We start from the raw sequence: 55,743 nt of genomic DNA, 5'->3' as shown, positions 1-55,743 counted from the left end.
AGCGCCTTGGCGACCGTCTGCAGGTCCAGCAGCTCGGCGTGGGTCAGCGCCTCCAGGTCGGCCAGCACGTCGGTGACCGTCCGGCCCTTCTTGGCCGCACGCTCCGGGAAGTAGTCCCGGGCGACCAGCTCGCGCTCCGGCTCCACGCCCGCGATCAGCTCGTCCAGCTGGAGCGAGAGCAGGCGGCCGTCGATGCCGAGCTCCAGCACGTAGCCCGCGATCTCGGTGGCGATCAGCCGGACCATCTCCAGCCGCTGGGCCACGGCGGTGACGTCCCGGACCGTCACCAGGTCCTCGATCTCCAGCGCGGAGAGCGTGCCGGCCACCTCGTCCAGGCGCAGCTTGTAGCGTTCCAGGGTGGCCAGCGCCTGGTTGGCGCGGGAGAGGACGGTGGTCGAGTCCTCCAGGACCCGCCGGGTGCCGTTGACGTACATGGCGATCAGCCGCATCGAGTGCGAGACGGCGACCACCGGGAAACCGGTCTGCCGGTTGACCCGCTCCGCGGTGCGGTGCCTGGTCCCGGTCTCGTCGGTCGGGATGGTGGAGTCCGGCATCAGGTGGACACCGGCCCGGACGATCTTGGTGATGTCCTTGTCGAGCACCACGGCACCGTCGAGCTTGCACAGCTCGCGCAGGCGCGTCGCGGTGAACTCGACGTCCAGCACGAAGCCGCCCGTACAGATCGGCTCGACGGTCTTGTCGAAACCGAGCACGATCAGACCGCCGGTGTTGGCCCGCAGCACCCGCTCCAGGCCGTCGCGCAGCGCCGTTCCGGGAGCGATGGCGGTGAGGGAGGCCCGTAGCAGGGCCTCCTCGCGGGAGGACTTGTCCGCCCGGTCGCTGGCTGCCACGTGACTCCTCCGGTCGCCCCGTACCGCGCGCCTCGCGCGGTGCGCCGGCCCTGCGGTCTGTTGCTCTGTCGCTTAGTACTGCCTTATCACCAATGAGACAAGGGGAAGTCTAACTGCGTGCGGCAACGACAGGGCTTGGGTCAGTGCAGTTCGTCGGAGTCGAGCGGTTCCCACCCCTCCATGACCTCCTCCGGATAGGCCGCCACCCGGGCCGCGCGCGGGGCCGGCGGGGCCGACGGAGCCTCACCCTTCGGCTTGGCGGCGGCCCGGCGGCGGCCCGGGATCGCCTGCAGCGCCTCGCCGATGTCCGCCACCTCGACCACCTTCATGCCCGGCGGGACCTTGCCCGGGTCCGACGGGACCAGCGCGTGGGTGAAGCCCAGCCGGTGCGCCTCGGCCAGCCTCCGCTGCACGCCCGTCACCCGCCGGACCTCACCGGCCAGGCCGACCTCGCCGATCGCCACCAGGTTGCTGGGGAGCGGGGTGTCGGAGGAGGAGCTGGCCACGGCGAGCGCGATCGCGAGGTCCGCCGAGGGCTCCGAGAGCTTCACCCCGCCGACGGTGGCGGTGTAGATGTCCTGCTTGCCGAGCTTCACCCCGCCGTGACGCTCCACCACGGCCAGGATCATCGCGATCCGGGGCGACTCCAGACCGGAGGTCGTCCGGCGGGGCGAGGGGATCTGCGAATCCACCATCAGCGCCTGCACCTCGGCGACCAGCGGGCGCTTGCCCTCCAGCGTGACGGTCAGGCAGGTGCCCGGGACGGGCTTGTCGCGCCTGGTCAGGAAGAGACCGGACGGATCGGCCAGACCCTCGATGCCCTCGTCGTGCAGCTCGAAGCAGCCGACCTCGTCGGTCGCGCCGTACCGGTTCTTGATCCCGCGGATGATCCGGAGCCGGGCGTGCCGGTCGCCCTCGAAGCTCAGCACCACGTCCACCAGGTGCTCCAGCAGGCGGGGGCCGGCGATCTGGCCGTCCTTGGTGACGTGGCCGACCAGCAGGGTGGCCATCCCGCGGTCCTTGGAGGCCCGGATCAGCGCGCCCGCCACCTCACGGACCTGGGCCGGCCCGCCGGGGGCCCCGTCCAGCTCGGCCGAGGCGATGGTCTGCACCGAGTCCAGGACCAGCAGGCCCGGGTTGACCGCCTCGATGTGCCCGAGGACGGCCCCGAGGTCGGACTCCGCGGCCAGGTAGAGGTGCTCGGAGAGTGCGTTGATCCGGTCGGCGCGGAGCCTGACCTGGCCGGCCGACTCCTCGCCGGTGACGTAGAGCGTGCGGTGCTGCGCGGAGGCCGCCTTGGCGGCGACGTCCAGCAGCAGGGTGGACTTGCCGACACCGGGCTCGCCGGCCAGCAGCACCACGGCGCCGGGGACCAGGCCGCCCCCGAGCACCCGGTCCAGCTCGGACACGCCGGTGGAGCGGGCCGTCGCCACCTGGCCGTCCACCTGGGCGATGGGACGGGCGGGCGAGCTGACCGGCCCCGCGGCCGTCGTCCGGACCGGCACCGCGCCGTACTCCTCGACCGTGCCCCAGGCGTTGCACTCCGGGCAGCGGCCCACCCACTTGGGCAGCTGGTTGCCGCACTCGGTGCAGCGGTACGCCGGGCGCGGCTTGGCGGTGGTCTTGGTACGGGCAGCCATGCGGTCACCGTAGCGCCTGGGTCCGACAACGCGGGGCGGCAGCGGCGGCGATGACGACCGGGGCGACGAGGCCCGGGTGGGGCTCGGGTGGGGCTCGGGTGGGGTCCGGGTGGGGTCCGGGCGGGGTCCGGGCGGGGTCCGGGCGGGGTCCGGGCGGGGCAGCCGGTCCACGAACGGGCGATGTTGTTACCCGAAAGAAGTACAACCGGGCGAAACGGCGCGGGCCGACCGGGTGGCGTCTCTACCGTCGGACGGGTGACAACGAGTACGGAACGACCGCGCGACCCCGTCCTCGCGGCGTACGACCGCCAGGTGGACGGACTCTTCACCTACTGCCTCTCGGTGCTGTGCGAGCACCGGGCGGCCGGCGCCGCCCTGCGCGAGGTGCGCGAGCTGGCGGTGCGGCACGGCGCGCGGCTCGCCGAGCCCGGCCTGGTGCGGGCCTGGCTGTACTCGCTGGCGCGGTACTGCTGCCTGCGGCGGCTGGCGGACGGGCCGGGCGTGCCCGGGCCCTACGACGCCCCGGCGGTCGAGGGGTCTGCGGGCGGGACTTCGGCGGGCGGGGCTGCGGCGGGCGGAGGGTCCGGCGTCGGGGGTTCGGCCACCGCGGACGAGGAGGCCGGGCGGCGCCGGCGCGAGTTGGCCTCGCTGGCCTGGCCCGAGGCCGCCGGCACCGACCCCGAGCAGCGCGAGGCCCTGGAGTTGTCGGTGCGCCACCGGCTGAGCCCCATCGAGGTGGCGGCCGTGCTGGGTCTGCCGTTCGACACCGTCCGGACGCTGCTGGACTCCGCCCGGGCCGAGGTCGACCGGACCAGGGCGGCCCTGCTGGTGCTCGGCGTCGGCAGCTGCCCCGAACTCGACCGGCTCGGCGGGGCGGGGGCGGAGAGCTGGCGGGACTGGGTGCTCGGCCCGGCGCTCCGCCGGGAGCTGGTGCAGCACGTGGTGGCCTGTCCGACCTGCCGGGGGACGGCGGAGCGGGTCGCGGGCGAGGTGCCGGAGGGGGCCGCCGGACTGTCCGGGCTCCCGGTGCTGGCCGCGCCCGTGGCGACGGGCGCCCCGGCGGGGTCCGTGGTCTTCCTGCCGCAGCCGGCCCGGCGGCCGGCCGGCCGCCGGGCGGGGGGTCCGGTGCCGGTGACCGAACCGGGCCTCCGGTTCGACCAGGGCGGGTTCCCGCGCCACCGCGCACCGGACACCGGCCGGGGGCCGACGGTGCGCCGCCGGGTGGTGACCACGGGGGTACTGGCCGCCGTGCTGGCGGCGCCGGTGGTCGCGCTCTGGGCCGGGCACCGCGGCGGCGACGGGCCCGGGGCCGCGGCGTCGGTCTCGTCGGTCCGGGTCGAGGAGGACGCACGGTCGGGCAGCCGCCGGCCGGGCGGTCCGTCGGCGGGGCCCGGGCAGCCGGGCGGACCGGCGGGCGTGCCGGAGGCGGCCGGGGCGGCGGGCGCCGCGGTGGCCGGGATGGAGCTGGCGGGTGCCGGGCCGCTGAGTGCAGAAACGTTGCTCCCGGGGATCCAGGGCCCGCTGGTTCCGGTACCGGGCCACGGGGCGACCCCGCTCGGCAGCCCGACGCTGGTCGCCGCGCCGGCCCCCGCCGTCGGGCCGGCCACGATCGCCGGGCCCACCCCGGACGCCGGGTCCGCCGCGCAGGCCCCGTCCCCGACCGGCGGCCTGCTCACGGTCGACGCGGGCGAGTACGGCAACCGCACGGTGCTCACCCTCACCAACTCCGGCACCACCGAGATCCGCTGGCACGCCGACGTCGACGTCGCCTGGCTCCGGCTCAGCCGCGACTCCGGCACGCTCGCGCCGGGGCAGCGGATCACCGTGATCGTCTCCGTCGACGACGGCCTCGCCCCGAGCACCCGCTGGACCGCCCGGATCGCGCTACCGCCCTCGCAGGCCGTCGTCACCCTGGAGGGCGGGCCGCAGCACCGCGGCGGTGCCACCCCGGTGCCGGCCGGGCCGGGCGGCACCGACCCGGCGACCGGCCCGGGCACGGACCCGGCCCCCACCGGCGGGCCTTCGCCGTCCGGCACGCCCTCCGGCACGCCCTCGAACGGGCCGGGCAGCCCGGCACCCTCGGCGACCGGCCCCGCCACGGGCACACCGTCGGCCACCCCGACCGGGCCGGCCGGGGCGACACCGACGGGCGAGGCCTCGCCGAGTGCTCCGCCGACCGCTTCCCCGTCCGCCTCGTCCGCACCGGGTGCACCGTCTGAGCCGGCGACCTCGGCGACCTCGGCGACCTCGGCGACCTCGGCGGGCACGGCGGGCACGGCGTCCGGAAGCCCCTCGCCGCACTGAACCTGAGGGGGACGGGAGCGGGCCGGGACCGGCGACGGGGCCGGTAGGGCGGAGCAGCGGCGGTGGCCCGTCAGGAGGTGAGGCCCGTGAGGGCGTCACCGACGTACGTGGCACCGAGGACGACCAGCAGCACCGTCATGATCGCCGCGTTGTGCGCGGCCATCCACGCCTTCCACTCCCCCAGGATCCTGGCCGCCCGGTCCCCGCCGAACAGGTACACCCCCAGTGGCACCAGCGTGCAGAGCGAGCCGATCAGCACCATCAGCGCGGCGGCGCAGGCCTTGCCGGCGCCCGAGGCGGTGGCGGTCGCGATCGAGACCGCGCCACCGACGGCCAGCACCAGGTTCTTCGGGTTGAGCGCCACCAGCGCCGCGGCGAGCCCGGCCGCCTTCACAGGGGTGAACCGGTCCACCGCCTCCATCCAGGCCGGTGGCCCGTGCACGTGGCCCTCGCGCGGCCGGGCCCGCCACTGCCTGAACCCCAGCAGGAGGAACAGCGTCCCGAGGGCCAGCTTGAGCCACCAGGCCCAGGACGGCCGGTCCGAGCCGGCGGACAGCCCCGACCCCGCCGACACGACCACGGTGACCACCGCCGCCAGCGCCACCACCCAGCCGGCCGCGAACGCCGTCCCGTTGCTCCGGCCCCTGGGGGTGGCCAGCATCAGGATCACCGCGATCAGCGGCATCGGACTGATCGCGATGCCCACGGCGGAGGCCAGCATCCCGCCGACGGCGTCACCCATCCCCGACTCCCCTCGCGCCCGGAACCGCTACCGGCGGCGGATCGGCGGCAGCCGGTAGGTGCCGTCCAGTGCCGCCGGCTGCGGCTGGTAGATGCGGATCGTCGGCCGGAAGCCGCCCTCGGGCGTGGGCAGCCAGTTCGCCGCCTCGGCCGGGTCCGCGGGCCGGTCGTGCCGGAGATGGAGCGTCAGCGAGCCGTCCGGGCCGTGCACCAGGCCGGGGGTGCGGTCGCCGATCGAGTAGCGGTCGGCCGGGTTGTCGACCAGGTAGTACTCGGGGACCCCGTACATGGTGACGGACCAGAAGGCGTCGGCGGGCGGCGGCCGGTCGAACCGCAGCGTGTAGTGGTGGGCGCCGGTGAGCGGGCGGCCGTCGGCGTCGTCGGACGTCATCGCGTACAGCGCCTCGTAGGCGTGGTTGCCCCAGAGGCCGGCACGGGCGGCGGCGGCCCGGCTGAGGTAGGCGGCGCGGCGGTCGGGGATGCGCCACTCGGGGTCGTCGAGGGTGCCCGGGCCGAGGAAGTCGACGTTGTAGTCGAACAGGTGCAGCGCCGCCCGCCACTCGCCGGCCGGGTGGTCCTCGGGCGGGCGGGTCGCGTCCTCGACCCGCTCCCGGCCGGCGGCCAGCCCCTTCGCCAGGGCGAGCGTCCAGTCGGGGGCCGCGGCCCGGTACGGCGAGGTGCCCGTGTCGAGCAGGCCGAGCGGCGCGAACCGCTGTTCGTACGTCCGGTCGGTCTCCGCGGGCGGGAAGGCCGCCATCCAGACCCGGAGCCGCTCGAAGAAGGCGAGCCGCTCGGGCACCTCCGGGTCGGGTGCGGGCAGCCCGGCGGAGAGGCCGCCCGGCTCCAGCGGTTCGAGGGTCAGCCCGTCCTGGAGGGCCCGGACCCGGGGGAGGTCGTCCGGGCCGGTGCAGGCGAACCTGCCGACGATCGTGGCCACGGTGGTCGGCGAGACGATCACCCGGTCCGGATCGGTCGGGGTGCCGTGCCAGTCGGGCGGGACGACCAGCCAGGTCTGGGCCCCGGTGCCGGTGGCGCGGCGGCCCAGGTAGGCGAAGTTGTCGGTCCACGCGTCGACGAACTGCAGGACGTGGTACGCCCCGGCGGTGTCCGGCAGCCGCAGGATCTGCGGGCCCTCGGAGAGGTCGAGCTGGGCGACCGAGTAGACGGTGTCGTTGTTGACCGAGACGAATTCGTCGTCCGGGCCGGCCAGCCGGGTGGCGTGACCGAAGTGGTTGTACGGGGTCGCCGGGAGGACGCCCGTGCCGCCCTGGACGAACCGCTCGACCATCGTGAGGCCGGCGACCATCGGGTAGCCGTAGACGTAGGCGTCGGCGGCCAGGGCCTCCAGCTCGGGCTCGGTCATGGCGGCGTCTCCTCGGGGCCTGGGCCCGGCGAACCGATTCGGGCATTTCGGTACAGGTGGGATGCTATGCGGCCCCCGGACGATCAGCATCCCGGCTGCTTCCGGCGCGGGCGGGCTCCGCCCAGCGCGAACGACGGCATACCGAGGACCCTCCCCGGGACAGGCTTGCCGGTATGAAGATCCTCCTGCTCGGCGGCTCGTCCTTCCTGGGGCGGGCGTTCGCCTCCGAAGCCCTCGCACGCGGCCACGCGGTCACCACGTTCAACCGGGGCCGCTCCGGCGGCGACCTGCCCGGCGTCGAGGTCGTCCGCGGCGACCGCGACTCGGCCGACGACCTGGCGCGGCTGGTCGAGGACCGGCGCTGGGACACCGTGGTCGACACCTCGGCCCAGCAGCCCGCCCAGGCCGCGCTCTCCGCGCGGTTGCTGCGCGGACGCGCCGGCCACTACGTCCTGGTCTCCTCCGTCCACGCCTTCGCGGACTGGCCGGCCCAAGTGATCGACGAGTCCTCGGCCCTCCACCCCTGCCCGGCCGACACCCCGCCCGGCCAGGAGTTCAGCACCGCGCTCAAGGCCGGCTGCGAACGCGCGGTGCTGGAACAGTTCGGGGCCGAGCACACCACGATCCTCAACAGCGGACTGCTGATCGGCCCGCACGAGCGCGGCGGCCGGCTCCCGTGGTGGCTGGAGCGGATGGCCCGGGGCGGCCGGGTGCTGGCACCGGGGGACCCGGAGCGGACGGTGCAGTTGATCGACGTCCGGGACTTCGCGGTGTTCGGGCTCGACCTGGTGACGGCGGGCACGGCGGGCCGCTACGTCACCACGGCGCCGCCCGGCCGGCTGACCTACCGGGAATTCCTGACGGGCTGCATCGCGGCGGTGGGGGCGGGCGGCGACGGCGACGGGCCCGGTATCGGGGCCGGGGCCGAGTTGGTCTGGGTCGAGGACGCGCCGCTGCTGGCCGAGGGGCCGGACAGCGTCCAGCCGTGGAGCGAACTCCCCCTCTGGGCGCCCGGTCTGCCCACCATGGCCGGCATCTGGCTCGCCGACACCACCCGGGCGGAGGCCGCCGGGCTGCGCTGCCGCCCGTTCGCCGAGACCGCGCGGGACACCTGGACCTGGCTGCAGGAGCGCGGGCCGGCCGGCGACACCGAGGCCGACGGACGCAAGCGCGGCCGAATCGTGCACGGCATCGAGCCCGCGAAGGAGCAGCGGCTGCTGGCCGCGCGGCCCTGAGCGGGACCGCCGAGCAGAGCCACCGCCGCACAGGACCGCTGGGCAGGGCCTGCCGAGCGGAGCTGCGGCCCCGGACCAAACGGCGACGCACGGCCCCGGAACGGGCCCGCAGCGGAGCGGCAGCCGACCGGCGGGCGCGGCCGTGGGGGGTGGGGCGGCCGTCCCACCCCCCACGGCCGGGCGGCGGACGCCTCAGTGACTGCGGCGGGTGACCAGCTCGGCGAGGGCGAGCAGTTCGTCGGCGGCCGACGGCTCGGGCACCGCGACGGCCAGCTGCGCCAGCGCCGCGGCCATCCGCTCGCAGGACTCGCCCTGGGCCCAGGCCCGCCCTCCGGCGCCCTCGACGGCAGCCGCGCAGCTCGCCAGTTCCTCGGCGGTCAGCGTCCGCTCCAGCCCGTACAGCTCGGCCAGTCGGGCACCGTCGGGTGTCCCGGAGCTCAGCGCCGCCACCACCGGCAGCGACTTCTTCCGGGCGACGAGGTCCGCGCCGACCGGCTTCCCGGTGACCGACGGGTCGCCCCAGATGCCGATCAGGTCGTCGATCAGCTGGAACGCCAGGCCGATCTCCCGGCCGAAGCCGTCCATCGCCCGGGCGGCCGTCTCCGAGCCGCCCGCGTACCGGGCCCCCATCGCGCAGGCCGCGCCGAGCAGCGCACCGGTCTTGGCCTCGGCCATCGCCAGGCACTCGGCCAGCGAAACGTCACTGCGCTGCTCGAAGGCGCAGTCGATCTGCTGCCCCTCGCAGAGCTCCACCACGCAGTCGGCCAGCCGGCGGACGGCGTCGGTCGCGGCCGGGTGGCCGTCCTCGGCGAGCAGGCGCAGCGCCAGCGCGTGCATGGCGTCGCCGGCGAGGATCGCCTCGGTGGTGCCGAACACCCGCCACGCGGTGGGGCGGTGCCGCCTGGTCTCGTCCCGGTCGATGATGTCGTCGTGCAGCAGCGTGAAGTTGTGCACCAGCTCGACGGCCGCCGCGGCGGCGGTGGCCGAGGCCGGGCTGCCGCCGAGGGCCTGGGCGGCGGCCAGCACCAGGGCCGGCCGGATGGCCTTCCCGGAGGGTGCGGCGGCCGGCGAACCGTCCGCCTCCCACCAGCCGAAGTGGTAGCCCGCGACCCGGCGCATGGTGCCGGGCAGCGAGTCGACGGCGGCGCGCAGGACCGGATCGACCAGGCCGCGGGCGCGGGCGAGGACGTCCTCGGCCTCGTGCCCCTCCCGGTGGTCGCGCTCCAGCGTGAACATTCCCATGGGTCCTCCCCCTTGGTGGTGCGACGTGCCGGTGCAGCGGACGGCGTCGCCCGGCCGGACACGGGTGCCCCGGCCGGGCGACGCGGTTCGCCGGCCCCGGTCAGCCCTGGTGGTGCGAGAGGTCGACGTTCTCCAGGACGCCGACGGCGTCCGGCACCAGAATGGCGGCGGAGTAGTAGGCGCTCACGAGATAGGAAATGATGGCCTTCTCACTGATTCCCATGAATCGGACCGAGAGGGCCGGCTCGTATTCATCGGGAATTCCGGTCTGGTGCAGACCCACGACGCCCTGGTTGTCCTCGCCGGTGCGCATGGCGAGGATCGAGCTGGTGTTCCCGCCGACGATCGGGATCTTGTCGCACGGGAAGACCGGCACGCCGCGCCAGCCGAACACCTGCCGGCCCTGGACCTCGACGGTGTCCGGGTAGAGGCCGCGCCGGTTGCACTCGCGGCCGAAGGCGGCGATGGCCCGCGGGTGGGCCAGGAACAGCTTGGTGCCGCGGCGGCGGCTCAGCAGCTCGTCCATGTCGTCCGGGGTGGGCGGGCCGGAGTGGGTCTGGATCCGCTGCTCGTGGTCGGCGTTGTTGAGCAGGCCGAACTCCGGGTTGTTGACCAGCTCGTGCTCCTGGCGCTCGCGCAGCGCCTCGATGGTCAGCCGGAGCTGGTGCTCGGTCTGGTTCATCGGCTGGTTGTAGAGGTCGGCGACCCGGGTGTGCACCTTGAGCACGGTCTGCGCGACGCTGAGCTCGTACTCGCGCGGCCTGAGCTCGTAGTCCACGAAGGCGCCGGGCAGCTCGTACTCGCCGTGGTGGCCGGCGGAGAGGCCGATGGCCGCCTCGCCGTGCTTGTTCTGCGGCGCCTGGAACCCGGCGAGGTACTCCATGACCTGCAGCTGGAGCGCCTCGGAGCGGTCCGCGAGCTCCTGGAAGGCGGGCCAGGAGAGCGCGAGGACGGTGCCGGCCGTCGCCGCCCGCACCGTGTACGTCCAGGTGCCGCCCTCCTGCTTGAGCACCTCGTCGCCCAGGTGGTCGCCGTCGGCCACGGTGCCGACCACCGCCTCCTCGCCGTATTTGCCCGTTCCGATCCGGTTGAGCTTGCCGTACGCGATGATGAAGACCTCGTCGATCGGCGCGCCCGCCGCGACCAGGACCTCACCGGCGGAGAACTCGCGTTGGACGAAGCGCCCGGCCAGTTCCTCCAGCACGGCGTCGTCCTCGAAACCACGCAGCACGGGCAGCTCGCGCAGCGTCGGCGGGACGACCCGCACCGCGGGGCCGGTCCGGTCGAGGCCGACCCGGCCGCGCCCGACGGTGTGGCGCAGCCGCCGGTTCACCCGGTAGGTGCCGCCCGAGACCTCGACCCACGGCAGCGTCCTGAGCAGCCAGCGCGGGCTGATCCCCTGCATCTGCGGCGCGGACTTGGTGGTGGTCGCGAGGTTCCGCGCCGCCACCGTGGCCAGGCTCTGCTGCTCCCGGGTCTGCGGTGCGCCGCCCGGTGCGGGAATACCGGTGTTGGTTTCGGTCGACATGTGGGAGCCCTTCGCATACCCGTGCCCGATGAGGTGACATCTTGCACCCCTCATGGTGGGGCCGTTCGGAGGGCATCCGCAATCACTCTTTCGAGTGGTCGGGATAACCGAAAAAATAGTACGAATAGAATGTCTGATCGATATTAATTCGAGCAAGTGATCCAGCGACTTTCGGAACACGACCCTCCGGTTCGCCTCCCGGGCCGCGCACGCCGGACCCACCCCGCGTTCACGCCGACGCAAGGGGCCGCTAAGGTGCCACTTCAAGGGTCACGGGGCCAGTTGACGAGCGCGGCCGCACCGGATGCCCTCCCCTCGTTCACCCCTGCCCTGGGAGGCCTGATGAGCGCCCCCGTCACTGTCTGGCTCAACCGCACGTACGCCGAGAACGTGTTCTTCATCGAACAGTTGCGCGCCGCACCGCGTCCGGTCCGAATCCACGCCACCCACCTCGACCCCGACTCCCCGGTCCTCGCCGCGGCCGACCACGCCGGTCTGGAACCCGCCGACCTCACCCCGGACGCCTACGTCGCCTTCGCGCTCGACTACTGCGCCCGCCACTCCGTCGACGTCTTCCTGCCCCGCCTGCACCAGCTGGCGATATCCCTGCACCGCCACGAGTTCGAGGCGGTCGGCACCTCCCTCGCCTGCCCGCCCGCCGCGGCCATCGCGGCCTTCGCGAGCAAGGCGGACGGCTACGCGGCGATCGCCGACGCCGGGCTCCCCACCCCGCCCTGGTGGCTGGTCCGCACCGCCGAGGACCTGGTCACCGCCGTCGACCGGATCGAGTCGGCCGGCCTCACCGCCTGCCTGAAGCCCGCCTCCGGCGCCGGCGGCGAGGGCTTCCGGATGCTCACCCGGGAACCGTTCGGCCTGCACCGGCTGGCCGGCTGGGACAGCCGGGTCCAGGTCGACCAGGTGGCCGCCGCGCTGACCGACGCCGCGCGGGAGAACCCCGGCGAGCCCGCCGACCTGCTGGTCATGCCCTACCTGGACGGCCCCGAGATATCGGTGGACTGCCTCGCCGACCTCGACGGCACCCTGCTGGCCGCCGTGGGCCGCAGCAAGCACCGGCGCCGCCGCACCTTCACCACCGCGCCCCGGTACCTCGAACCCGCCCGCCGCCTGGTCGAGGCGACCGGGATGGCGTTCCTCTCCAACGTGCAGTTCCGCCACCTGCACGGCGAACCGGTGGTCATCGACGTCAACACCCGACCCTCCGGCGGCCTGCACCAGCTGGGCCTCTGCGGCCTCAACCTGCCCTGGAACGCGGTGCAGCTGGCGCTCGGCGAACGCCCGGACACCGAGTGGACCGTGGATCCGGCGAGCGTCGAGTACACGCTGGTCTCCGGCGTCCAGCCGGTGCTGCCGCGCCAGTCGCCGTTCGCCCCGCCGCCCGCCCTGCCGTCCGCGCTGCCGTCCGTCGCCCCGGCCGGGCACCCCGAGGTCCAGCTGGTGCACTGACCGCTCCGGAGCGGGCCGCCCACCCCTTCAGAGCGGCCCGTTCCAGTCCAGCGTCGGCTCCAGCACGCCCTCCAGGGTGAGCAGCCAGCGCTTCACGTCGATCCCGACCCGGCCACCGCCGAAGCCGCCGATCCCGTCCGCCGCCACCACCCGGTGGCAGGGCACCAGCATCGCGACGGGGTTGGCCGCCATCATCTGCCCGACCGTCCGGGCCGCCAGCCCGGGCTCCTCGACACCGCCGAACACCCCGCTCCGGGAGGCCAGTTCGCCGTACGTGATGGTCCGCCCGTACGGCACCTCGCGGAACAGCGTCTGCAGCACGGCCCGGTGCGGCCCGGTGCTCAGGCTCCAGTCGATCGGCAGGTCCAGCTCACGGCGCCGGCCCGCCAGGTACTCGCCGACCCGGTCGGTGACCGCGGCGATCTTCGTGTCGTCGGCGCAGCGCGGCAGTTCGCCGGGGTTCCCGAGGTAGCCGATCGCCGCCACCCCCTGCGGCGTCACCGCCACGTGCAGCGGGCCGCTCGGCAGCGGCGTCTCCACCGTCAGCCACGACATCGGCCCCGCCCCGTACCGCTCCACCACGTCCGAACCCCCGCCCAGCCCCGCCGGACCGGCCGCCGGCCACCCCGTCGCCCGGGGGACGCGCGCGGACCACCCGCCCCGCGCGCCATCGTACGGCGGGCCGGGTACGCGGTCCGGTGCGTCCGCCGTTACAGCCGGCCCTTCAGCTCCGCGGCGAGCGCCCGCGACCAGTGGGACAGTTCCGCCCGGTCGGGAGTCCGGCCCTCGCAGAGGGCGCCGAGCTGCGCGTCGTTGATCCGGTTCGGCCCCGGGATCTCCAGCAGGTACGCGAGTTCCTCCAGCACGGTGGCGAGCCGCTTGGCGTCGGTGTGGTCCAGGGCGACGGCCGCCTCGTGGTGGCCGATGGTGAGTGAACCGGGCATGACCTACCTCCTCCGTCCGCCCCCGCACTCCCTCCACCGTACGACCGCCCGGCCCGGCGTGCCCCCCGTACCGCGCGCCGCTACCGCGCTCCCGCGCCGCGCCGCCGTACCGCGCCGCCGTGCCGTGGCCGGTCCTCGGCGGGCCCGGTCAGTCGGGCCCCCCGCCGGGCCCCGGGCGCACGCCCGCCGCAGCCGGCGCCGCCTCCCCCGGCGGCTGCGCCGGCCCGTCCCAGCCCCGGCCGCGCACCTCGCGCACCGCCAGCACGGCCGCCCCGGCCAGCAGCTGCCACCCCGCGCCGAACAGCAGGACGCGGGACACCCCGACCCGGTCGGCCACCGGCCCGGCCGCCGCGAGGCCGAGCGGCCCGAGCACGAACGCGCCCAGTCCGCCGAACGCGGTCACCCTGGCCAGCACCCCGGCCGGCACCCAGCGCTGCCGCGTCGAGTCGAACAGCGCGCCGCAGACCGCCGATCCCGCCCCGGCCACCGACGCGGCCAGGAGCGTCCAGCCCAGCGCCGCCCCGGCCGCGAGCGCCGCGGAGGGCAGCGCCCAACCGAGGCTCGCCACCGTCGCCACCGCGAGCGGCCGGGCCGGCCTGCGTCCCAGCATCAGCAGGCCGCCCAGCACCGCACCGACCCCGTACACGCCCATCACCAGGCCCCAGGCCCGCGCCCCGCCCAGCTCGCGCTGCGCGGTCAGCGGTCCCAGCACCAGGAACGGCGCCCAGACCAGCAGGTTGAAGAGCGCCATCTGCACGGTGGTGACCCAGAGCCAGCGCCGCGAGCGGAACTCCGCCCAGCCGGCGCGGAGTTCGGCCGACATCGAGTCCGCGCCACCCGCGCCCGGCCCGGCCTCCCCGGTCGGCCCGCCCGGCCCGACCGGCCCGACCGCCGAGGTCCGGGCCAGCGCCAGCGCAGCGATCCCGTACGTCACCGCGTCGATCAGCAGCACCGCACCCGGACCGTACCCCGCCGTGATCACCCCGGCGAGCGCCGGTCCGGCCACCATCGACACCGAACGGGCCAGCCCCAGCAGGGCGTTGGCGTCCGGCAGACGCTCCTTCCGGCGCACCAGCGCGGGCACCGACGCGCCCAGCGCCGGTATGAACAGCCCCTCGCCGAGCCCCCAGGCGGCGACCAGCGCCGCCATCGCCCAGACCGGCGCGTGCCCGGTCGCCAGCGCCGCCGCGAACCCGCCCTGCACCGCGCAGCGCAGCACGTCCGACCCCAGCATCACCCGGCGACTGCCCAGCCGGTCGGCGACCACCCCGCCGACCAGCATCACCAGCACGATCGGCAGGATCCGGGCAGCCATCACCCAACCCAGCTCGGTCCCGCCGCCCCCGCCGTCGAGCACCGCGAACGCCACGGCCACCGGCGCCATCGAGGAGCCGACCAGCGAGGTCGCGTAACCGACGAAGAACCACCCGAAATCACGTTCCCCCAGCACGGCCAGACGGCCGTCCGGCCGTCGGCGGCGGGCCCGCCCCCACTCCGCTTCCCCTGTCACGGGCGCCAAGTCTGCCCGCGCACGAAGGCCGCCGACAAGGACTTCCGGTGAAAAACCTGAGCCTATTCGACTCATTTTCTCGAAACCGCGCCACCACCGCAGTAAACTCCCGGAAAACCCTCTCCCACCTGCTATTTACTGCGATGGCAAGCACTACTCCGGCGCCCTCGGACATCGCTGTTTACTGCGGAAAGAAGACGCCGATGCCACCCCAGCCGCCGGTCGAGTACGCCGTCGCCGTCGAGCGCTACCTGACCGCCTCCGGGCTCGGTGCCGCCTCCCGCCGCGTCTACCGGATCGCCCTGCACACCTGGACCTGGGCCCTGGCCGGCCGCCCCGCCCCCACCGGCCCCGAGCGGCGCCGCGCCCGTCCGCCCGTCCTGCCGCTCGCCCGGCTCGACCACCCGGACACCCCCGCCCGCCTCCTGGCCGCCGCCGACCGGCGCGCCGGCGAGGCCGACCCGCGCACCCTCAACCGCGAGCTCGCCATCCTGCGGGCCGCCACCTCCTGGTGGCGCGCCCAGGACTGGATCGACACCGATCCGGCCGCCGGCCTGCGCCCGCACACCGCCCACGCCGCAGCCCCGGCCCCGCTCACCCCCGAACAGCTCCACACCCTCTTCGCCCTCGGCGCGCCGCTCCGCGAGCAGACCCTCTGGCGCCTGCTGCACGAGAGCGGAGCCACCGTCGAAGCCGTCCTCGCCCTCGACGTCGACGACCTCGACCTCCCCGGCCGCCGCACCCGCCCCCCGGGTCCGCCCCTGCGCTGGCAGACCGGCACCGCCCGACTGCTCCCGCTCCTCCTCACCGGCCGCACCGCCGGCCCGCTGTTCCTCACCGACCGGCGGGCCCCCGCGGCCACCCCCGCCGCCGACCGCTGCCCCCACACCGGCCGCGGTCGCCTCTCCTACCGCCGCGCCGCCGAACTCTTCACCGCCCGCACCACCGCCCTGTCCCCCGGCGGCTGGACCCTCCGGCGGCTGCGCCCGGCCGCCCGAACGCCCGCCCGCCGGACGCCCGCCCCCTGAGGCCGGCGGACGTGCACCCCTCGACCGGGCGGAGCGCCCACGGTTGCGCGGCCGAAGGCGCACCGGGCCGCGCGGCGGGCAGCAGAACGGCCGGCCGCGGCACTCACGTGCGGCGACCGGCCGTCCCGGGGGTCACGCCTGGGCGAACCCCCGGCGCACCTCCGCGTCGGTGACGACGCCGTTGTGGTGGTCGAGGTCGAGCCGCGCGAGGCCCGCCAGGTGGGCGACCTGCCGGTCGCCGAGCAGCCCGGCCGCCAGCTCGCTGCGCTCGAACGACCCGACCGCCTCGACGAGGTGGGAGGGGATCCGCGCCGCCCCCGTGTCCAGGTAGGCGTCGCCCTCGCTGGCCCGGGGGGCCTTGAGGCCGTTCCCGATGCCGTGCCGCACCCCCGCGAGCACGGCCGCGAGGGCCGCGTACGGGTTGGCGTCCGCGCCCGGCAGCCGGATCTCCAGGTGGAGGCCCGCGCCGTGGCCGACCACCCGCACCGCGCAGGCGCGGTTGTCCCGGCCCCAGGTGAACCGGGTCGGGGCGAAGGAGTGGTCGCGGAAGCGGCGGTAGGAGTTCACGTAGGGCGCGTAGAGCGGCGCCGTGACCGGAAGCACCTCCAGCAGTCCGGCCACCGCCTGCTCGCCCAGGTCCGACAGCGCGGTACCGCCGGGCCCGCCGAGCACCGGCCCGTCCGCCCCGTACAGGGAGACGTGCAGGTGCATCCCGCTGCCGGTGCCGGTGGCCGGGGACGCCATGAACGTCGGCGCCAGGCCGTGCCGGTCGGCGACCGCCCGGACGGCGTGCTTGAACAGCACGTGCTGGAGGCAGGCGAGCCGCGGGTCGCCGTACGGGAAGGTCACCTCCACCTGCCCGGGGGCGCCCTCCAGCTTCACGGCCTCCACCGGCAGGCCGGCGCCCGCGAGGGCCCGGCGCAGGCTCCGGGTGAAGTCGGCGACCGTGCGGGGCTGGTCGAGGGCGTAGTCCCGGTTGTCCCAGGTCGCCGGGCGCAGCCGGCGGAAGTCCCGGCCGGCGGCGTCCCGGACGCTCCCCTCGTAGAGCACGAACTCCGTCTCCACACCGACCTGCACGCTCAGGCCGTGCTCGGCCAGCAGGGTCAGCTGGTCGTCCAGCAGCGTGTCCGGCGCCACCGGCAGCGGTTCGCCGCCGGACACCGGGCGGCAGGGCACCAGCGCCGTCGCGGGCAGCCACGGCAGCAGCCGAGCGTCCGCGAGGTCGGCCGCCAGGGCCACGTCGGAGAACCCCGTCCCCCACGAGCCGAGTGCCCCGCTCCCGTCCGCCGACATGCCCAGGTCGGTGTCGAACACGTACCCGCACATCTCCGGGGCGAGCCGCCCGGAACCCAGCCGGTCCAGCAGCACCCCGGCGTCGAACTCCTTGCCCTTGAGCCGGCCCTGCCAGTCCACCGCCGCCAGCAGCACGGTGTCGACCCCGCCGCCGCGCACCAGGGCCCGCAGCGGACCGGTGGCGGGGGCACCGACCGGGCGCGCCTCCGAGGAGACCGGGAGCGCCGGGGAGGGGGCGGCCGCCCGCCGACGACGGGCGGCCGGTCCGCCGGACATCAGATCACGCTCCCGGTCAGCTCGGTCAGTTCGGCGCTCTGCTGCACCGGCGGGTTGTAGGAACGGCCGGCCTTCAGCCACCACAGGCCCGCGCCCAGGAGCGCCACCAGCAGCGCGACGGGCGCGTAGTTGAACGTGTCCGAGGTGACCGGGTACGCCTGGGGGAGGCAGAACAGCACGGTGACCACCGCGACCCAGCAGACCGCCACCACCCCGATCGGCCGGCTCCACCGGCCCAGGGTCCACGGGCCGGCCTGGAACGCCTTCCCCCTGCGCAGCCGGAGGTAGATCGGGATCGCGTAGGCCGGGGTCATCCCCAGGACGTTGATCGCCGTCACCGCCCCGTACGCCACCGGGCTGTACAGCGCGGGCAGGGCCAGGACCAGTGCCGCGCCCACGGCCAGCCAGACGCCGGCCACCGGGGTCCCGGTGCGCGGCGAGACCCGGCTCCAGAGTGCCGAGCCCGGCAGTGCCCCGTCCCGCGAGAACGCGAAGACCATCCGGCTGGCCGCCGCCGTCTCGGCGTTGCCGCAGAAGAGCTGCGCGACGATCACCACCGCGAGCAGCGCCTTGGCGCCGTTGAGGCCCAGCGCGTCGAGGAAGATCTGGGCCGGCGGCACCCCGGTGGCCGAGTCGATGGTGCCCGCGTAGTCCTGGATCGCGAACAGCATGCCGGCCAGCAGCACGAAGCCGGCGATCCAGCTCACCCAGATCGCCCGGACGATGCCGCGCGCGGCGGAGACCGACGCCCGCGTCGTCTCCTCCGACATGTGCGCCGAGGCGTCGTAGCCGGAGAACGTGTACTGCGCCAGCAGCAGACCCAGGCAGGACACGTAGATCGGGTTGGTCCACCCGGTGTTGTTCACGAAGTGCGTGAACACCCAGGTGGTGTCCTGGTGCTGGGAGGGCACGATCATCAGCGCGCCGACGATCACCACGACGCCGCCCAGGTGCCACCAGACCGAGATGCTGTTGAGCACCGACACCAGCCGGACGCCGCGGAGGTTCAGCCCGGCGTGGACCACCAGGATCACCATGAAGATCAGGAACAGCTTGCCCGGGGTCGGCTCGAAGCCCCACTGGAGGTTGGCCAGCGCGCCGACGAACGACGCGGCGCCGTAGTCGATCCCCGCGATACCGCCCACCAGGCCGAGCAGGTTCAGCCAGCCGGTGGCCCAGCCCCAGCGCGGACCGCCGAGCCGGTGGGCCATGAAGTAGAGGGCGCCGCTGGTCGGGTAGGCGCTGGTGACCTCGGCGAGCGCCATGCCCACCAGGACGACCATCAGCCCGACCCCGACCCAGCCCCAGAGCATCACGGCCGGGCCTCCGGTGTTCAGGCCGAAGCCGAACAGCGTCATGCAGCCGCTGAGGATCGAGATGACCGAGAAACTTATCGCGAAGTTCCCGAACTCGCCCATTCTGCGGTTGAGTTTGGGCTCGTAGCCGAGGCGACGGAGCTGGCTGTCGTCGCTGCTGGGAGTTGCGTGTGCGGGTGGCATCGCCGGACCTCCGGGGGGACGGATTCGTGCGGACGGGGAAGCGGCAGGGCGGGCGGGTTCAGCTCTGGCCGCTCGAACTGCCGACGTAGGCCTGGTGCCTGGCGGTGAGCAGCAGGCTCTCCGCCAGTTCCGGGGAGTCGGCGACGTGGATCCACGGCGCCTGGGACGCGAACGACCCGAGGGCACCGAAGACCTCGACGGCCTCCCTCATCCGGACACCGGCCCACAGCGCGTGGGCGAGATGGCTCAGGTCGACGACCGGCCACTGGTCGGGCTGCTCCGTCGCGGTCCAGCTCTCGAACGCGGCCACGGCGCGGTCCCGGTGGGGTTCCCTCAGCCACTGGCGGCGCGCGATGTCCCGCCGCCGGTCGCTGCGGTACTGCTCGACGGACAGGTACAGCGGCAGCACGAACAGCGGCGAGCCGTAGGGCGCGTTCGGCAGCACGAAGTTGACGAAGTCGGTCGCCGACCAGCGGCGCACGGTCAGCCAGTACCGCAGCATCCGGACGTGCGCCTCGCGGTTGAACGGATCGCGCCGGTTCGCCTCGAAGAACAGGCCCCAGGGGCCCGGCGGCAGCATCATGTCCGGTCCCGGATCGCGGTGTTCGGCCCTCCGCTGCTCGGGGTCCAGGGTGGCGAGGGTGAGCAGGCAGAGCCAGGGCACCGGGTCGGCGGGGTGCTCCTCCACCGCGCGCCAGCTCGACTGCCGCGCGTTCTGCTCCAGCTCGACGGCGTCCCGGCGTCCCGCGGCGTGGGCGGCGGCGGCCCGCTCCACCTCGACCCGGAGCCGCAGGATCGCGAGGTCGGGACTCCCCGGCTCCTCCTGGGCCCAGTGCTCCAGCGCGTCGGAACGGGGCGCGACCACACTCAGCACCTGGGTCCTCGCCGATCTCCGGCTCCAGTCGCGCCCGGTCGAGTCCAGCAGAGTCCGGGTGGACAGCCACCGTCCGGCCCGCAGGTCGTCGACCGCGGCTCTCAACTCGGCATCCTGGCCGGCGGGGTGATACACGAGCCGCGCCGGCTCCCGGCCGGGCATCGCGTCCATCTGCCGTTCCTTCCTCAGGGCTCAATTCCGTACGCGGGCAGCCTCACCACCCCGGCCAGCCAGGGGAAACCGCTGCCGGGGAATGGGTCGGCACCGTGCACCTCGTTCTCGGCACGGGCCTGACGCGACGTCAGGATAGTCATGGAATACGCACGTTAGGTGACCGGACCGTGACAACGTTAGCGGCGAACCGGTCTCACACGATCCCCATTGATCCGATCCGTCACCGTGCGCCCCCGGACCCGCGGACCGCCCCGGGCGCACCGGCCGACCCGCTGAGCTGTGGTTCTCGGAGAATCGTCCGGATGTCGCGAGGAGCCGCCCGGCCGCGCGCAGGGGGCCCGGCAGCCCCGGACGGCCGTCGCGGCGGCGCGCAGAAAAAAGGTGGCGGGCGGACGGGCGGGCGCCGGTGGCCGCCCCGCCCGCCGGGGACAGGCCCACGCGATCGAGCCCGCCGGCCCACGCGATCGGGCCCACGCGAACGGCCCCGGGCGCATCGCCCGGGGCCGTCGGCCGAGCCACCCGCGGTCCGGAGCCGGAGCCCGGCCGGGGTGACGTGCTGAGCCCCCTGTCGGATTCGAACCGACGACCTACGCTTTACAAGAGCGGTGCTCTGGCCAGCTGAGCTAAGGAGGCATGGTGACCGTCCGCGACGTGGTCACGGCGGCACCGGGGGCAGTCTACCGGGCGTGAACGGGCCGGTGGGGGGATATCCGGGGGTTGGGCGGGAGCCGCCCCCGGGGAGCGGACGTGATGGAACCGATGCCGAATTCCGATCGGCCGGGGGCTGACAATCGGCGGAAGCGCAGGTAGCGTCGCCGGAAGCCGGTGCGCGCCGTGGTTCAGACCACGGCCGATCGAGCCGGCGACAGCGATTCCCCCACCTTTACTCGGATCGTCCGGCACGTTCCTGCCGGTGAAGGAGAGCACAGCCATGGCTTCTGTGACGTACGACAAGGCGACCCGTGTCTACCCCGGGGCCGACAAGCCCTCGGTGGACGCCCTGGACCTGGACATCGCGGACGGCGAGTTCCTCGTCCTCGTCGGCCCCTCCGGCTGCGGCAAGTCGACCAGCCTCCGCATGCTGGCCGGCCTGGAGGACGTCAACAGCGGCGCGATCCGCATCGGCGACCGCGAGGTCACCCACCTGCCGCCGAAGGACCGGGACATCGCGATGGTGTTCCAGAACTACGCGCTGTACCCGCACATGACCGTCGCCGAGAACATGGGCTTCGCGCTCAAGATCGCCGGCGTCAACAAGTCGGAGATCCGCGCCAAGGTCGAGGAGGCCGGCAAGATCCTCGACCTCACCGCGCTGCTGGACCGGAAGCCGAAGGCGCTCTCCGGCGGTCAGCGCCAGCGTGTCGCGATGGGCCGCGCGATCGTCCGCGAGCCGCAGGTCTTCCTGATGGACGAGCCGCTGTCCAACCTGGACGCCAAGCTCCGCGTCTCGACCCGTACCCAGATCGCCGGCCTGCAGCGCCGCCTGGGCATCACCACGGTGTACGTGACCCACGACCAGACCGAGGCGCTCACCATGGGCGACCGGGTCGCGGTGCTCAAGGACGGCCTCCTGCAGCAGGTCGACACCCCGCGCAACATGTACGACCGGCCCGCCAACCTCTTCGTCGCCGGCTTCATCGGCTCGCCCGCGATGAACCTGGTCGAGGTGCCGCTGGTCGACGGCGGCGTGAAGTTCGGCGGCTCGGTCGTCAACATCTCCCGCGAGGACCTGTCCGGCGCCGGCACCGACAAGACCGTGACCGTCGGCATCCGCCCGGAGCACTTCGAGATCGTCCCCTCGGGCGGCATCGAGGGCGTCGCCGTCACCGTCAACGTGGTCGAGGAGCTCGGCTCGGACGGCTTCGTGTACGGCACCACCCAGATCGGCGGCGCGGACAAGGACCTGGTGGTCCGCGTGCACGGCCGCCAGATCCCGGCCCGCGGCGAGACCATCCACGTCGTGCCGATCGCCAACGAGACCCACGTGTTCTCCACCAGCAGCGGCGCCCGCCTCTCCAACTGAGCGGCCCCGACCGGCTCCGGCCGGCCGTGGCGCGCAGCACCCCGTCGGAGCCCCGTCGGACCGTCACCGGTCCGGCGGGGCTCCGCCGCGTCCGGCCACCCCAACGGGTGATGACGTCAACACGGTGCAGGGACGAACCCGGACATCCTGTCACCCGATGGTGTAACGGAGGGCGATGTGGCGCCCACCCACCGCTACTCTCCTGAGCGTGAAGCAGCTAGTTCGCCGAATCGGCCAGACCGTCGCCCTCGCCCTGCCCGTCGTCCTGGTGACCACCGGCACCCTCGCCGTGACCAGGGTGCCGTGGGCACCGCCGACCGCGCTGGACCAGCAGGTCGTGGCGGCGTCCAGCGGGGACGGCGCCGGGATCGGCCGGTCGGCGACCGCCGGCAGGGCCCCCGACGGGCTCGCCCCCCAGGACGCGCTGCGCGTCGTGCTCCTGGACGAGCTGCGGGCGCACAACCCGGGCAGCGCGCTGGACCTGCTGGAGCGCTCCATGCGCGAGCAGCCCGCGCTGACGCCGTACTGCACCTCGCTCGCCACCGAGCTGGGCAAGGCCGCGGTGCGCAAGTACCAGGGCGACGTCCAGCGCGCCCGGTCCTTCGCCCGCCCGGTCTGTGACGGCGCCTTCGCCTCCGGCGCCTCCGCCTGACCCGGGGCACCACCCGGTCCGCGCGATGCCGGCCCGCGGGCCCGGTACCGCGCCTATTGTTCAGCCATGAGCGCTGACTCCGGCCCCGCCGCCGCCCAACCGGCCCACCAGCCCCCGCCCGGCCCGGTACCCGTGACCCAGGCCGTCATCCTGGCCGGTGGCCAGGGCTCGCGGCTGCGGCCCTACACGGACGACCGCCCCAAGCCGCTGGTCGAGATCCCGGGCACGGGCACGCCGATCCTCGGCCACCAGCTGGCCTGGCTCGCCTCCGAGGGCGTCACCGACGCGGTCGTCTCCTGCGGCCACCTCGCGGACGTGCTGGAGGAGTGGCTCGACAAGGCCGACCTGCCGATGAAGGTCCGCACGGTGGTCGAGGCCGAGCCGCTCGGCCGAGGCGGCGGGCTCAAGTACGCCGCCGCGGCCCTGCCCCGCCCCGACGAACCCTGGTACGCCACCAACGGCGACATCTGGACCCGGTTCAGCCTGCGCGACATGGCCGCGTTCCACCACGAGCGCGACGCCGTCGCGACCCTCGCGCTGGCCCGCCCGCGGATCCCGTGGGGCGCGGTCGAGACCGACCAGTTCGGCAACGTCCTCGACTTCATCGAGGCCCCGCCCTCGCCGTTCCTCATCAACGCCGGGCTCTACGTGTTCAGCCCGGAGTTCGCCGAACTGCTGCCGGACGTCGGCGACCACGAGCGGACCACCTTCCCCCAGCTGGCCCGCAGCAAGCGGCTGGCCGGCTACCAGCTGCCGCAGGGCGTCTACTGGCGGGCCATCGACACCGCCAAGGACCTCACCGAGGCCGCCAAGGAGCTGGCCGCCGGCGCCGGCCGCGCCCCGCAGTGATCCGCCCCCGCCCCGCCCCTCGGTCCGCCCCCGGTGATCCGTCTCCCTCGGTGATCCGTCCCCCTCGGCGGGCCTGATCCCCGCGGTGGCCTCCCGCAGCCGCCACCGCGCCCGCCGGAGCCACCGCAGCAGCCCGCCGGGTCACCGGCCCACGACGACCGGCCGGGTGCTCCCCCACGGAGTACCCGGCCGGTCGTCGTCCCGGGCCGTCAGGTGGCCGTCGGGGCCCCCGGACGGGAGTTCCGCGCGCCGCCGCCGGCCAGCTCGGACAGCGGCCCGCTCCCGAGCACACCGCCCAGCAGCCCCGAGCCCGAGCCGCTGCCCGTACCCGAGCCGGTCGGCGCGCCGCCGGTGCCGGCGCCGCTGCTCGGGCTCGGCTTCGACGCCGTCCCCGAGCCGCCGCCCGAGGCCGGCGTACTGCGCGGCGCGGGAGCCGACCCGGCGGGTGCCGGGGCGGCGGGCGGCGCCGAGGCGGCCGGCGCGGCCGGGCTGGCCGCACCGCTCTCCGGCTTGGCCGACTTCGCCTTGCCGCTCGGCGTGGCCGTCGCCGCCCTGGGCGAGGTCGGGGCGCCGGACGGCGGGGCGGACGTCGCCGGGGCGGTCGGCGAGGCCGGCCGGGAGGCGGCGGGCGAGGGCGAGGGCGAGGTGGACGGACCCTTCCCGCCGGGCGCGGCGGACGGCCCGCCGCTCGGCCAGACCGGGGTGCCGTAGTCGGTGGCCGGCCGGGACGGCGCCGGGTGCGGGCGGGCGCCGGTGCGGACCGCCGCGCCCAGCATCGAGCCGACCAGCAGGGTCAGTCCGACCACCACCGCGGTGACCACCGCACCGCGCCGCACCACCCGGCGGCGCAGCGCGGCCGGGGCGTCGGCACCGTACCGCCGCCAGGCCTCCAGGTTGAGCCGCCCGTCCAGCGAGCCGAACGGCGCGCCGGCGATCAGCAGCGGGCTCCACGCCGCCAGGAAGATCAGGTCGGGGGTGTCGTAGACCGGGACGGCCCGCCAGCTGACCGTGAACAGCAGTGCGGCGGAGAGGACCATCGCCGCACCGGCCGCGAGCCGCTGCCAGAGGCCGAGGACGGTCAGCACGCCGACCACGATCTCGGTGAAGGACACCACCAGGCCGGAGCCGACCGGGTGCGCCATGGCGAAGGCCAGCAGCGGATCGGCGACCTTCCAGGGGTGCAGCGAGGAGAGCCAGCGCATCATCGATCCGCGCTCGCCGCCGTCGAAGTACACCGGGTCGCAGAGCTTGCTGAACCCGGCGTAGACGGAGAGCGCGCCGAGCACCGCGCGCAGGGGCAGCAGCACCAGACCGAGGTCGACCCGGCGGCCGGGGTACCAGGGCTGCCTGCCCTCCGCCCCGGCGGCGGAGACCTCCGGCAGCTCGCCGCTGGGCGTCCAGCCCTGGGGCGCGCCGACCGGCCCGACGCCGGCCTCGGTGGCCGTGCCGGCTCCCTCGCGCGGTTGGCGCGGGACCGTCCGGGAGCCGCCGTACGGCGGGATCAGCCGGGTGTCGTCGTCCGCCAGGGAGCCGCGCCCGCCGGCACCGGCCGGTGCCGGGACTCCGCCCAGCCGGACGGCCTCCAGCAACTGGGTGGCGGCGACGTCGCCCGGCCGCGCCTCGCCGGTCCAGGTGACCGGTGTGACGCGGCCCTTGCGGCGCGGCCCGCCGGCCCCGCCGGTGAGCGCCGAGACCGTGGAGGCGGGCACGACGACCTGCGGGGTGACCGGCGAACGGCGGATCAGTCCCTGGGTGGCGTAGGGGTCGCCGAACGCGGCGCCGGTGGACAGCAGTCCGGCCGGAGCCTCGATCAGTGGCGCCACCGGGGTGCCGAGATTGAGCCGGAAGCTCGCCTGGGTGCTGCTGAGGCGCGCCGGGTCGGACGGCACCTTGACGGTGGTGAGGCCGGGTTCGGCCTCTATCCCGGTGCTGCCGCCGCCCAGGAGGGGGCGCCGAGGTGTTCTGGTGTCCACACCCGTCTAACCGGGTGACGCCCGGTTAGGACACTCTCCCGGGTGGATATCGGGAGCCCCCTTGAAGTGATCATGAGAAAAGCGATCGGGCCCGGTCGGGCCCGATCGCTTTCACTCGTCTTGCGGACGGACGACGGGGAATTCCGGAGAACCCCTTGCGCCGCGCGCCCCGCGTGTGCCTTCCGGTCAGCCGACCTTGGAGCGGAGCCGCGCCGCCTCGTACAGCACGACGCTCGCCGCGACACCGGCGTTCAGCGACTCGGTGAGCCCGGACATCGGGATCCGCACCAGCAGGTCGCAGGTCTCCGAGACCAGCCGGGACAGGCCCTTGCCCTCGCTGCCCGCGACGATCACGACGGGCCCGGTCAGCGCCTCCAGGTCCCCGATCTCGGCCTCGCCGTCGGCGGCCAGGCCGACCACCAGCAGGCCCGCCTTCTGGTAGCCCTCCAGCGTCCGGGTCAGGTTGGTGGCGCGGGCGACGGGCAGCCGCGCGGCCGCACCCGAGGAGGTCTTCCACGCACCGGCGGTCATACCGGCCGCCCGGCGCTCGGGGATGACCACGCCGTGCGCGCCGAAGGCGGCGGCGGAACGGACCACGGCGCCCAGGTTGCGGGAGTCGGTGACGCCGTCCAGCGCCACGATCAGCGCGTCCTGGGCGGCGTCCGCGGCCTCGGCCAGCAGGTCCTCCGGGTGCGCGTACTCGTACGGCGGGACCTGGAGGACCAGGCCCTGGTGGTTCAGGCCGCCGGTCATCTGGTCCAGCTGCGGGCGCGGGGCCTCCATCAGCGGGATGCCCCGGTCGTTGGCGGCCTGGAAGGCGTCGCGGACCCGGTCGTCGGTGTCGATGAACTGCATGACGTACAGCGCGGTCGCCGGCACGCCGCCCTGCAGCGCCTCGACCACCGAGTTGCGGCCGACCACCAGCTCCGCGGCACCGGCGCCGCCGCGACCGCCGCGACCGCCGCCACCGGCGCGGCGCATGCCGGCCCGGGCCTTGGCGTCCCGCTCGCGCTTGATCGCGGCGTTGGCGGCCCGCTGCTTGGGGTGGCCCTTGCGTTCGGCGCCGGGCGGGGTCGGGCCCTTGCCCTGGAGCGCCTTCCGGCTGTGGCCGCCGGTACCGACGTTCGCGCCCTTCTTCGACCCGGGGTTGCGGCGGTTCCTGCGCTGGCTGTTGCCGGCCATGGCTGTACTTCCTGTCTGTCTGTCCGGCATGGCCGGCCCCTCCGGCGGAAGCCGGTGGGGGCCGACGGCATGCGCTCCGTCATGCGGGAGGGCCGCACCGGTCAGGTACGGCCCCACCTCACCCCTCGGTCGCCCGGGGGTTACTGGTTGTTGATCGTCCAGCGCGGGCCGGACGGGGTGTCCTCGATGGCCAGTCCGGCCAGCCCGAGCTGGTCGCGGATGGCGTCCGCGGTGGCAAAGTCCTTGCGGGCCCGGGCCGCCTGCCGCTGCTCCAGGACCAGGTGGACCAGCGAGTCGACGACGCCGTGCAGGTCCTCGCCGCGCTCCGCCCCGGCCCAGTGCGGGTCGAGCGGGTCGAGTCCCAGTACACCGAGCATCGCACGGACCTCGGCCAATCGCGCCACCGCGTTCTCCTTGTCGTCCGCGGTGAGGGCGCTGTTGCCCTGGCGGACGGCGGTGTGCACGATGGCCAGCGCCTGGGGCACGCCCAGGTCGTCGTCCATCGCCTCGGCGAAGGCCGGCGGCACCTCGGGGGCGGCGTCGACCTTTCCGCAGCGCTCGACGGTCCGCTGGATGAAGCCCTCGATCCGGCCGAACCCGGCCTCGGCCTCGCGCAGCGACTCGTCGCTGTACTCGATCATCGAGCGGTAGTGCGGTGCGGCCAGGTAGTAGCGGAGCACGATCGGCCGCCAGCGCCGGACCATCTCGGAGACCAGCACCGAGTTGCCGAGCGACTTGCTCATCTTCTCGCCGCGCATGGTGACCCACGCGTTGTGCACCCAGAAGTTGGCGAAGTCGTCGCCGAACGCCTTGGACTGGGCGATCTCGTTCTCGTGGTGCGGGAAGATCAGGTCGAGCCCGCCGCCGTGGATGTCGAAGGCCGTGCCCAGGTACTTGTGGGCCATCGCGGAGCACTCCAGGTGCCACCCCGGGCGCCCGCGGCCCCACGGGGTCTCCCAGCTGGGTTCGCCGGGCTTGACCGACTTCCACATGGCGAAGTCGCGCTGGTCCCGCTTGCCGGTCTCGCCCTCGCCCTCGGGCTGCTGGAGGTTCTCCAGCTTCTGGTTGGAGAGCGCGAGGTAGCCCGGGAAGGACTTCACGTCGAAGTAGACGTTGCCCTCGGCCGCGTAGGCGTGCCCGCGCGCGATGAGTCCCCGCATCATCTCGATCATCTCGGGGACGTGCCCGGTGGCCCGTGGCTCGACGGTCGGCGGCAGGCAGCCCAGCGCGGAGTAACCGTCGTTGAAGGCCCGCTCGTTGGCGTAGGCGATCTGCCACCAGGGCGTGCCGAGCTCGCGCTCCTTGGCGATCACCTTGTCGTCGATGTCGGTGACGTTGCGGGCGAACGTCACCTGGTAGCCGCGGTAGGCGAACCACCGCTGCATGATGTCGAAGTTGAGACCGGACCGGATGTGCCCGATGTGTGGCGCCGACTGGACGGTAGCGCCGCACAGGTAGATCGAGACACAACCCGGTACAAGCGGGACGAAGTCGCGTACCTGGCGGGTGCTGGTGTCGTACAGGCGAATGCTCACAGCGTCAAGCGTAGTGGGCAGGAGGGGGTGCCCCGCGACATTCTGGAATGTCAATACCGCTGCAGAGCCGTTTCCGCTCTGTGACGTAGAGGAGGCGCCCCCTCCGTTCCCGGGAGGGTCAGATCGAGCCGACCACCTTCCGCGGACTCAGCCGGACGACCACCCGAACGTCGTCCGGGCCGTCGTACGTGTACTTCTGCTCGCCGCGGTACTTCAGGCCGAGTTCGTCGATCAGCTCCCGGCCGCCCTCACGGGTCAGCGTGACCTCGCCGCGCACCTCCAGGTAGGTGTACGGGTTCTCCGGCGGGTTGATCACCAACGAGACGCGCGGGTCCTTCACCAGGTTGAGGTGCTTGCGGCGCCCCTCGACGGTGGAGAACAGGATGTCGTCGCCGTCCCGCTTCACCCAGACCACGGAGGACTGCGGGCTGCCGTCCGGCTGGAGCGTGGAGATCACGGCGAAGCTCTTGCCGTCGATCAGAGTCTTGGCCTGGTCGGAGAGATGTGCGGCCATCGGGACCTCGTTCTTCTCGTCAAACGGCGGTGGACAGATCGCCCGGTGGGCGGGGCCGGGCCCGGCGGGGGCCCGCACCGAACGGTAGCGACTCGGTCCCCCGGCAGCCCTTCTGAACACCCGTCACCCGTCGCTTATTCCCGAGCGGGTTCCCCCGATCCGGTGACGCCACCGCCCGATCCGCGACCGGACCGGCCCTCGACAGGCTTCCGGAAGGACCGGCGGCGCACCACCGGAACGGGCGGTGGGAACGTCAACGGCGTTCGTACACCAGGGCGGTGGCGATCGCGGCCAGCCCCTCGGCCCGACCGGTGAGACCCAGTCCGTCGGTGGTCGTGCCGGACACCGACACCGGCGCGCCGACCGCCGCGGCGAGCGCGGCCTGAGCCTCCTCGCGACGCTTGCCGATCTTCGGCCGAATACCGATCACCTGGATCGCCACGTTGCCGATCTCGAAGCCGGCCGCGCGGACCAGCCGCGCCGCCTCGCCGAGCAGCGTCACCCCGGACGCCCCGGCCCACTCGGGCCGGTCGGTGCCGAAGTGCGCGCCCAGGTCGCCGATCCCGGCGGCGGAGAACAGCGCGTCGCACGCCGCGTGCGCGGCCACGTCGGCGTCCGAGTGCCCGGCCAGGCCGTACTCGGCGCCCGGCCACTCCAGGCCGGCGACCCGGAGCGGGCGGCCGGCCTCGAAGGCGTGCACATCGGTGCCGATGCCGACCCGGGGAATCACCGGGGCGGCGCCGGCGGTCGGCTCAGTAGCCATCGGAGGCCCTCCTGCGGGCGAGCACGGCCTCGGCGAGCACGAGGTCCAGCGGGCGGGTCACCTTGAACGCCTCCTCGTGACCGGGCACCACGACCACCCGGCCGCCGTACCGCTCCACCAGGCCGGCGTCGTCGGTGACCGGCGGCAGCGCGCCCCCGGCCTCCTCGGCCAGCGCCTTGGCGTGCACCTCGGCCAGCGTCTCCCGGCGGAACCCCTGGGGGGTCTGGACCGCGCGCAGGGTGGACCGGTCGGGCGTGTCGAGCACCGGCTCGGGTCCGCCCGGCGCGGGCTCGACCCGCTTGACGGTGTCGGCCAGCGGCACCGCCGGCACCACCGCCTCCGCCCCGGCCCGGACGGCGGCCGCGACCGCGTCGACGACCTCGACCGGCACGAGCGGCCGGGCCGCGTCGTGCACCAGGACGATCCCGACCCCGGCGGGAATGGCGGCCAGGCCCAGCCGGACGGACTCCTGGCGGGTCTCCCCGCCGGCCACGACCCGGATGTCCTTGCCCTCCAGCCCGTGGCTGTCGAGCAGGGCGACCACCTCGGCCACCCCGTCGGCGGGCGCCGCGACCACGACCAGGCCGACCGCGCGGCTGCGGGTCAGCGCCCGGACGGCGTGCACCAGGAGCGGCACGCCGCCCAGGTCACGCAGGGCTTTCGGGGCACCGGGCCCCAGCCGCTCGCCGCGTCCCGCGGCGGGCACCACTGCTGCTGCGACTGCTGCTGTGGCGTTCAGGTTTCACTCCTTCGGAGAAGTGGGTATGGCCATGGCGTGCACGACGGGCGAGGACCCCTTCCGAAGCACCACCGTCCTCCGCCCGCGGAATCAGCAGAAACGGTCATGCAGACCCGAGGCCGGCCGGGCCGCCCGGGTGCGGGGCGTCGTCCGGACACGCCTCAGCGCCCGAAGTGCCACTGCACCACCCACCGGCCATCGGTCCGGTGAGCGGCGCGCCGGCATCGGGCGCTGTGAGCGTTGTGGAGCGGACGGCCGCTACGAGGCGAGCACCTCGTCGAGCAGCGTCTCCGCCTTGTCCTCGTTGGTGTTCTCCGCCAGCGCGAGCTCGCTGACGAGGATCTGGCGCGCCTTGGCGAGCATGCGCTTCTCTCCGGCCGAGAGACCGCGCTCACGCTCACGACGCCAGAGGTCGCGCACAACCTCGGCGACCTTGATAACGTCACCCGAAGCGAGCTTCTCCAGGTTCGCCTTGTAGCGACGGGACCAGTTGGTCGGCTCTTCGGTGTACGGTGCGCGAAGCACCTCGAAGACCCGGTCCAGACCCTCCTGGCCGACTACGTCGCGCACGCCGACGAACTCCGCGTTCTCGGCGGGCACGCGGAGCGTCAGGTCTCCCTGCTGCACCTTCAGCACCAGGTAGGTCTTGTCCACACCTTTGATCTGGCGAATTTCGATGGCCTCGATCAGCGCAGCCCCGTGATGGGGGTAGACCACCGTGTCGCCAACCTTGAACGTCATGTGACAGGACCCCTTCCGTGGCTTTCCAGAATAACACGCTTTTCACCGCACCCGAAGGGCGTTTTCGCAGGTCAGGGCCGGTCTCGGGGCTTGACAAGCACCCCCATGACGTGCTGCGACCGGTGTTCGACGCGGGCTTCCCGCAGGTCGGAGGCGGTTCCGACGCTCACCGAAACCTGCCGCAACACTCTCGAAACCGTGATTGGATCTTGAGTTTTCACCGTTTATCGGGCCGTTTCCCGATCGTGATCCGATCTTGGTCCGTTGTTGACCTGAACACGTGGACGTGCGGCCGTACGGACGCCCCTGAACCTTCCGGGGCGCGACACGGGGACCACCCCGTGAGGACGGCATAAGCGAGGTCGATAATCTGAGACCGGATCCACCGACCGAGACCTGACCTACCGACACGTGACCTAGGGAGAAGCCGCCGCCGTGAGCCGCAGCCTTCGACGCGGCAGCATCGCCGCCATCGCCGCCCTCGCCATCGCCTCGTTGTCCTCCTGCGCCGCCGGCAACACGCCGGAGACCCTGGAGATCAAGCCCGACAACGCGGCCGCGACCCTGGGCGCCGACATCCGGCTGAACAACATCGTCGTGGTCACGGGGGACGAGTCCTCCGGCGAGCACACCGGCCCCGCCAATGTGACGGTGAACATCAGCAACACCGGCGCCGAGGCCCTGGAGCTGCAGTCCATCACCGTCGGGAGCGGCGCCACCGCCACCTTCGCGGACGACAAGGGCGCCCCGCTGAGCACCATCGTCGTCCCGCCCGGCGGCGCGGTGCTGCTCGGCGGTCAGGGCAACCCGTCCGCCAAGGTGGCCTCGGCCAGCCTGAGCGTGGGCGGCTACGTGAACACCGCGTTCGCGTTCAAGAACCACGAGAAGCTCGAGACGGAGGCCTCGGTCAGCCCGAACAAGGGCCTGTACCAGGGCTTCGGCCCGACCTCCGCCCCCGGGGCCGTGCCGCCCAAGAAGGCCGCCACCCCGACCGCCCCCGCCTCGGGCAGCCCGTCCGCCGCCCACCACTGAGGCACGGCGCCCGGCCGCACCCGGGCAGGGCAAGGGGAACGCCCCTCCGGCGAGTGCCGGAGGGGCGTTCCCCTTGCCCTGCGGGCGACGGCGCGCACGCCCTCGTCCCGGAGTCCTCCGGGCCGGTTTACGGCTCGAACTTGTAGCCGAGGCCGCGGACCGTGACCAGGTAGCGCGGCGCGCCCGGGTCCGGCTCGATCTTCGCCCGCAGACGCTTGACGTGGACGTCCAGCGTCTTGGTGTCGCCGACGTAGTCCGCGCCCCAGACCCGGTCGATCAGCTGCATCCGGGTGAGCACCCGGCCGGCGTTGCGGAGCAGCATCTCCAGCAGGTCGAACTCCTTGAGCGGGAGGTCGACCTTGGCGCCGTCCACCGTCACCACGTGCCGGTCGACGTCCATCCGGACCGGACCGGCCTCCAGCGCGCCGGGGCCGCCGCCGTCGCCCGGGCCCTCGCTCTCGCCGCGGCGCCGCAGCACCGCGCGGATCCGGGCGACCAGCTCACGGGTGGAGTAGGGCTTGGTGACGTAGTCGTCCGCACCTATCTCCAGACCGACGACCTTGTCGATCTCGCTGTCCTTGGCGGTGACCATGATCACCGGCACGTTCGAGCGCACCCGGAGCTGGCGGCAGACCTCGGTACCGGGCAGCCCCGGCAGCATCAGATCGAGCAGGACGAGGTCGGCACCGTTCCGTTCGAACTGCTCCAGCGCGTCGGGGCCGGTGGCGGCGATGGCCACCTCGAAGCCCTCCTTGCGAAGCATGTACGACAGGGCGTCGCTGAACGACTCCTCGTCCTCTACCACCAGTACTCGGGTCACGATCAGGCCTCCGGGGCAAGCTGGGGGGTTGTTTCTGACAGGGGTTCCGCGGGCTTCCCCGTGTGGGGAAACTGGTCCACGGGGGCCTGCCCGGCGGGCAGGCGGAGGGTGAAAGTGGAGCCCTGGCCCTCGACGCTCCACACCGAGACCGTGCCGCCGTGCGAGGCGGCCACGTGCTTGACGATGGAGAGACCGAGGCCGGTGCCACCGGTCTGCCGGGAGCGCGCGGGGTCGACCCGGTAGAACCGTTCGAAGACCCGCTCGCGGTCCTTCTCGGAGATGCCGATGCCCTGGTCGGTCACCGAGATCTCGATCAGTTCGCCGTCGGCCTCGCCGAGCGCCGCCGCACTGGAGATCCGGCGGGTGGCGATCGCGACCCTGGTCCGCGGCGGACTGTAGTTGACGGCGTTCTCGACCAGGTTGCCGAGCGCGGCGGCGAGCTGGCCGCGGTTGCCGTGCAGGTAGAGGCCCGCGATGCCGCCCGCCGCGATCAGGATCTGCTTGGCGGCGGCCTGCTGGCGGCAGCGGTCGATCGCCTCGGCGATCAGCTCGTCCACCGCGACCGGTTCCGGGTCGACCATCAGCCGGTCGTCCTGGACCCGGGACAGGTCGATGATCTCCTGGACCAGGCTGGCCAGCCTGGTGGCCTCGATCTGCATCCGGCCGGCGAAGCGCTGCACCGCCTCGGGGTCGTCGGACGCGTCCGCGACCGCCTCGGAGAGCAGCGAGAGGGCGCCGACCGGGGTCTTGAGCTCGTGGCTGACGTTGGCGACGAAGTCGCGGCGGACGGCCTCCACCCGGCGGCGGTCGGTCTGGTCCTCGACCAGTACCAGGACCAGCCGGGAGCCCAGCGGGGCGACCCGGACCGAGACCGCGAGCGGCTCGGCGGCGCGGGCGGCGCCCGGGCGGGGCAGCTCCATCTCGGCCTGGCGGATCTCGCCGTCCCGGCGGGTGGCACGGGCCAGCGCGAGCAGCTGGTCCACCGCGACCGCACCGCCGCGCACCAGCCCCATGGCGTACGCCGCCGAGCTGGCCTTGACCACCTCGTCGCCCTCGCCCAGCACGATCGCGCAGGACCGCAGCACGGAGAGGACGGTGTCGACCCCCGGGGGGAGCGGGGGTTCCTGCGCGGGGCTGGGCCCCTGATTCCGGTTGGTGCCGCCGTACCTGCCCCTGGCCTGCTCGCGCTCGCTCCAACGGAAAGCGATCGAGGCCGTGAGGCCGACGCCGAGCCCGGCTATGGCGCAGGCAGCGGCGGCGGCCACGTTCACGTCCATACCGCCAGCCTAAGCGCACGGTGCGGCCACTCCCCCAGGGTCGGATCAAGGGATCGGCCGCACGTTGCCGAGAATTCACCTTCAGGTAGCTGCCGGTTCACCGTCCGGGTCGTGCGTGGTCGCCCGGACGGCCGAGAGTTGGCCGGGCAGCCCGTGTGGGGAAGGTGGCGGAGTAGAACAACCGTCCGCCACCCGAGGTGCGCGCGTACGATTCGCGCCACCAGCAGCGGTCACCCGTGCGCCGTACGGCGGTCGTACCGGATGACCGGTCGGCACCGCCACCGACACAGCTACTGAGGAGAGATCATGCGCGACGCGTACCACGAGGAACTCGACTCGATCGGCGACAGCCTGGTCGAGATGGCACGGCTGGTCGGCTCGGCCCTCGGGCGGGCCACCACCGCGCTCCTCGACGCGGACCTGGCCCTGGCGGAGAGCGTGATCGCCGCCGACGAGAAGGTCAACGACCTGCACCACGAGCTGGAGAACCGGGCGATCGACCTGCTCGCCCGCCAGCAGCCCGTCGCCACCGACCTGCGGATCGTCGTCACCTCCCTGCGGATGAGCGCCGACCTGGAGCGCTGCGGCGACCTCGCCCGCCACGTCGCCAAGGTCGCGCGGCTGCGCTACCCGGAGTCGGCGGTCCCGAGCGACCTGCACGCGACGGTCCTGGAGATGGGCCAGCTCGCCCAGCGGCTGGTGGCCAAGGCCGGCCTGGTGATCGCCACCAAGAACGTCGACAAGGCGCTGGAGCTGGAGCAGGACGACGACGCGATCGACGCGCTGCACCGCGAGCTGTTCGCGCACCTGATCGACGAGCGCTGGCACCACGGGATCGAGACCGCCGTGGACGTCACCCTGGTCGGCCGCTACTACGAGCGGTTCGCCGACCACGCGGTCTCGGTGGCCAAGCGCGTCGTCTACCTGGTGACCGGTGAGCACGTGGACGAGTTCGTCGCCGCCTCGGAGGCGGCCGCCGGGGCCGAGTGACCCCGGTCGCGGGCGTCCCGCGCCGGGCAGCCCTCACCCCTGCGGGTGAGTAAACCCGGAGCGGGGGTGGTGGGGAAGCACGAATGCGTGGACTCCCCACCACTGCGCGCCCGTTGACGCTCCCTCCGGTCGGCGGCTTCACTCGATGCCGTAGGCACAGAAGTGTGCCCGTCAGAAGGAGGGGCCAGCGCGATGAAGGCAAACCCGACCCGACCGGCACCGGCACCCGACACCATCGAGTCACCCGCACCGAGGCTGTTGCCCGTCCTCGCGGCCGGGTGCGGCTGCAGCGCGGGCTGTGGTTGCGGCTGCCAGTCCGGCGGCCCCTGCCAGTGCGGCGGGGTCGACGGCGGCTGCTGCGGTCACTGAGCCGCACCGACCACCGAGGAGCTCCGGGGTGCACGGCTGCCGTGGGAGACGGCCGTGCACCCCGGCTTCCTCACCACCGGGGCGCCGGCGGGACCTGACGGCCGTCCGGGGCGGTCCGCGCCCCCGGACGGTCAGAACTTGACGTCGGTGCAGGAGTAGAAGGCGTTGCCGGTGTCCGCGATCTCCCAGACCGAGACGACCACGTGGTGGCCGGTCCGGCCGCTCGGCAGGGTCGCGGTGTGGCTGACCGTGCCGGGCACCTGGGCGCCGTTGTACGGGACGGTCAGGAACGGCGTCAGTTCCAGGTTGGCCCGGGTGACCTTCTGCGTGGCGTCGTAGCCGGCCTTGGTCAGGTAGTACTTGAAGTTGGTCGTCGCGTGCCGGGCGGTGAACTTCCAGGTGAAGGTCCGCTGCTGCCCCGCCGACACGGCCGTGGTCGGCCAGCCGCCGCCGCGCGGGTCGTCCAGCTCGGCGAACCGGCTGTTGCCGCCGGCACAGATGGCGCCGTCGGCCGGGCCTCTGCTCGGGAACCCCTTCGTCCCCTCGACGCTCTGCGGCTCCCACTGGATCGCGCCGCAGTTCTTGACCGTTCCGGCCCCGCAGAGCGCGGCGCGGCTGGGCGGGGTGGTGATGTAGCCGTGCGACTGCGCCGGCAGCGCGACCGCGACCGGCACCGCGAGCGAGGCGATCACGGCTCCGACGATATGACGTGTGCGCATGGTGCTCCTCCGTGGGGGTGGATGGAGAGTGCGCCGGACGCAGACGCGCGCGTGGGGGTGCGGCGGCCTACGGGGTGAGCCCTTGGCATGCCTGCGCCGGGGCGGTGCTCACACGGTAGGAGCAGCCACCCGGGCCGTCAATGGTCTGAACCACTTTCGCAGCACTCAACACCCCTGCACCCCAAGGGAGTTGAAAGCCGCCGGCGCCGATCCACCGGCGGACCGTACGCCAGAGGGCCCCGCCCCCCGATCCCGGGGAACAGGGCCCTCGCAGCCCTTCACGGGCCACCGGAGACGCTGCGGGCCTACTTCTTGCCCTGGTTCTTGACCGCCTCGATGGCGGCCGCGGCGGCGTCCGCGTCGAGGTAGCGGCCGCCCTTGACGGTCGGCTTGAAGTCGGCGTCGAGCTCGTAGACGAGCGGGATGCCGGTCGGGATGTTGAGGCCGGCGATGTCCTCGTCGGAGATGCCGTCGAGGTGCTTGACCAGCGCGCGCAGGCTGTTGCCGTGGGCGGTGACCAGGACGGTCTTGCCGGCGGCGAGGTCCGGGACGATGGCGTCGTACCAGTACGGGAGCATCCGGTCGACGACGTCCTTGAGGCACTCGGTGCGCGGACGCAGCTCGCTCGGGATGTCGGCGTAGCGGGCGTCACCGGCCTGCGAGTACTCGGCACCGTCGGCCAGGACCGGCGGCGGGGTGTCGTACGAGCGGCGCCAGAGCTGGAACTGCTCCTCGCCGAACTCGGCCAGGGTCTGGGCCTTGTCCTTGCCCTGGAGGGCGCCGTAGTGCCGCTCGTTCAGGCGCCAGCTGCGGCTGACCGGGATCCAGTGGCGGTCGGCCTTGTCCAGGGCGATCTGGGAGGTGCGGATCGCGCGGCGCAGCAGCGAGGTGTGCAGCACGTCCGGGAGGTAGCCCTCGGCGGAGAGGAGCTCGCCGCCGAGGGCGGCCTCCTTCTCACCCTTCTCGTTGAGGTCGACGTCGACCCAACCGGTGAACAGGTTCTTCTGGTTCCACTGGCTCTCGCCGTGACGGAGCAGGATAAGTCGGTACGTCGTGTCAGCCATGGCCTCCAGCTTAGTGGAGCCCGGAAAAGCCCCTGGTCGCGGCCTCACCTGATGAGTAATGTGTGCACTGCAGTTGTGACACTTACCGATGTGCTGAGCGGTCCTGCCCGTCCTGCTCAGCGGACGCCGCCTGCCCGGGAGCCCCCATATGCCCCACCTGTCCGTCCCCACCCGCGTCGCAAGAGCCGTGACCGAGGCGCTGAGCGGGCTGCCCCGCCAGTTCTGGTGGCTCTGGACGTCCACGCTCATCAACAAGCTGGGCGCCTTCGTCGTCACCTTCCTGGCCCTCTACCTGACGACCGAACGGGGCTACTCGGCGTCGTACGCGGGCCTGGTCGCCTCGCTCTTCGGGCTCGGCTCGGCGATCGCGTCGATCGGCGCAGGGGTGCTGACCGACCGGATAGGCCGGCGGCCGACGCTCGTCGCGGCGCAGCTCGGCACCGCGCTGTTCACCGCGGTGCTCGGCTTCGCCGACGGCCAGGTGGCCATCGCGGTGGTCGCCTTCCTGGTCGGCCTCTGCAACAACGCGACCCGGCCCGCCACCTCCGCGATCATCGCGGACATCGTGCCCGCCGAGGACCGGGTCCGCGCCTACGCCCTGAACTACTGGGCGATCAACATCGGCTTCGGCCTCTCGGCGGCGGCGGCCGGGCTGATCGCCACGCACGGCTACCTCACGCTGTTCGTGCTGGACGCGATCTCCACGCTGATCTGCGCGGTGGTCATCTTCGTCCGGATCCCCGAGACCCGGCCGGACACGCCCGCCGCGCAGGCGGGCAAGCCCGCGATCGGCCTCGGCACGGTGTTCCGGGACGGCCGCTTCATGGCGGTGGTCGGGCTCAACCTGCTGCTCGCCCTGGTCGCCCAGCAGGGCTCGACCATGCTCGCCGTGGACATGGGACGGGCCGGCATCACCGCCACCCAGTACGGCCTGGTGATCGGCCTCAACGGGCTGCTCATCGTGGTGCTCCAGATCCCGCTCACCCGGTGGATGGAGGGCCGCGACCGGACCGCCCTGCTGATCGCCAGTGCGCTGTTCATCGGCTGGGGGTTCGGGCTGACCGCGCTGGCCGGGTCCTCGGCGTGGTTCTACGCCTTCACCGTGGCGGTCTGGACGATCGGCGAGATCCTGAACGCGCCGACCATGATGGGGCTGGTCGCCGAGCTCTCGCCGGCCGAGGCCCGCGGGCGCTACCAGGGCGTCTACTCGCTCTCCTGGTCGCTCGCCTCGTTCCTCGCGCCGGCGGTCGGCGGCGTGCTGCTGGAGCGGGCCGGCAGCGGGGCACTGTGGGGTGCCTGCGCGGCCTGCGGGACGGTCGCGGCGGCCGGGTACGTGCTGCTCGGACGGCGGACGGGCGCGGCGCCGGCGGCTCCGGCGGTGACCGTTCCGGCGGTGACCGTTCCGGTGGTGACCGTTCCGGTGGTGACCGTTCCGGTGGTGACCGTTCCGGTGGTGACGGCGACCCCGGCCGCGGCGACCCCGGCCGCGGTGACCGGGGCCGGCACCGAGCCCGAGGTGGTGGCGTCCGGGCGTGCGGCGTCCGGGGCGCTCCGGAAGGCGGACGCCGCACCGGAGCAGGCTCCGACGGGCTGCTGAGCCGGGCCGCTACCCGGCGGCGGGTCCGCCGCCGGGAGCCGGCTCCGCGGCCGGACCGTCAGGAGCCGGGCCCTCGGGGGCCGGACCGGCGAGGTGGGCGAAGGCCGCCAGGTTGCGCGTGGACTCCCCCCGCTTGGTGCGCCACTCCCACTCCCGACGGATCGCGGTCGCGAAGCCCAGCTCCAGCAGCGTGTTGAACGGCTCGTCGGCGTTCTCCAGCACCGTGCCGAGCAGCCGGTCCACCGTGTCCGGGGTCAGCGCCTCCAGCGGCAGCCGGCCGGCCAGGTAGACGTCGCCCAGCGCGTCGACCGCGTAGGCGACGCCGTACAGGCGGGTGTTCCGCTCCAGCAGCCAGCGGTAGACCGCCTCGTGGTTCTCGTCGGGGCGCCGGACCACGAAGGCGTTCACCGAGAGGGTGTGGTCGCCGACCCGCAGGGCGCAGGTGGTGCTGAGCTTCCGGTTGCCCGGAAGGGTCGCCACCAGAGTGTGGGGATCGGTGGGGGCCGGCTCCCAGGCCACCCCGGCCTCGTCCAGGGCGGCGCGCAGGAGGGTCAGGGCCTCGTCCTTGGTGCGGATTGCCATGAGGGTGACGTTACTCGGCGGTACGGCCGGGCGCAGCAGCACGCCGGCCGGAGTTCCCCGCCGCGCCGCGACCGGACGCGGGCGGCCGGGGTGGGCGGCAGGGGCGGGCGGCCCGGGTGGACGACAGGAGTGGGCAGCCCGGGGCGCGTGGGCCTCCGCAGCCGGCGCCTCCCGCGGTAGCCGGTAGCCGGTGCCCGCGGACCGGCCGGTCGCCGACGCCCTCAGGCCAGCCGCAGCCGGGAGCCCGTGAGCCGCCCGGCCGGGCGGGCCAGGCTGCCGGCGTACACCTCGGCGGTGGTCGCGGCGGCGCTGTCCCAGCCGAACCCGGCCGCGTGCCGGGCCGCCGCGTCCCCCTGCCGGGCCACCAGGCCCGGGTCGGTGACGTACGGCTCCAGCGCGTGCGACCAGGCCCGCGGGTCGTGGCCGTGGACCAGGGTGCCCGTCACGCCGTCCCGCACCGCGACCGGCAGACCGCCCACCGAGGCCGCCACCACCGGCGTGCCACAGGCCTGCGCCTCCAGCGCGACCAGCCCGAACGACTCGCTGTACGAGGGCATCACCAGCGCGGTCGCCGCCCGGTACCACTCGGCGAGCAGTTCCTGTCCCACCGGCGGGTGGAAACGCACCACGTCGCAGATGCCCAGCTGGGCGGCGAGCTTGTGCAGGCTCTCCGGCTTGGCCAGCCCGGTGCCGGACGGGCCGCCGACCACCGGCACCACCAGCCGCTCGCGCAGCTCCGGCCGCCGCTCCAGCAGCGCCGCCACGGCGCGCAGCAGCACGTCGGGCGCCTTCAGCGGTTGGATCCGGCCGGCGAAGAGCAGCACGGCGGCGTCCGCCGGCAGACCGAGCCGGGCCCGGGCCGCCCGCCGGGCGACCACGCCGTCCAGCGCGTCCGACGGGCCGGGGGCACCCACCGCGTTCGGACCGGCCGCCCGGCCCGGGCGGAAGACGTCCAGGTTGACGCCGGGGTGGACCACGGCCAGCTGGTCCGGCCGGGCCGCGTAGAACCGGGCCAGCTCGGCGGCCTCCTCCGTGGTGTTGGCGATCAGCCGGTCGGCCGCCTCCACCACCTGGGTCTCGCCGATCACCCGGGCCGCCGGCTCGGGGGTGTCCCCCTCGGCCAGCGCGGCGTTCTTCACCTTGGCCATGGTGTGCATGGTGTGCACCAGCGGCACGCCCCAGCGCTGGGCGGCCAGCCAGCCGACCTGCCCGGAGAGCCAGTAGTGCGAGTGCACGAGGTCGTAGTGACCGGGGCGGTGTCCGGCCTCGGTGCGGAGCACGCCGTGGGTGAAGGCGCAGAGCTGGGCCGGCAGGTCCTCCTTCACCAGCCCCTCGTACGGACCGGCCGTGACGTGCCGGACCAGCACCCCGGGGGCCAGCTCGACGGTCGGCGCGTCGTCCGAGCAGATCGACCGGGTGAAGACCTCGACCTCGATGTTGAGCTCGGCGAGACGCTTGGCCAGCTCCACGATGTAGACGTTCATGCCGCCCGCGTCACCGGTGCCGGGCTGGTGCAGCGGCGACGTGTGGACGCTGAGCATGGCTATCCGGCGCGGCCGACGCTGCCGGCCCTGGACGAGCGACTGGAGCCGGCCGCGCGCGGGCGGGGCCGGCTGGGCACGGCGAACCGAACGGACGGGGTGCTGGATCACCTGGCTGAAGCCTCCTCTGTGCTGCCCGTCTCTGCAGCCTGCTTGCCTGCTTGCCTGCTTGCCTGCTGTCCGGCGTGTGTGCTTCCGCGCACGCCGCACCGCCGCGACACCTGCTGCGGCGCGGCTGCGTGCCGGCCCCGTCCGGACACACATCACCACCAGTGTGCCAACCACTTGGTCACCGACCGGCATTCCCGTCTCGCTGCACGAGATGGCCGACGGGACGACGGGCGCACCGGAGCGGCCCCGCGGGGGCGGGCGGCCCGGGGTGCGCCGGGCGGCCCGGCCGCGGCCCCGGGCCCGAGCCCCCGGCCCGCCCGGACGGGCCACGTACGCTGTGGGGCATGGCCGCCTCCTCCTTCGACTCCGTCACCGCGCCCGCCCGCGCACGGGCGGGGCGGCCGGTGGGCACCGTGACGCGCGGCACCACCAACACCAACCGGCTGCGGCGGATGGACCGCTGGATCGCCCACGCCCTCGGGCCCGCGCTGCGCTCCGCCGGCCGCCCGCCGGTGGCCGTGGACCTCGGGTACGGGGCGGCGCCCTGGACGGCGGTCGAACTGTCCGGACGGCTGCGCGCCGTCCGGCCGGACGTCCGGGTGGTCGGGATCGAGATCGAACCGGACCGGGTGGCCGCCGCCCTTCCGTACGCGGAGCCGCCGCTGCTGACGTTCCGCCGCGGCGGTTTCGAGGTGCCGCTGGACGGCGGCGAACCGGCCCTGCTGATCCGGGCCGCCAACGTGCTGCGCCAGTACGACGAGTCGGCGGTGGCCGGGGTCTGGGAGCGGTTGTGCGCCCGGCTGACGCCGGACGGGCTGCTGGTGGAGGGGACGTGCGACGAGATCGGCCGCCGGCACGTCTGGGTGGCACTCGGCCCGGAGGGGCCCCGCACGGTGACCTTCGCGGCCCGGCTGGGCGGCCTCGACCAGCCGTCCGACCTGGCCGAACGGCTGCCGAAGGCGCTGATCCACCACAACGTGCCGGGCCGCCCGGTGCACGCCTTCCTCCGGGACTTCGACCGCGCCTGGGCGGCCGCCGCGCCGTACGGGGCGTTCGGCGCGCGGCAGCGGTGGGTGGTCGCCTGCACCGCGCTGGCGGGCGGCTGGCCGCTGGTGGACGGGCGCGGGCGGTGGCGGCAGGGCGAGGTCACGCTGCCCTGGGCGGCGCTGGCGCCGTAGCGCGCCCACCGGGGCCGCCTTCCGGGGAGTCGCCCCGGGAGTCCGCCCGGGCGGGCCCGGCGGAGGGAGTTCGCCGGGGCGGTCCACCGGAGAGGGCCCGTCGGGGCCGGGCGGCGGTGAGCGAGTCGGCGGATTCACTCGAACGAGTTATCGAATATCTCTGGCGTGTTGACGTCCCGTCACGCCACCATGGGGGCACCCGGGCGGGACCTCACTCCCTCCCCGTCGACCCCAGCTCCCGTCCGACGTCCTCGAACACCTCGTACGTCTCCCTCCCGAACAGCACGAACCGCGCCTCCTCCAGTCCGCCGCCGAACCCCGGGTCCGCCGTCACCTCCGCGACGGTGCCGAGCGCGATCCTGGCCGCGCCCGCCGGTGGCCACCCGTACACCCCGGCCGACACGGCCGGGAAGGCCACCGTGCGCGCGCCGAGCTCCACCGCCACCCGGAGCGACTCGCGGTAGCAGGAGGCCAGCAGCTCCGCCCGCTCCCCGTACTCCTCCACGAGATAGACCGGCCCCACGGTGTGGATCACCCAGCGGGCCGGCAGGTCACCGGCCGTCGTCGCCACCGCCTGCCCGGTGCGCAGCCCCCGGCCGTACTGCGAGGCCCGCAGCCTGCGGCACTCCTCCAGGATCTGCGGTCCGCCCTTGCGGTGGATCGCGCCGTCCACGCCACCGCCGCCCAGCAGAGAGGAGTTGGCGGCGTTCACCACCGCGTCCACCTGCTGTTCCGTGATGTCACCCTCGACCAGGGTGATGCGCGTCACCATGCCGTCCCCTTTCTCCGGCCCGTCCCCACACCGCCGGTACGGGCCTCCGCCGATGTACCCGCTCCCATCCAACACACCGCCACCGGCGTGGCGATAGCCACAACGGCGCCGGTCGGCCAGAGAAATCCCCGGAGATCACGTTATGGTCGCGAGAAGTTCCCCGCCGCGGGGTGCCAAGCGGGCACTGCGGACGGACGCCGGCCGTTACGCATTCGGGGAAAAGGAGGATCAGCCGATGCCCGCAACGGGAGACGGGCGGGCACCTGGTGCCGCGGACCTGCCGGGCGCCCTGGACAGCGCCCACGCGAGGTGTGCCCGCGACCGGTCCGCCCACGCCGAGCAGTCGGCCGGCCCGCTCACGGCGACCGCGCCGATACCTCACCCCCGGTCCGACGGCGGCGCCTCCACCGCACGGGCCGGATCCTCCCCCGCCGGAGCCACCACCCGGATCCCCACCGGAGCGGCCACCCGGGTCCCGACCGCGCCCGACGGCGGCAGGGGTGCCCGACGCACCGCCGGAACGGCCCCCGGGAAGCCCCCCTCGCCGGTCCGCTCCCCCGTCGCACCGGCCGCCGCCCCGCTCAAGCTGCTGGTCATCGAGGACGACGCCTCCGACGCCGAACTGCTCAGGGCAGCGGTCGCCGACAGCGGTGCCCCCATCGAGATCCACTGGGCCCGTGGCCTCGACCAGGCCGCCGAACTGCTCGCCCCCGCCCCGTCCGGCAGCCGGCGCAGCCGACCGCGCGGCAACGACTTCAGCTGCGTCCTGCTCGACCTCGACGCCCCCGCCGACCTGCCCCACCCCTCGGACCCGTCCGACGGTCTGGAGGGCCTGCACGAACTGCTCCGCCGGGCCCCGCACACCGCCGTCGTGGTGCTCACCGACGCCGCTGGCGCGGAGCTGGGCGCGGCGGCCGTGGCCGCCGGCGCCCAGGACTTCCTGATCAAGAACGAGACGAACGGCCCGCTGCTGGCCCGGGCCCTGCGGTACGCGGTCGAGCGCAAGCGCGCCGACGAGTCCCAGCGCCGCCTGGTCGAGGCCGAACTGCGCGGCCAGGAGAACGCCCGCCTCCAGCGCCACCTGCTGCCCACCCCGCTGCTGGACGGCGCCAACCTCTCCTTCACCCGGCGCTACCGCCCCGGCCGCCGCCGAGCCCTGCTCGGCGGCGACTTCTACGACGCGGTGCGCACCGACGACGGCGCCGTCCACGTGGTGATCGGCGACGTCTGCGGCCACGGGCCCGACGAGGCCGCCCTCGGGGTGGCGCTCCGGATAGCGTGGCGCACCCTGGTCTTCGCCGGGCTCACCGGCGAGGCCCTGCTCAGCACGCTCCAGCACGTGCTGGAGCACGAGCGCCGCAGCGACGAGATCTTCGCGACGCTCTGCATGCTGGTCATCGAACCCGGCGACCCCGGGACCCCCGGCGCCGCCGAGGGCGCCAGGCTCTACCTCGCCGGCCACCCCGCGCCGCTGCTGCTCGGCGCGGACCACACGCCGCTCACCCTGCCGTCCGACCACGCCGGCCCCGCCCTCGGTCTGCTCCCCTGCCACGACGGCCAGGCCGTCTGGCCGTCGCACCGGTTCGAGCTCCCCTCCGGCTGGCGGCTGATGCTCTACACGGACGGACTGATCGAGGGCCGCGTCGGCGCCGGATCCCGCCGCCTCGGCCAGGACGGACTGGCCGACCTGGTCGGCGACCACCAGTCCGCCGGGCTGACCAGGGGCCGGCTGGTCGACAGCGCGATCGCCGAGGTCGAGGAGCTGAACGGCGGCGCGTTGACGGACGACGTCGCGGTGCTGCTGCTGGAACGCAACCCGGTGCAGCTGATCCTGGGCTGAGGCGCGCGCCCGCCGTGCACGGACACCCGGACGACGACGAGCCCCGGCCCCCGCGGGTGGACCCGCGGGGGCCGGGGCTCGGACACTCCGTGCCGGGCGGCTACCAGGGCCCGTAGGGCCCCATGTTGCGCCGGTCGCCCCGGTCGCCACGGTCGGTCAGCGCCCGGATCGCCGGGCGGACGTCCACCACGTAGACGATCGCCGCGACCAGGCCCGCCAGGGTGAGGAAGCTGGTCAGGAAGTCCGCCCCGAAGAGCAGGTCCAGCCCGAACGCGATGCCGAGGACGGCCAGCCAGAACCCCTTGGTCTTCTTGTCCGCCGCCCGGTAGGAGTCCTCCGGACGGGTCGCCGCGTCGATCAACGCGTACAGCTTGTAGCCCAGGATGGCGACGGCCAGCCACCAGAACGGATTCAGGTAGTCCAAGACCAGGATCTGGCCCACTCCGGCCATCACGGCCTCCTCTGCATCTCGACTGCGGCACCCCTGCCGCCCATCCTGGCACGGTGAGCCACCCGCCAGGGGGTCAACGTCCCCGCATCACCGGGGCGCGCCCCGACCCGGCCCGCCACTGCTCCCGCTCCGCCCTACTCCGCGGACTTGCGGGCGCGGCCGCTCTTCCTGGGGGCGGGCACGTCCTCCTCGACGAGCTCGGCCTCGATCGGCTCGACGTCGATCGGCTCGACGGCCGCCGTCCCGGCCTCGACGGTCGCGTCACCGTCGGCGTCGGTCCGGCCGCGGTCGACCACGACCTTGCCGCGCTCGGCCAGCTCGTCGTAGGTCTCCTTGGCCTTCACCGCCAACTCGACGGCGCGGCCCACCTGCTGGAGCGCGAACGTCTGGGCCTTCTCCTGCAGCACCTTGAGGTCGGAGGGCAGGGTGGTGACCGAGCCGGTGACCTTGGCCTGGGCCTCGACCAGCCGGGCCTGGGCCTCGACCAGCCGGGCCTGGGCCTCGGCCAGCCTGGCGGTGGCCTTCTCCTGCGCGCCCCTGGGGTCCGCCGCGAGTGCCTCCACCTTGCCCGGCACTTCGCGGAGCTTCTCGTAGGCGAGGTCCCCGGCGCCGGCGAGGGCGTAGAGCGGGGTCGGGTCGGTCAGGGTCTTCTTGATGTCGTCCGTGATCGGCATGGCCGGTCCTCCCGTGGTGTTCAGGGCGTCTTGCCCTCGTCCTCGTCCGTACGCTCGTCCGTACGCTCGTCCGCACCGGGTCGCCCGTCGGCGGCGTTCTCCTTGAGAAAGGCGTCGTAGACCGCGAGCAGCGCCTGCTTCTGCTGCTCGTTGATCAGTGGATCGGCCAGGATCGAGGCCCGCAGCTCCAGCCCCTCACCGCGCCGCTCCTCCAGGATCCCGGCCTGGACGTAGAGCGTCTCCGCCGAGATCCGCAGCGCCTTGGCGATCTGCTGCAGGATCTCCGCGCTCGGCTTGCGCAACCCTCGCTCGATCTGGCTGAGGTACGGATTGGACACGCCGGCGACCTCCGCCAACTGCCGCAGCGAGTACTGGGCGGTCCGCCGCTGCTCGCGGATGTACTCGCCCAGCGAGCCGACGTTCAGTGAGGCCATGCGACCACCCTGCCCCACCCTGCTTGCAAATGCAAGCACAGTGCTAGCACCAGCAAACGCGCGGTTCCGCCCCGCCGGCGACGACCGGACACCCGGCCGGGCTCCTCGGTGACCCAGCCGCCGAGGAGCCGCCGGTCAGGTCCGGCAGGTCAGGCCGGGAGGCGGACGGGCATCAGGATCGAGAAGGTCCCGGGGTGGCCGGGGGTCCGGATGGCGAGCGGCGCCACGGGGCCGCCGAGTTCGAGGACGAGCTGACCGGGACCGGTGTCCGGGAGGGCCTCCAGGAGGAAGTCCCGGTTGACCGCCACCCGGACGGACTCCGGGACCCGCTCCGCGTCGGGGGCCGCGACGGTGAGCCGGCCGTCGGCGTCGAGCGTGAGGACGGCGACCTCGCAGTCGGCGCCGTGCGGGCCGGACGGCAGGCTGCCGGTGGCCGCGGACCGGACGGCGTCACGGAGTTCGGCGGCGGACAGGTCCACCCGGTGGACGGGGTCGAGTCGGGCCAGCGCACGGTAGTCGGGGTAGTCGTGGCCGAGGGTGGCCCCCTCGATGCGGTGGCCCCCGGTCTCGACCCGGACGGAGCCGTCGCCGAGCGCCAGTTCCGCCCGCTCGGCACCCGAGCCCAGCAGCGCGCGGACGGCGTCGACCAGGGCGGTGGGGACGATCACGGCGACGGACGCACCGGCGGCGGCAGGTGCGTCGGGGGCTTCGGGGGCTTCGGGAGTGGCAGGGGCTTCGGCCACCCGGTCGGCGGTCACGGGCAGTTCGGCGAGCGCCATCCGGTAGCGGTCGGTGGCGACCAGCCGCAGCAGGCCGCCGTCCAGGTCGAACAGCACGCCCGCCAGGACCGGAAGTTCGGGGTCACTGCCCACAGCGAAGCGGACCGCGTCCAGGGCGTCGGCCAGCTCCCGGGCGGGAACGGTGAAGCGGTGCTCGATCGTGGTGACGGTCATGGGGCTCTCCCTCTGGTCGATCAGTCGGCGGATCAGGGAGAGCTCCCGGCGGGCGTCGGCGAGGCCGTCCTCCAGCCGGCCGAGGTGCGCGTCGAGCACCCGGTGGGCGACTGCGGCGCCCGGGGCCGCGCCGAGGACGGCCCGGATGTCGGCCAGCGGCAGGCCCACCCGTCGGAGCCGGGCGAGCAGCCGGGCGTCGGCGAGCTGTCCGGGCGCGTACCAGCGGTAGCCGGTCCGGGGATCGACCCAGGCCGGGGCGAGCACGACGGCGCCGTCGTAGAAGCGCAGCGCGCTCACGCTCAGGCCGCTGTCACGGGCCAGCTCACCGATGCTTCGCAGGTCGCTCTCCATGTCGGGGACTCTGGGGGCTCGACCAGGTCGAGGGTCAAGTCGCGGGGGTGGGCAACGCGGCCGGAGGCGTTCCTCCGCTCGCACGTCCGAGGTCCGACGATACCGATGCGGCACTCGACGAACCGGCCTCGAACCCCGCCCCGAGGAGGACAGGATCTGACCTAGTTGGCCGATACCTTCAGTACTACCGAAGCGGGAACACCCCACCGACGAGAGGCCTGCCGACCATGCCCACCCTGGTGAACGCCGAGACCGACGAGCGCAACGCCCTCCTCTCCTTCGTCGCCGCGCAGCGCGGCGGCCTGCGCCGGGCCGTCCTCGGACTGACCGAGGAGCAGGCCGCCACCCGGCCGAGCGCCAGCGCCCTCTCGCTGGCCGAGCTGGTCAAGCACGCGGCGATCTGCGAGCGCGAGTGGGTGGTCGGCATCCTGCTGGACCGCGCGGAGGGTCGGCACGACTACCGGGAGAGCTCCTTCGCGCTGACCGAGGGCGAGACCCTGGCCGACTGGCTGGAGCGGTACGCGGAGGTGGCCGCGGAGACCGAGCGGATCATCGAGGAGCTGCCGAACCTGGAGGTGGACGCGCCGCTGCCGGAGGCGCCGTGGTTCCCGGCCGGCTCGCGGCGCACCGCGCGCTGGGTGCTGCTGCACCTGATCGAGGAGACGGCGCGGCACGCCGGACACGCCGACATCATCCGCGAGTCACTGGACGGCCGGACCGCTTTCGAGCTGGTCGGCGAGGAGCTGGCGCAGGTCGGCTGACGACCTCCACCCGACCGCGACGGCCCGGCCCGGACACTCCGGGCGAGGGCCGTCGCGCCATTGGTTGAACTTTGAACGAAACGGGTCTATGGTGGAGCCATCAAGTTGAAGCCTAAACAACTGGCTTCGAACCCGAGGAGGAGCCATGGGCCTGTTCAACCGCAACAAGACCGCCACCACCGCGACCACCGGCACCGCGACCGCCGTCGTCGACGCACCCACCGGGCCGGACCTCGGCCACCTCAGCGGCGACTGGGCGATCGACACCACCCACAGCGAGATCGGCTTCTCCGTCCGCCACGCGATGGTCACCAACGTCAAGGGCCGCTTCACCGAGTACGACGGCAAGCTGCACCTGGACGGCACCACGCCGGTCAACTCCAGCGCCGAGCTGGTGATCAAGGTCGCGAGCATCGACACCAACCAGACCCAGCGCGACGAGCACCTCCGCACCGGCGACTTCTTCGCCGCCGAGACCTACCCCGAGATGCGCTTCCGCAGCACCTCCGCCGAGCGGGTGCGCAACGACACCTACCGGATGACCGGCGAGCTCACGATCAAGGACACCACCCGCCCGATCGTCCTGGACCTGGACTTCACCGGCACCGCCACCGACGCCTACGGCGCCGAGCGGGTCGGCTTCGAGGGCTCGGCCGTCCTCGACCGCACCGACTGGGGCCTGACCTACAACGCCGCGCTGGAGACCGGCGGCGTGCTGATCGGCGAGAAGGTCAAGCTCAGCTTCGACATCTCCGCAGTGAAGGCGGCCTGACCCGGCCGACCTCGGCCACGGGCCCTGTGCCCCGCATGCCGCGGGCGCGCCCTTCGGCTCCCCCGGCCGACCGCGCGCCCGCATCCGCCTCACCCCTGCCGACCCCCGAGCGGCAGGGGCGAGGTCGTACTCGGCCACAACAACAGCCGCTTACGGCGTGATTCCTGTCGGGCGCCCGGTTCGCACACGGATTTGACGGCCGGATCCGGCCACGCCGAGGCCCCGCCCGAGTCCGGCCCACCCCGCCCGCCGCACCCTGCCGCCCGGCTCGGGTCCACTCGGCGCTCAGACGGCCAGCAGCGCGCCGTCCGCCGCAGGCAGCCAGCTGCCGGCCGGCCGACGCAACCACTGTTCACGCGCGCCGAGTTCGACCGCAGCCGCACGCAACGCGACCAGCCCGGGGTGCCGCAGGTCCGGGCGGTGCACCAGGCTCACCAGACTGAGCGGCACCGGATCCACCAGCGGCACGTTCACCGCTCCCGGGATCAACGGGCCGCCGACGGTGGTCAGCATCGGATCGCCGTGCCGGGCGAGGTAGCGGGCGGTCTCGTCCACGCCGACCGGCGGGACGTACGGCGCGGCCGGGGTCAGGCCGTGCTCGCGCAGCAGCCGGACTCCGAGATCGGCCCACTCGGTGGTGGCCGGGTTGCCCGCGCACACGTCCACCGGGTGCCCGGCCAGGTCGGCGAGACGCAGCGCCGGCCGGTCCGCGAGTACGTGCCCGGCCTTCATCATCACCGACACCCGCTCCAACCGGACCGGCACCTGCGCGAGTTGGGCCCGCACCCCGGCCGGCAGGCCGGCGAACCGGCCGAACGAGACGTCCAGCCGGTGGGCGAGCAGCTCGGCCGAGGCCGCCGCGAGACCACCGTGGAAGCGTGCCAGGAGTTCGCCGTCCGGCCGGGCCGCGCGGGCCCGTTCGAGCAACCGGCCGCCGGTGAGGTCGGGTCCGGTGACGTCGCTGTTGAGGTCGAGCAGCAGCGGGCGGTGGGCGGCACCGCTCAGGATCTCGTCGTGCAGGGCCAGCAGACGGCGCGCCCGGGGCAGCAACCCGAGCCCGGCCGGGGTGAGTTCGACGCTCCGCGTGGTCCGGGTGAAGAGCGCGTCGCCGAGCAGCCGCTCCAGCGCGCGCACATCCCGGCTGAGCGCCTGCTGGGCCACGTGCAGGCGCTCGGCGGCCCGGCCGAAGTGCAGCGTCTCGGCGGTCGCCACGAAGCCTCGGAGCAGGCGGGGGTGCAGGTCACGGGACATGGCGGCAGGCTAGCAACGAGGTCGGGCCGGGTCGATCGACAGCATTCTGTTGTCAGTGCGGCGAAACAGGTGTTGGACCACGACCGGTCGCCGGACCGAGGCTGGGCCCCTCCCCCTTCCTCTCCCCGCGGAGTCCCATGCTCGCCTCGTACCGCCGGCTGTTCACCCGGCCCGGCACCGCCGCGTTCACCCTCGTCGGGCTGCTCGGCCGGCTCTCGATGTCGATGACCGGCGTCTCCCTCGTGGTGCTGCTCGCCGACCGGCGCGGTTCGTACGCGCTGGCGGGCACCGTCGCGGCGGCCGGGCTGGCCACCGGGGCGATCGGCATGCCGCTGCTCGGACGGCTGGTCGACCGGTACGGGCAGTCACGGGTGGCGGTGCCGGCCGCCCTGTACAACGCGCTGCCGTTCACCGGACTGCTGCTGCTCGTCCGGTTCGAAGCGCCCGACTGGACGCTCTACGCGTGCTGGGCGGCCTGCGCGGCCGCACCCAATCTGGGCGGCATGGCGCGGGCCCGCTGGGCACACCTGTACCGGGACGACCCGGCCGCACGGCACCTGGCCAACTCCTTCGAACAGGCGCTGGACGAGCTCTGCTTCATGGCCGGACCGGTGCTCGGCATGGTGCTCTGCACCGCGTTCGCGCCGGAGGCCGGGATGCTGACCGCCGGAGCGTTCGGCACCGGCGGCGCCCTGCTCTTCGCGGCCCAGCGGCGCACCGAACCGCCCCTGGCGGAGCGGGCGGCGGGCGAGCGGCACGGCTCGCCGCTCCGGGCGCCGGGGCTGCGGGTGCTGGTGCTGACCTTCCTCGCCACGGGCGTGATCTTCGGCTCGCTGGAACTGACCACCGTCGCGTACGCCGACGCCCTGGGCCGACGGCCGGTGGCCGGGGTGCTGCTGGGGCTGGTGGCCGCCGGGTCCTGCGTGGCCGGGCTGGCGTTCGGGACCCTCCGCCCGCGCCGGGCACCGGGCGTCCGCTTTCTGTGGGGCGTCGCCGCGATGGCCGGACTGCTGCTCCTGCCGCTGGCCGCCGGGCTCGGCGGGGCCGGGCTCGCACTGCTCGGGGCGGCACTCTTCGTCGCCGGGACGGGTACCGCGCCGACCATGGTCACCGGGATGACCCTCATCCAGGAGCTGCTGCCGCAGAGGCAGTTGAACGAGGCGATGGCGATCGCGGTGTCCGGGATCCTGGTCGGGATCTCGGCCGGCTCCTCGCTGGCGGGCGTGGTCGCGGAGCAGGCCGGACCGGGGGCCGGCTTCTGGCTCCCGGCCGGGGCCGCCTCACTCGCCCTGCTGATCGCCCTGGCCGGGCGGCGCCACCTGGGGGTGGCGGGGGTGGCGGCGCCTGCGGACGCCGCTCCGGAGACCGCAGCGGTGACGGCCCCGGAAGCGTCGGAAGCGCCGACGGCCTCGGGGAAGTCGGGGGCTTCGAGGGCTTCGGACGAAACTGCCGCGCGATCCGTCAGTGGCGCGTACTAACGTTCGAATCATGACAACGGAGAGCGCCGTCCGGTACGTCCGTGGCGATGCCACGGCTCCCCGGGACCAGGGCGTGAAGGTCATCGCGCACGTGTGCAACGACCTGGGCGGCTGGGGAAGGGGGTTCGTCCTGGCGCTCTCGCGCCGGTGGCCGGAGCCGGAGCGGGCCTTCCGCCGCTGGCACCGGGAGCGCGCGGGGAACGACTTCGGCCTGGGCGCCGTGCAGTTCGTCCGGGTCGACGACTCCCTCTGGGTGGCCAACATGGTGGGACAGCACGGCATCCGCACGGCCCGCTCGACCGCGGTGCCGGTGCGGTACGAGGCGATCGACACGGCGCTGACCGCGCTCGGCGGGCACGCGGCCGGGCTGGGGGCATCGGTCCACATGCCGCGGATCGGGTGCGGGCTGGCCGGCGGCCGGTGGGAGCTGGTGGAGCCGCTGGTGACGGCCCGCCTGACGGACCGGGGGATACCGGTGACGGTCTACGACCGCGACTGACCGGTGGCGGCGTCCGCCCCGGCCGGACGGTCCCCGACCTCGGTCCGGTGCACCCGGGCCGGCCAGGTGTACTCGTACTCGGGCAGCCGGTAGCCGCCGGGGAAGACACCCTCGCCGGTCGCCGTGCGCCGGCCCCCGGCGCGCTCGTAGAACGCGACCGCCCGCGTGTTGGCGGTCAGCACCTCCAGGTAGAGGTCGGCGCCCGGGTGGCGGGTGGCGACGTGGGCGAGCGCCGCGTCCATCAGCTCGCGGCCGATGCCGCCGCCGGTGAGCCCGGGGCGGACGTGCAGGTTGTCGAGCAGCACCCGGCCGTCCGGCTGGGGGACGAGGTAGGCGAACCCGACGACCACGTCGGCCCGTTCGGCGACCAGCAGCTCGGGGGTGACCTCCGGATCGCCGTAGTCGACGGTGAGCCGCAGCGCCCAGATCTCGCGCCGTTCGGCGGCCAGCCCGTCACCGAGCGCCGGCGCCGGGACGATACCGGCGTAGGCGGTCCGCCAGCTGGCGGCGTGCAGCCCGGCCACGGCCTCGGCGTCGCGTCCGGTGCCCCGGCGAATGGTGGTGATCATGTGACGAGCTTGCCACACCCTCCGTGTTGAACATGTTCAATCTCTGCCGCTACAGTCACGACATGCTTTTGAACGCGTTCGAAAGACAAGCCGGCGAAGCGACGGCACCGGATGCGCAGGGGGCATCCGGTGCCGCCCGCACCGACACCGCCCGGGACTGACCGATCGGGCTAGGCTCGGGCCCGTGGACGACCTGGCAGCGACGAACGGTACGAACGGTACGAACGGGACCAGCGGCACCAGCGGAACGGACGGCGCCGAGGGCGCCGGGCCGAACTCCGCGGCGCCGTCGGCCGAGGCGCGCGGCAGCCGCGCCCAGCCGAAGACCGACAAGAGCGAGCAGACCCGGGCCCTGATCCTGGAGACGGCCATGCGGCTGTTCCAGGAGCGCGGATACGAGAAGACCACGATGCGGGCGATCGCCACCGAGGCGGGCGTCTCGGTCGGCAACGCGTACTACTACTTCTCGGCGAAGGAATTCCTGATCCAGGGGTTCTACGACCGCATGACGTACGACCACGCCGCGGACGCCAGGAACCGCATGGCCCACACCCGGGAGTTCTCGGAGCGGCTGGAGATCGCGCTGACCTCCTGGCTCGACACGGCCGCCCCGTACCACGAGTTCGCGGCGCAGTTCTTCCGCACCGCCGCCGACCCGACGAGCTCGCTCAGCCCGTTCTCCAACGAGTCCCACCCGGCCCGCGCCACCGCCGTGGCACTGTTCCGCGAGGTGTTGGAGGGCTCCGACCTGGCGCCCAAGCTGGACACCGAGCTGGTGGAGCTGCTGCCCGACGTCCTGTGGCTGCACCTGATGGTCGTGGTGCTCTACTGGGTGTTCGACCGGACGCCCGACACCGAGCGCACCCGGGAGTTCGTCCGGCGGTCGACGCCCATGGCCGCACGCGTCATCAACCTCTCGCGCTACCGGGTGTTCCGCCCGATCGTCCGCGACGCCAAGGGCCTGATCCAGGACTTCATCCTGCCCACCATCGGCAGGACGGCGGTCAAGTAGTCGCCGACGGCCCCGGCAACGGGACCGGCCGGCCCGTACGGGCCGGCCGGTCGCCGACGGATCAGAAGCCGTCGAGGTTCCATGCCAGCAGTGGCGTACGGAGCAGCAGGTCGGCGTCGGCCGCCGCACGGGGCCGCAGCTCGGTGACCAGACCGGCCGCGGCGAGCCGCGGCACCGTCTCGCCGCTCAGGTAGAGCGAGCCCAGCACCGAGGCGTCCATCGCCAGATCGGCCTCGTCGGCGGTCCGGCTGCACCGGCCGGTGCCGTCCGCGCCCACGTCGATCGCCCAGCGGCCGGCCGCGTAGCCGTCGCGGTCCTCCACCTCCAGCACCACCCGGCCCGGCGCGCCGTACGTCCGGGCGTTGAAGGCCGCCTCGACGTCCAGCACCCGCAGCCACATGAAGTCGGCGTTGTCCGCGTACGGGGTGGCCGCGCGCGGGTCGTTCAGCAGGAGCGGCAACGGGTCGTCCGGCCCGATGTTCTCCACCACGACCTTGCGCACCCAGTCCACCGAGACGAGGTAGCGCCAGAGTTCGGCGCCGGCGCCCCGGTCGAGGGCGAAGAGGTCGAGCACGGTGAGGGTGCAGTTCGGGTAGGAACCGTCCCAGGCGTCGTCGATCTTGTAGACGGCCAGGCCGGTGGCGGTGCCCTCGGCGTCCCGGTGGACGGCGGCGAAGGGCTCCTTCCAGTCGAAGCCCGGCACCTCGATCTCGCCGGTGTAGCGCTTCCACATCACCTCGTCGCGGGCGATCGCACCCGGCTGGGTGAGCCGCCAGCGGTCGTGCAGCTCCGGGCCGAGCTTGCGGAGCTCCGCCATGGTGACGAGGTCGATCCGCCCGCCGGGCACCGTGGGCAACCCGGCCCGCAGGCCGCCTGCACGCTGCAGGTCGATGTTCCAGCCGTGGCCCCGGGTGGCCGGTCCGAAGCCGAAGCGGCCGTAGATGTTGTACTCGGCGGCGATCAGGATCGCGACCGCCGCGCCGCGCTCGCGCGCCGCCGCGAGGTCCCGGGCCATCATGCCGCTGAGCAGTCCGCGCCGGCGGTGGGTGGCGGTCACCGTGACGGCCGTCAGCGCGTTCGCCGTGACGACGGCGCCGCCGGGGACGGTCAGCTCGGTGTCGAAGCTGCGGTAGGTGGCGACGAACCTGCCCGCGTCGACGGCGGTGAGCATCCGGCCCGGCTGCCACTGCCGTCTGCGGTAGTCGGCCGCGCTGCCGACGTGCGGGCGCAGGAAGCCGACGACGAGCGCCCGGTCCCACGGCTCGATCTCGTCCTCGGCGATCGACCGGATCTCGATGCCGCCGATGGTGTCGGTCTGCTCCTCCGGCCGGCTGCCCGGGTCACGGGTCCCACCGTGTGCGTCAATGCCCATTCGCCCACCGTACGGCGGGTTTTCGCCAACGGCATCCGATTTATTCCCCCGGCGGCCGTGGCCCTGCGGGCGGTGCCGGCCTCGGGTCGGGGACGGGTCGGCGGCGGGTCGGGGACGGGTGGACGGGCCGCGCCGGTCCGTACGCGTGAGACCGACTCACGGAAGACTGGCGCCATGCGAAAACTGATCTACGGCATGAACCTGACCCTGGACGGCTACATCGCCGCGCCCGGCGACGACATCGGCTGGAGCGTGCCGAGCGACGAGCTGTTCCAGTTCTGGTCCGACCAGTTGCAGGCGACCGACCTGACGCTGTACGGGCGCAAGCTGTGGCAGA

The 55,743-nt window shown here is 74.0% G+C and carries 52 protein-coding genes and 1 tRNA gene (1 of these 53 only partly in view); 18 read left to right on the top strand and 35 right to left on the bottom strand.

The window, feature by feature from the left end:
• Window positions 1–851, bottom strand: the 5' portion of a protein-coding gene (gene disA, locus PUR56_RS30940) for a DNA integrity scanning diadenylate cyclase DisA (RefSeq protein ID WP_329951404.1). 256 nt of this gene lie to the left of the window's left edge; only the first 851 of its 1,107 coding nucleotides appear in the window; it begins with the start codon at window positions 849–851; the stop codon falls past the left edge of the window.
• Window positions 852–991: 140 nt separating this feature from the next.
• The gene (radA, locus tag PUR56_RS30935; protein WP_329951403.1) at window positions 992–2,491 is read right to left on the bottom strand and encodes a DNA repair protein RadA; all 1,500 of its coding nucleotides are present in this window, start codon (window positions 2,489–2,491) and stop codon (window positions 992–994) included.
• 255 nt (window positions 2,492–2,746) lie between these two features.
• Here radA and PUR56_RS30930 point away from each other — a divergent pair, with 255 nt between their 5' ends.
• Window positions 2,747–4,795, top strand: a complete 2,049-nt coding sequence (locus PUR56_RS30930; protein ID WP_329951402.1) for a BACON domain-containing protein — start codon at window positions 2,747–2,749, stop codon at window positions 4,793–4,795.
• 70 nt (window positions 4,796–4,865) lie between these two features.
• On the opposite strand, the gene PUR56_RS30925 is transcribed toward PUR56_RS30930, so the two are convergent.
• Window positions 4,866–5,537 (bottom strand): GAP family protein, encoded by a 672-nt coding sequence (locus PUR56_RS30925; protein WP_329951401.1) that lies wholly within the window; start codon window positions 5,535–5,537, stop codon window positions 4,866–4,868.
• Between the two features lie 27 nt (window positions 5,538–5,564).
• Window positions 5,565–6,899 carry a DUF1254 domain-containing protein gene (locus PUR56_RS30920; protein ID WP_329951400.1) on the bottom strand — a complete coding sequence of 445 codons (1,335 nt, stop codon included), beginning with the start codon at window positions 6,897–6,899 and terminating at the stop codon, window positions 5,565–5,567.
• A 173-nt stretch (window positions 6,900–7,072) separates the two neighbouring features.
• Between PUR56_RS30920 and PUR56_RS30915 the strand changes: the two genes are divergently transcribed.
• The gene (locus tag PUR56_RS30915) at window positions 7,073–8,134 is read left to right on the top strand and encodes an NAD-dependent epimerase/dehydratase family protein (protein WP_329951399.1); all 1,062 of its coding nucleotides are present in this window, start codon (window positions 7,073–7,075) and stop codon (window positions 8,132–8,134) included.
• Between the two features lie 192 nt (window positions 8,135–8,326).
• Here PUR56_RS30915 and PUR56_RS30910 read toward each other — a convergent pair whose 3' ends face one another.
• Together PUR56_RS30910 and PUR56_RS30905 are read right to left on the bottom strand one after the other, a co-directional pair.
• Entirely contained in the window at window positions 8,327–9,376 is a 1,050-nt protein-coding gene (locus tag PUR56_RS30910; RefSeq protein WP_329951398.1) for a family 2 encapsulin nanocompartment cargo protein polyprenyl transferase, read from the bottom strand.
• 100 nt (window positions 9,377–9,476) lie between these two features.
• Window positions 9,477–10,904 (bottom strand): family 2B encapsulin nanocompartment shell protein, encoded by a 1,428-nt coding sequence (locus tag PUR56_RS30905; RefSeq protein ID WP_329951397.1) that lies wholly within the window; start codon window positions 10,902–10,904, stop codon window positions 9,477–9,479.
• 342 nt (window positions 10,905–11,246) lie between these two features.
• Between PUR56_RS30905 and PUR56_RS30900 the strand changes: the two genes are divergently transcribed.
• Window positions 11,247–12,368, top strand: coding sequence for an ATP-grasp domain-containing protein (locus PUR56_RS30900; protein ID WP_329951396.1), 1,122 nt, complete (start codon window positions 11,247–11,249; stop codon window positions 12,366–12,368).
• A 27-nt stretch (window positions 12,369–12,395) separates the two neighbouring features.
• Here the strand turns inward: PUR56_RS30900 and PUR56_RS30895 are convergent, their stop codons facing one another.
• The 3 genes from PUR56_RS30895 to PUR56_RS30885 all read right to left on the bottom strand — a co-directional run bounded on the left by PUR56_RS30895 (window position 12,396) and on the right by PUR56_RS30885 (window position 14,822).
• On the bottom strand, window positions 12,396–12,923 hold the full coding sequence (locus PUR56_RS30895; protein WP_329951395.1) for a methylated-DNA--[protein]-cysteine S-methyltransferase: 528 nt from the start codon (window positions 12,921–12,923) through the stop codon (window positions 12,396–12,398).
• Window positions 12,924–13,078: 155 nt separating this feature from the next.
• The gene (locus tag PUR56_RS30890) at window positions 13,079–13,312 is read right to left on the bottom strand and encodes a hypothetical protein (protein ID WP_329885586.1); all 234 of its coding nucleotides are present in this window, start codon (window positions 13,310–13,312) and stop codon (window positions 13,079–13,081) included.
• A gap of 148 nt (window positions 13,313–13,460) precedes the next feature.
• Window positions 13,461–14,822 (bottom strand): MFS transporter, encoded by a 1,362-nt coding sequence (locus PUR56_RS30885; protein ID WP_329951394.1) that lies wholly within the window; start codon window positions 14,820–14,822, stop codon window positions 13,461–13,463.
• A gap of 203 nt (window positions 14,823–15,025) precedes the next feature.
• Here PUR56_RS30885 and PUR56_RS30880 point away from each other — a divergent pair, with 203 nt between their 5' ends.
• Window positions 15,026–15,850 (top strand): hypothetical protein, encoded by an 825-nt coding sequence (locus PUR56_RS30880; RefSeq protein WP_329951393.1) that lies wholly within the window; start codon window positions 15,026–15,028, stop codon window positions 15,848–15,850.
• Window positions 15,851–15,982: 132 nt separating this feature from the next.
• Here PUR56_RS30880 and PUR56_RS30875 read toward each other — a convergent pair whose 3' ends face one another.
• From PUR56_RS30875 to PUR56_RS30855, 5 genes are all read right to left on the bottom strand, one after another.
• Entirely contained in the window at window positions 15,983–17,419 is a 1,437-nt protein-coding gene (locus PUR56_RS30875; RefSeq protein WP_329951392.1) for a glutamine synthetase family protein, read from the bottom strand.
• Complete coding sequence (locus PUR56_RS30870; protein ID WP_329951391.1) at window positions 17,419–18,918, bottom strand: amino acid permease; 1,500 nt, start codon at window positions 18,916–18,918, stop codon at window positions 17,419–17,421. The genes PUR56_RS30875 and PUR56_RS30870 overlap by 1 nt, the downstream gene beginning before the upstream one ends.
• Before the next feature lie 58 nt (window positions 18,919–18,976).
• A complete protein-coding gene (locus PUR56_RS30865; RefSeq protein WP_329951390.1) occupies window positions 18,977–19,963 on the bottom strand; it encodes a hypothetical protein in 987 nt (328 codons plus the stop codon).
• A 14-nt stretch (window positions 19,964–19,977) separates the two neighbouring features.
• On the bottom strand, window positions 19,978–20,106 hold the full coding sequence (locus PUR56_RS30860) for a hypothetical protein (protein WP_329885593.1): 129 nt from the start codon (window positions 20,104–20,106) through the stop codon (window positions 19,978–19,980).
• A gap of 419 nt (window positions 20,107–20,525) precedes the next feature.
• Window positions 20,526–20,599: transfer RNA gene (locus tag PUR56_RS30855), tRNA-Thr, on the bottom strand.
• 298 nt (window positions 20,600–20,897) lie between these two features.
• Here PUR56_RS30855 and PUR56_RS30850 point away from each other — a divergent pair.
• The 3 genes from PUR56_RS30850 (at window position 20,898) to PUR56_RS30840 (ending at window position 23,490) form a co-directional block, all read left to right on the top strand.
• Entirely contained in the window at window positions 20,898–21,989 is a 1,092-nt protein-coding gene (locus tag PUR56_RS30850; RefSeq protein ID WP_329885594.1) for an ABC transporter ATP-binding protein, read from the top strand.
• 208 nt (window positions 21,990–22,197) lie between these two features.
• The gene (locus tag PUR56_RS30845) at window positions 22,198–22,641 is read left to right on the top strand and encodes a hypothetical protein (RefSeq protein WP_329951389.1); all 444 of its coding nucleotides are present in this window, start codon (window positions 22,198–22,200) and stop codon (window positions 22,639–22,641) included.
• 66 nt (window positions 22,642–22,707) lie between these two features.
• Window positions 22,708–23,490: a nucleotidyltransferase family protein gene (locus tag PUR56_RS30840; protein ID WP_329885596.1), complete on the top strand. Its 783-nt coding sequence runs from the start codon at window positions 22,708–22,710 to the stop codon at window positions 23,488–23,490.
• Window positions 23,491–23,699: 209 nt separating this feature from the next.
• Here the strand turns inward: PUR56_RS30840 and PUR56_RS30835 are convergent, their stop codons facing one another.
• The 7 genes from PUR56_RS30835 to PUR56_RS30805 all read right to left on the bottom strand — a co-directional run bounded on the left by PUR56_RS30835 (window position 23,700) and on the right by PUR56_RS30805 (window position 30,937).
• The gene (locus PUR56_RS30835) at window positions 23,700–25,463 is read right to left on the bottom strand and encodes a DoxX family protein (protein WP_329951388.1); all 1,764 of its coding nucleotides are present in this window, start codon (window positions 25,461–25,463) and stop codon (window positions 23,700–23,702) included.
• Window positions 25,464–25,649: 186 nt separating this feature from the next.
• Window positions 25,650–26,645, bottom strand: a complete 996-nt coding sequence (rlmB, locus tag PUR56_RS30830; RefSeq protein ID WP_329885598.1) for a 23S rRNA (guanosine(2251)-2'-O)-methyltransferase RlmB — start codon at window positions 26,643–26,645, stop codon at window positions 25,650–25,652.
• Between the two features lie 140 nt (window positions 26,646–26,785).
• Window positions 26,786–28,180: a cysteine--tRNA ligase gene (cysS, locus tag PUR56_RS30825; protein WP_329951387.1), complete on the bottom strand. Its 1,395-nt coding sequence runs from the start codon at window positions 28,178–28,180 to the stop codon at window positions 26,786–26,788.
• A gap of 118 nt (window positions 28,181–28,298) precedes the next feature.
• Complete coding sequence (locus PUR56_RS30820) at window positions 28,299–28,694, bottom strand: PPOX class F420-dependent oxidoreductase (protein ID WP_329885600.1); 396 nt, start codon at window positions 28,692–28,694, stop codon at window positions 28,299–28,301.
• 253 nt (window positions 28,695–28,947) lie between these two features.
• Complete coding sequence (gene ispF, locus PUR56_RS30815; RefSeq protein ID WP_329885601.1) at window positions 28,948–29,457, bottom strand: 2-C-methyl-D-erythritol 2,4-cyclodiphosphate synthase; 510 nt, start codon at window positions 29,455–29,457, stop codon at window positions 28,948–28,950.
• On the bottom strand, window positions 29,447–30,196 hold the full coding sequence (ispD, locus tag PUR56_RS30810) for a 2-C-methyl-D-erythritol 4-phosphate cytidylyltransferase (protein WP_329951436.1): 750 nt from the start codon (window positions 30,194–30,196) through the stop codon (window positions 29,447–29,449). The genes ispF and ispD overlap by 11 nt, the downstream gene beginning before the upstream one ends.
• A 258-nt stretch (window positions 30,197–30,454) precedes the next feature.
• A complete protein-coding gene (locus PUR56_RS30805; RefSeq protein WP_030244332.1) occupies window positions 30,455–30,937 on the bottom strand; it encodes a CarD family transcriptional regulator in 483 nt (160 codons plus the stop codon).
• A gap of 435 nt (window positions 30,938–31,372) precedes the next feature.
• Between PUR56_RS30805 and PUR56_RS30800 the strand changes: the two genes are divergently transcribed.
• Window positions 31,373–31,969: a DUF461 domain-containing protein gene (locus PUR56_RS30800; protein WP_329885602.1), complete on the top strand. Its 597-nt coding sequence runs from the start codon at window positions 31,373–31,375 to the stop codon at window positions 31,967–31,969.
• Window positions 31,970–32,096: 127 nt separating this feature from the next.
• On the opposite strand, the gene PUR56_RS30795 is transcribed toward PUR56_RS30800, so the two are convergent.
• The gene (locus PUR56_RS30795) at window positions 32,097–32,789 is read right to left on the bottom strand and encodes a response regulator transcription factor (RefSeq protein ID WP_327678296.1); all 693 of its coding nucleotides are present in this window, start codon (window positions 32,787–32,789) and stop codon (window positions 32,097–32,099) included.
• Between the two features lie 2 nt (window positions 32,790–32,791).
• Complete coding sequence (locus PUR56_RS30790; protein WP_329885603.1) at window positions 32,792–34,066, bottom strand: sensor histidine kinase; 1,275 nt, start codon at window positions 34,064–34,066, stop codon at window positions 32,792–32,794.
• Window positions 34,067–34,372: 306 nt separating this feature from the next.
• Here PUR56_RS30790 and phoU point away from each other — a divergent pair, with 306 nt between their 5' ends.
• Window positions 34,373–35,056 carry a phosphate signaling complex protein PhoU gene (gene phoU / locus PUR56_RS30785; RefSeq protein WP_329885604.1) on the top strand — a complete coding sequence of 228 codons (684 nt, stop codon included), beginning with the start codon at window positions 34,373–34,375 and terminating at the stop codon, window positions 35,054–35,056.
• A 500-nt stretch (window positions 35,057–35,556) separates the two neighbouring features.
• On the opposite strand, the gene PUR56_RS30780 is transcribed toward phoU, so the two are convergent.
• Both PUR56_RS30780 and PUR56_RS30775 read right to left on the bottom strand, forming a co-directional pair.
• On the bottom strand, window positions 35,557–36,144 hold the full coding sequence (locus tag PUR56_RS30780) for a lytic polysaccharide monooxygenase auxiliary activity family 9 protein (protein ID WP_329951386.1): 588 nt from the start codon (window positions 36,142–36,144) through the stop codon (window positions 35,557–35,559).
• 305 nt (window positions 36,145–36,449) lie between these two features.
• Window positions 36,450–37,208, bottom strand: coding sequence for a phosphoglyceromutase (locus PUR56_RS30775; RefSeq protein WP_329951385.1), 759 nt, complete (start codon window positions 37,206–37,208; stop codon window positions 36,450–36,452).
• Between the two features lie 148 nt (window positions 37,209–37,356).
• Between PUR56_RS30775 and PUR56_RS30770 the strand changes: the two genes are divergently transcribed.
• Complete coding sequence (locus PUR56_RS30770) at window positions 37,357–38,805, top strand: MDR family MFS transporter (RefSeq protein ID WP_329951384.1); 1,449 nt, start codon at window positions 37,357–37,359, stop codon at window positions 38,803–38,805.
• A gap of 9 nt (window positions 38,806–38,814) precedes the next feature.
• On the opposite strand, the gene PUR56_RS30765 is transcribed toward PUR56_RS30770, so the two are convergent.
• Complete coding sequence (locus tag PUR56_RS30765; protein WP_329885608.1) at window positions 38,815–39,387, bottom strand: YbjN domain-containing protein; 573 nt, start codon at window positions 39,385–39,387, stop codon at window positions 38,815–38,817.
• 221 nt (window positions 39,388–39,608) lie between these two features.
• A complete protein-coding gene (locus PUR56_RS30760; RefSeq protein WP_329951383.1) occupies window positions 39,609–41,039 on the bottom strand; it encodes a glycosyltransferase in 1,431 nt (476 codons plus the stop codon).
• A gap of 344 nt (window positions 41,040–41,383) precedes the next feature.
• Between PUR56_RS30760 and PUR56_RS30755 the strand changes: the two genes are divergently transcribed.
• Window positions 41,384–42,217: a class I SAM-dependent methyltransferase gene (locus PUR56_RS30755; RefSeq protein WP_329951382.1), complete on the top strand. Its 834-nt coding sequence runs from the start codon at window positions 41,384–41,386 to the stop codon at window positions 42,215–42,217.
• A 211-nt stretch (window positions 42,218–42,428) separates the two neighbouring features.
• Here PUR56_RS30755 and PUR56_RS30750 read toward each other — a convergent pair whose 3' ends face one another.
• Window positions 42,429–42,986: an O-acetyl-ADP-ribose deacetylase gene (locus tag PUR56_RS30750; RefSeq protein WP_329951435.1), complete on the bottom strand. Its 558-nt coding sequence runs from the start codon at window positions 42,984–42,986 to the stop codon at window positions 42,429–42,431.
• A gap of 238 nt (window positions 42,987–43,224) precedes the next feature.
• On the opposite strand from PUR56_RS30750, the gene PUR56_RS30745 reads away from it, so the two are divergent.
• Window positions 43,225–44,829 carry a PP2C family protein-serine/threonine phosphatase gene (locus tag PUR56_RS30745; protein ID WP_329951381.1) on the top strand — a complete coding sequence of 535 codons (1,605 nt, stop codon included), beginning with the start codon at window positions 43,225–43,227 and terminating at the stop codon, window positions 44,827–44,829.
• A 100-nt stretch (window positions 44,830–44,929) separates the two neighbouring features.
• Here the strand turns inward: PUR56_RS30745 and PUR56_RS30740 are convergent, their stop codons facing one another.
• The 4 genes from PUR56_RS30740 to PUR56_RS30725 all read right to left on the bottom strand — a co-directional run bounded on the left by PUR56_RS30740 (window position 44,930) and on the right by PUR56_RS30725 (window position 47,692).
• A complete protein-coding gene (locus tag PUR56_RS30740; protein ID WP_329951380.1) occupies window positions 44,930–45,280 on the bottom strand; it encodes a DUF2516 family protein in 351 nt (116 codons plus the stop codon).
• Window positions 45,281–45,414: 134 nt separating this feature from the next.
• A complete protein-coding gene (locus PUR56_RS30735) occupies window positions 45,415–45,954 on the bottom strand; it encodes a hypothetical protein (RefSeq protein ID WP_329951379.1) in 540 nt (179 codons plus the stop codon).
• 20 nt (window positions 45,955–45,974) lie between these two features.
• Window positions 45,975–46,388: a helix-turn-helix domain-containing protein gene (locus PUR56_RS30730; protein WP_329951378.1), complete on the bottom strand. Its 414-nt coding sequence runs from the start codon at window positions 46,386–46,388 to the stop codon at window positions 45,975–45,977.
• A gap of 149 nt (window positions 46,389–46,537) precedes the next feature.
• Window positions 46,538–47,692: a DNA polymerase III subunit beta family protein gene (locus tag PUR56_RS30725; protein WP_329951377.1), complete on the bottom strand. Its 1,155-nt coding sequence runs from the start codon at window positions 47,690–47,692 to the stop codon at window positions 46,538–46,540.
• A gap of 227 nt (window positions 47,693–47,919) precedes the next feature.
• Here PUR56_RS30725 and PUR56_RS30720 point away from each other — a divergent pair, with 227 nt between their 5' ends.
• Window positions 47,920–48,453 carry a DinB family protein gene (locus tag PUR56_RS30720; protein ID WP_329885616.1) on the top strand — a complete coding sequence of 178 codons (534 nt, stop codon included), beginning with the start codon at window positions 47,920–47,922 and terminating at the stop codon, window positions 48,451–48,453.
• Window positions 48,454–48,598: 145 nt separating this feature from the next.
• A complete protein-coding gene (locus PUR56_RS30715; RefSeq protein ID WP_329885617.1) occupies window positions 48,599–49,225 on the top strand; it encodes a YceI family protein in 627 nt (208 codons plus the stop codon).
• Window positions 49,226–49,510: 285 nt separating this feature from the next.
• Here PUR56_RS30715 and PUR56_RS30710 read toward each other — a convergent pair whose 3' ends face one another.
• Window positions 49,511–50,476, bottom strand: a complete 966-nt coding sequence (locus PUR56_RS30710; protein WP_329951376.1) for a LysR family transcriptional regulator — start codon at window positions 50,474–50,476, stop codon at window positions 49,511–49,513.
• 137 nt (window positions 50,477–50,613) lie between these two features.
• Here PUR56_RS30710 and PUR56_RS30705 point away from each other — a divergent pair, with 137 nt between their 5' ends.
• Window positions 50,614–51,954 carry an MFS transporter gene (locus PUR56_RS30705; protein WP_329951375.1) on the top strand — a complete coding sequence of 447 codons (1,341 nt, stop codon included), beginning with the start codon at window positions 50,614–50,616 and terminating at the stop codon, window positions 51,952–51,954.
• 10 nt (window positions 51,955–51,964) lie between these two features.
• Window positions 51,965–52,453 (top strand): macro domain-containing protein, encoded by a 489-nt coding sequence (locus tag PUR56_RS30700; RefSeq protein ID WP_329951374.1) that lies wholly within the window; start codon window positions 51,965–51,967, stop codon window positions 52,451–52,453.
• On the opposite strand, the gene PUR56_RS30695 is transcribed toward PUR56_RS30700, so the two are convergent.
• The gene (locus PUR56_RS30695; protein WP_329885621.1) at window positions 52,438–53,022 is read right to left on the bottom strand and encodes a GNAT family N-acetyltransferase; all 585 of its coding nucleotides are present in this window, start codon (window positions 53,020–53,022) and stop codon (window positions 52,438–52,440) included. The two genes, PUR56_RS30700 and PUR56_RS30695, sit on opposite strands and share 16 nt — an antisense overlap.
• Before the next feature lie 184 nt (window positions 53,023–53,206).
• Here PUR56_RS30695 and PUR56_RS30690 point away from each other — a divergent pair, with 184 nt between their 5' ends.
• The gene (locus PUR56_RS30690) at window positions 53,207–54,034 is read left to right on the top strand and encodes a TetR/AcrR family transcriptional regulator (RefSeq protein WP_329951373.1); all 828 of its coding nucleotides are present in this window, start codon (window positions 53,207–53,209) and stop codon (window positions 54,032–54,034) included.
• Between the two features lie 61 nt (window positions 54,035–54,095).
• On the opposite strand, the gene PUR56_RS30685 is transcribed toward PUR56_RS30690, so the two are convergent.
• Entirely contained in the window at window positions 54,096–55,406 is a 1,311-nt protein-coding gene (locus PUR56_RS30685; RefSeq protein WP_329951372.1) for a GNAT family N-acetyltransferase, read from the bottom strand.
• 174 nt (window positions 55,407–55,580) lie between these two features.
• Here PUR56_RS30685 and PUR56_RS30680 point away from each other — a divergent pair.
• Window positions 55,581–55,743 (top strand): dihydrofolate reductase family protein (locus tag PUR56_RS30680; RefSeq protein ID WP_443034593.1); only part of this gene is annotated, 163 nt, incomplete at its 3' end.

The organism is Streptomyces sp. BE303 (assembly GCF_036290945.1).
Lineage (GTDB): Bacteria > Actinomycetota > Actinomycetes > Streptomycetales > Streptomycetaceae > Kitasatospora.
This window is presented reverse-complemented; position numbering and strand designations above follow the sequence as displayed.

Bases quoted from the DNA above. Each gene is read 5' to 3' on its own strand.
- radA (WP_329951403.1), bottom strand. From the start codon at position 2,491: ATGGCTGCCCGTACCAAGACCACCGCCAAGCCGCGCCCGGCGTACCGC.
- PUR56_RS30925 (WP_329951401.1), bottom strand. From the start codon at position 5,537: ATGGGTGACGCCGTCGGCGGGATGCTGGCCTCCGCCGTGGGCATCGCG.
- PUR56_RS30920 (WP_329951400.1), bottom strand. From the start codon at position 6,899: ATGACCGAGCCCGAGCTGGAGGCCCTGGCCGCCGACGCCTACGTCTAC.
- PUR56_RS30915 (WP_329951399.1), top strand. From the start codon at position 7,073: ATGAAGATCCTCCTGCTCGGCGGCTCGTCCTTCCTGGGGCGGGCGTTC.
- PUR56_RS30910 (WP_329951398.1), bottom strand. From the start codon at position 9,376: ATGGGAATGTTCACGCTGGAGCGCGACCACCGGGAGGGGCACGAGGCC.
- PUR56_RS30905 (WP_329951397.1), bottom strand. From the start codon at position 10,904: ATGTCGACCGAAACCAACACCGGTATTCCCGCACCGGGCGGCGCACCG.
- PUR56_RS30900 (WP_329951396.1), top strand. From the start codon at position 11,247: ATGAGCGCCCCCGTCACTGTCTGGCTCAACCGCACGTACGCCGAGAAC.
- PUR56_RS30895 (WP_329951395.1), bottom strand. From the start codon at position 12,923: ATGTCGTGGCTGACGGTGGAGACGCCGCTGCCGAGCGGCCCGCTGCAC.
- PUR56_RS30890 (WP_329885586.1), bottom strand. From the start codon at position 13,312: ATGCCCGGTTCACTCACCATCGGCCACCACGAGGCGGCCGTCGCCCTG.
- PUR56_RS30880 (WP_329951393.1), top strand. From the start codon at position 15,026: ATGCCACCCCAGCCGCCGGTCGAGTACGCCGTCGCCGTCGAGCGCTAC.
- PUR56_RS30875 (WP_329951392.1), bottom strand. From the start codon at position 17,419: ATGTCCGGCGGACCGGCCGCCCGTCGTCGGCGGGCGGCCGCCCCCTCC.
- PUR56_RS30870 (WP_329951391.1), bottom strand. From the start codon at position 18,918: ATGCCACCCGCACACGCAACTCCCAGCAGCGACGACAGCCAGCTCCGT.
- PUR56_RS30865 (WP_329951390.1), bottom strand. From the start codon at position 19,963: ATGGACGCGATGCCCGGCCGGGAGCCGGCGCGGCTCGTGTATCACCCC.
- PUR56_RS30860 (WP_329885593.1), bottom strand. From the start codon at position 20,106: ATGACTATCCTGACGTCGCGTCAGGCCCGTGCCGAGAACGAGGTGCAC.
- PUR56_RS30850 (WP_329885594.1), top strand. From the start codon at position 20,898: ATGGCTTCTGTGACGTACGACAAGGCGACCCGTGTCTACCCCGGGGCC.
- PUR56_RS30840 (WP_329885596.1), top strand. From the start codon at position 22,708: ATGAGCGCTGACTCCGGCCCCGCCGCCGCCCAACCGGCCCACCAGCCC.
- rlmB (WP_329885598.1), bottom strand. From the start codon at position 26,645: ATGGCCGGCAACAGCCAGCGCAGGAACCGCCGCAACCCCGGGTCGAAG.
- PUR56_RS30820 (WP_329885600.1), bottom strand. From the start codon at position 28,694: ATGGCCGCACATCTCTCCGACCAGGCCAAGACTCTGATCGACGGCAAG.
- ispF (WP_329885601.1), bottom strand. From the start codon at position 29,457: ATGGCTACTGAGCCGACCGCCGGCGCCGCCCCGGTGATTCCCCGGGTC.
- PUR56_RS30805 (WP_030244332.1), bottom strand. From the start codon at position 30,937: ATGACGTTCAAGGTTGGCGACACGGTGGTCTACCCCCATCACGGGGCT.
- PUR56_RS30790 (WP_329885603.1), bottom strand. From the start codon at position 34,066: ATGGACGTGAACGTGGCCGCCGCCGCTGCCTGCGCCATAGCCGGGCTC.
- phoU (WP_329885604.1), top strand. From the start codon at position 34,373: ATGCGCGACGCGTACCACGAGGAACTCGACTCGATCGGCGACAGCCTG.
- PUR56_RS30780 (WP_329951386.1), bottom strand. From the start codon at position 36,144: ATGCGCACACGTCATATCGTCGGAGCCGTGATCGCCTCGCTCGCGGTG.
- PUR56_RS30775 (WP_329951385.1), bottom strand. From the start codon at position 37,208: ATGGCTGACACGACGTACCGACTTATCCTGCTCCGTCACGGCGAGAGC.
- PUR56_RS30770 (WP_329951384.1), top strand. From the start codon at position 37,357: ATGCCCCACCTGTCCGTCCCCACCCGCGTCGCAAGAGCCGTGACCGAG.
- PUR56_RS30765 (WP_329885608.1), bottom strand. From the start codon at position 39,387: ATGGCAATCCGCACCAAGGACGAGGCCCTGACCCTCCTGCGCGCCGCC.
- PUR56_RS30755 (WP_329951382.1), top strand. From the start codon at position 41,384: ATGGCCGCCTCCTCCTTCGACTCCGTCACCGCGCCCGCCCGCGCACGG.
- PUR56_RS30745 (WP_329951381.1), top strand. From the start codon at position 43,225: ATGCCCGCAACGGGAGACGGGCGGGCACCTGGTGCCGCGGACCTGCCG.
- PUR56_RS30740 (WP_329951380.1), bottom strand. From the start codon at position 45,280: ATGGCCGGAGTGGGCCAGATCCTGGTCTTGGACTACCTGAATCCGTTC.
- PUR56_RS30735 (WP_329951379.1), bottom strand. From the start codon at position 45,954: ATGCCGATCACGGACGACATCAAGAAGACCCTGACCGACCCGACCCCG.
- PUR56_RS30730 (WP_329951378.1), bottom strand. From the start codon at position 46,388: ATGGCCTCACTGAACGTCGGCTCGCTGGGCGAGTACATCCGCGAGCAG.
- PUR56_RS30725 (WP_329951377.1), bottom strand. From the start codon at position 47,692: ATGGAGAGCGACCTGCGAAGCATCGGTGAGCTGGCCCGTGACAGCGGC.
- PUR56_RS30720 (WP_329885616.1), top strand. From the start codon at position 47,920: ATGCCCACCCTGGTGAACGCCGAGACCGACGAGCGCAACGCCCTCCTC.
- PUR56_RS30715 (WP_329885617.1), top strand. From the start codon at position 48,599: ATGGGCCTGTTCAACCGCAACAAGACCGCCACCACCGCGACCACCGGC.
- PUR56_RS30710 (WP_329951376.1), bottom strand. From the start codon at position 50,476: ATGTCCCGTGACCTGCACCCCCGCCTGCTCCGAGGCTTCGTGGCGACC.
- PUR56_RS30705 (WP_329951375.1), top strand. From the start codon at position 50,614: ATGCTCGCCTCGTACCGCCGGCTGTTCACCCGGCCCGGCACCGCCGCG.
- PUR56_RS30700 (WP_329951374.1), top strand. From the start codon at position 51,965: ATGACAACGGAGAGCGCCGTCCGGTACGTCCGTGGCGATGCCACGGCT.
- PUR56_RS30695 (WP_329885621.1), bottom strand. From the start codon at position 53,022: ATGATCACCACCATTCGCCGGGGCACCGGACGCGACGCCGAGGCCGTG.
- PUR56_RS30685 (WP_329951372.1), bottom strand. From the start codon at position 55,406: ATGGGCATTGACGCACACGGTGGGACCCGTGACCCGGGCAGCCGGCCG.